The organism is Streptomyces sp. NPDC059455, assembly GCF_042750115.1.
GTDB lineage: Bacteria > Actinomycetota > Actinomycetes > Streptomycetales > Streptomycetaceae > Streptomyces > Streptomyces endocoffeicus.
This window is the reverse complement of sequence record NZ_JBHYVB010000018.1, coordinates 1-48,595: the sequence shown is the minus strand read 5'-3', so window position 1 is coordinate 48,595 and position 48,595 is coordinate 1. Positions and strand designations below refer to the sequence as shown.

General features: G+C 72.3%; 39 protein-coding genes. 23 read left to right on the top strand and 16 right to left on the bottom strand.

Annotated features, from left to right (window positions below):
• Window positions 1-82 precede the first annotated feature (82 nt).
• From ACFXB5_RS09085 to ACFXB5_RS09075, 3 genes are all read right to left on the bottom strand, one after another.
• Window positions 83-1,819: a transporter gene (locus tag ACFXB5_RS09085; RefSeq protein WP_385204351.1), complete on the bottom strand. Its 1,737-nt coding sequence runs from the start codon at window positions 1,817-1,819 to the stop codon at window positions 83-85.
• Window positions 1,816-2,631, bottom strand: a complete 816-nt coding sequence (locus tag ACFXB5_RS09080) for an ABC transporter ATP-binding protein (RefSeq protein ID WP_385204348.1) — start codon at window positions 2,629-2,631, stop codon at window positions 1,816-1,818. Before ACFXB5_RS09080 ends, ACFXB5_RS09085 begins: the two co-directional genes overlap by 4 nt.
• A 115-nt stretch (window positions 2,632-2,746) precedes the next feature.
• Window positions 2,747-3,412, bottom strand: coding sequence for a bifunctional DNA primase/polymerase (locus ACFXB5_RS09075; RefSeq protein ID WP_201852390.1), 666 nt, complete (start codon window positions 3,410-3,412; stop codon window positions 2,747-2,749).
• 385 nt (window positions 3,413-3,797) lie between these two features.
• Between ACFXB5_RS09075 and ACFXB5_RS09070 the strand changes: the two genes are divergently transcribed.
• Entirely contained in the window at window positions 3,798-5,195 is a 1,398-nt protein-coding gene (locus ACFXB5_RS09070) for a transcriptional regulator (RefSeq protein WP_385204346.1), read from the top strand.
• Between the two features lie 415 nt (window positions 5,196-5,610).
• Window positions 5,611-7,185: a hypothetical protein gene (locus ACFXB5_RS09065; protein WP_385204343.1), complete on the top strand. Its 1,575-nt coding sequence runs from the start codon at window positions 5,611-5,613 to the stop codon at window positions 7,183-7,185.
• A gap of 45 nt (window positions 7,186-7,230) precedes the next feature.
• Here the strand turns inward: ACFXB5_RS09065 and ACFXB5_RS09060 are convergent, their stop codons facing one another.
• Entirely contained in the window at window positions 7,231-8,541 is a 1,311-nt protein-coding gene (locus ACFXB5_RS09060) for an ABC transporter substrate-binding protein (protein ID WP_385204340.1), read from the bottom strand.
• A 171-nt stretch (window positions 8,542-8,712) separates the two neighbouring features.
• On the opposite strand from ACFXB5_RS09060, the gene ACFXB5_RS09055 reads away from it, so the two are divergent.
• Both ACFXB5_RS09055 and purU read left to right on the top strand, forming a co-directional pair.
• Window positions 8,713-9,159, top strand: a complete 447-nt coding sequence (locus ACFXB5_RS09055; RefSeq protein ID WP_230992193.1) for a hypothetical protein — start codon at window positions 8,713-8,715, stop codon at window positions 9,157-9,159.
• A gap of 50 nt (window positions 9,160-9,209) precedes the next feature.
• The gene (gene purU, locus ACFXB5_RS09050; RefSeq protein WP_385204337.1) at window positions 9,210-10,079 is read left to right on the top strand and encodes a formyltetrahydrofolate deformylase; all 870 of its coding nucleotides are present in this window, start codon (window positions 9,210-9,212) and stop codon (window positions 10,077-10,079) included.
• Window positions 10,080-10,129: 50 nt separating this feature from the next.
• Here purU and ACFXB5_RS09045 read toward each other — a convergent pair whose 3' ends face one another.
• Window positions 10,130-11,506 (bottom strand): zf-HC2 domain-containing protein, encoded by a 1,377-nt coding sequence (locus tag ACFXB5_RS09045; RefSeq protein ID WP_385204415.1) that lies wholly within the window; start codon window positions 11,504-11,506, stop codon window positions 10,130-10,132.
• A gap of 413 nt (window positions 11,507-11,919) precedes the next feature.
• A complete protein-coding gene (locus ACFXB5_RS09040) occupies window positions 11,920-12,498 on the bottom strand; it encodes a sigma-70 family RNA polymerase sigma factor (RefSeq protein WP_385204335.1) in 579 nt (192 codons plus the stop codon).
• Window positions 12,499-12,809: 311 nt separating this feature from the next.
• On the opposite strand from ACFXB5_RS09040, the gene ACFXB5_RS09035 reads away from it, so the two are divergent.
• Window positions 12,810-13,187, top strand: coding sequence for an STAS domain-containing protein (locus tag ACFXB5_RS09035; RefSeq protein WP_385204412.1), 378 nt, complete (start codon window positions 12,810-12,812; stop codon window positions 13,185-13,187).
• Window positions 13,188-13,261: 74 nt separating this feature from the next.
• Here the strand turns inward: ACFXB5_RS09035 and ACFXB5_RS09030 are convergent, their stop codons facing one another.
• The 3 genes from ACFXB5_RS09030 to ACFXB5_RS09020 all read right to left on the bottom strand — a co-directional run bounded on the left by ACFXB5_RS09030 (window position 13,262) and on the right by ACFXB5_RS09020 (window position 17,285).
• Window positions 13,262-14,689, bottom strand: coding sequence for a sensor histidine kinase (locus ACFXB5_RS09030; protein ID WP_385204332.1), 1,428 nt, complete (start codon window positions 14,687-14,689; stop codon window positions 13,262-13,264).
• Entirely contained in the window at window positions 14,686-15,354 is a 669-nt protein-coding gene (locus ACFXB5_RS09025; protein ID WP_385204329.1) for a response regulator, read from the bottom strand. The genes ACFXB5_RS09030 and ACFXB5_RS09025 overlap by 4 nt, the downstream gene beginning before the upstream one ends.
• 458 nt (window positions 15,355-15,812) lie before the next feature.
• On the bottom strand, window positions 15,813-17,285 hold the full coding sequence (locus ACFXB5_RS09020; RefSeq protein ID WP_385204326.1) for a helix-turn-helix domain-containing protein: 1,473 nt from the start codon (window positions 17,283-17,285) through the stop codon (window positions 15,813-15,815).
• A 67-nt stretch (window positions 17,286-17,352) separates the two neighbouring features.
• Here ACFXB5_RS09020 and ACFXB5_RS09015 point away from each other — a divergent pair, with 67 nt between their 5' ends.
• The 6 genes from ACFXB5_RS09015 (at window position 17,353) to ACFXB5_RS08990 (ending at window position 27,826) form a co-directional block, all read left to right on the top strand.
• Entirely contained in the window at window positions 17,353-18,711 is a 1,359-nt protein-coding gene (locus ACFXB5_RS09015) for an alpha/beta fold hydrolase (protein ID WP_385204324.1), read from the top strand.
• Window positions 18,712-18,932: 221 nt separating this feature from the next.
• Window positions 18,933-20,312 carry a M64 family metallopeptidase gene (locus ACFXB5_RS09010; protein ID WP_385204321.1) on the top strand — a complete coding sequence of 460 codons (1,380 nt, stop codon included), beginning with the start codon at window positions 18,933-18,935 and terminating at the stop codon, window positions 20,310-20,312.
• 254 nt (window positions 20,313-20,566) lie between these two features.
• The gene (locus ACFXB5_RS09005) at window positions 20,567-22,291 is read left to right on the top strand and encodes a serine/threonine-protein kinase (protein ID WP_385204319.1); all 1,725 of its coding nucleotides are present in this window, start codon (window positions 20,567-20,569) and stop codon (window positions 22,289-22,291) included.
• A 77-nt stretch (window positions 22,292-22,368) separates the two neighbouring features.
• Window positions 22,369-24,204, top strand: a complete 1,836-nt coding sequence (locus tag ACFXB5_RS09000) for a serine/threonine-protein kinase (RefSeq protein ID WP_385204316.1) — start codon at window positions 22,369-22,371, stop codon at window positions 24,202-24,204.
• A gap of 111 nt (window positions 24,205-24,315) precedes the next feature.
• Complete coding sequence (locus ACFXB5_RS08995; RefSeq protein WP_385204314.1) at window positions 24,316-25,926, top strand: succinic semialdehyde dehydrogenase; 1,611 nt, start codon at window positions 24,316-24,318, stop codon at window positions 25,924-25,926.
• 145 nt (window positions 25,927-26,071) lie between these two features.
• Window positions 26,072-27,826, top strand: coding sequence for a GMC oxidoreductase (locus tag ACFXB5_RS08990; protein WP_385204409.1), 1,755 nt, complete (start codon window positions 26,072-26,074; stop codon window positions 27,824-27,826).
• Between the two features lie 136 nt (window positions 27,827-27,962).
• Here ACFXB5_RS08990 and ACFXB5_RS08985 read toward each other — a convergent pair whose 3' ends face one another.
• Window positions 27,963-28,985: an LAETG motif-containing sortase-dependent surface protein gene (locus ACFXB5_RS08985; protein WP_385204311.1), complete on the bottom strand. Its 1,023-nt coding sequence runs from the start codon at window positions 28,983-28,985 to the stop codon at window positions 27,963-27,965.
• Between the two features lie 769 nt (window positions 28,986-29,754).
• Window positions 29,755-30,024: a chorismate mutase gene (locus tag ACFXB5_RS08980; RefSeq protein WP_044573787.1), complete on the bottom strand. Its 270-nt coding sequence runs from the start codon at window positions 30,022-30,024 to the stop codon at window positions 29,755-29,757.
• Window positions 30,025-30,330: 306 nt separating this feature from the next.
• Between ACFXB5_RS08980 and guaA the strand changes: the two genes are divergently transcribed.
• From guaA to ACFXB5_RS08955, 5 genes are all read left to right on the top strand, one after another.
• On the top strand, window positions 30,331-31,917 hold the full coding sequence (gene guaA / locus ACFXB5_RS08975; protein ID WP_385204308.1) for a glutamine-hydrolyzing GMP synthase: 1,587 nt from the start codon (window positions 30,331-30,333) through the stop codon (window positions 31,915-31,917).
• A gap of 139 nt (window positions 31,918-32,056) precedes the next feature.
• A complete protein-coding gene (locus tag ACFXB5_RS08970; protein ID WP_385204305.1) occupies window positions 32,057-32,644 on the top strand; it encodes a Uma2 family endonuclease in 588 nt (195 codons plus the stop codon).
• A gap of 75 nt (window positions 32,645-32,719) precedes the next feature.
• Window positions 32,720-33,517: a class II aldolase/adducin family protein gene (locus tag ACFXB5_RS08965; protein ID WP_385204302.1), complete on the top strand. Its 798-nt coding sequence runs from the start codon at window positions 32,720-32,722 to the stop codon at window positions 33,515-33,517.
• A 105-nt stretch (window positions 33,518-33,622) separates the two neighbouring features.
• Window positions 33,623-34,918, top strand: coding sequence for a hypothetical protein (locus ACFXB5_RS08960; protein WP_385204299.1), 1,296 nt, complete (start codon window positions 33,623-33,625; stop codon window positions 34,916-34,918).
• Window positions 34,919-35,076: 158 nt separating this feature from the next.
• Complete coding sequence (locus ACFXB5_RS08955; RefSeq protein ID WP_385204296.1) at window positions 35,077-35,589, top strand: DoxX family protein; 513 nt, start codon at window positions 35,077-35,079, stop codon at window positions 35,587-35,589.
• A gap of 113 nt (window positions 35,590-35,702) precedes the next feature.
• Here ACFXB5_RS08955 and ACFXB5_RS08950 read toward each other — a convergent pair whose 3' ends face one another.
• Complete coding sequence (locus ACFXB5_RS08950; protein ID WP_385204294.1) at window positions 35,703-37,592, bottom strand: protein kinase; 1,890 nt, start codon at window positions 37,590-37,592, stop codon at window positions 35,703-35,705.
• A gap of 125 nt (window positions 37,593-37,717) precedes the next feature.
• Here ACFXB5_RS08950 and ACFXB5_RS08945 point away from each other — a divergent pair, with 125 nt between their 5' ends.
• The 4 genes from ACFXB5_RS08945 (at window position 37,718) to ACFXB5_RS08930 (ending at window position 41,665) form a co-directional block, all read left to right on the top strand.
• The gene (locus ACFXB5_RS08945; protein WP_385204291.1) at window positions 37,718-39,028 is read left to right on the top strand and encodes a PspC domain-containing protein; all 1,311 of its coding nucleotides are present in this window, start codon (window positions 37,718-37,720) and stop codon (window positions 39,026-39,028) included.
• On the top strand, window positions 39,025-39,456 hold the full coding sequence (locus ACFXB5_RS08940) for a hypothetical protein (RefSeq protein ID WP_385204289.1): 432 nt from the start codon (window positions 39,025-39,027) through the stop codon (window positions 39,454-39,456). The genes ACFXB5_RS08945 and ACFXB5_RS08940 overlap by 4 nt, the downstream gene beginning before the upstream one ends.
• A gap of 155 nt (window positions 39,457-39,611) precedes the next feature.
• A complete protein-coding gene (locus ACFXB5_RS08935; RefSeq protein ID WP_385204286.1) occupies window positions 39,612-40,889 on the top strand; it encodes a PspC domain-containing protein in 1,278 nt (425 codons plus the stop codon).
• Complete coding sequence (locus ACFXB5_RS08930; protein ID WP_385204283.1) at window positions 40,886-41,665, top strand: LuxR C-terminal-related transcriptional regulator; 780 nt, start codon at window positions 40,886-40,888, stop codon at window positions 41,663-41,665. Before ACFXB5_RS08935 ends, ACFXB5_RS08930 begins: the two co-directional genes overlap by 4 nt.
• Before the next feature lie 99 nt (window positions 41,666-41,764).
• On the opposite strand, the gene ACFXB5_RS08925 is transcribed toward ACFXB5_RS08930, so the two are convergent.
• Entirely contained in the window at window positions 41,765-42,616 is an 852-nt protein-coding gene (locus ACFXB5_RS08925; protein ID WP_385204281.1) for a helix-turn-helix transcriptional regulator, read from the bottom strand.
• Window positions 42,617-42,703: 87 nt separating this feature from the next.
• Here ACFXB5_RS08925 and ACFXB5_RS08920 point away from each other — a divergent pair, with 87 nt between their 5' ends.
• Window positions 42,704-43,513, top strand: coding sequence for an SDR family NAD(P)-dependent oxidoreductase (locus ACFXB5_RS08920; RefSeq protein WP_385204278.1), 810 nt, complete (start codon window positions 42,704-42,706; stop codon window positions 43,511-43,513).
• 59 nt (window positions 43,514-43,572) lie between these two features.
• On the opposite strand, the gene ACFXB5_RS08915 is transcribed toward ACFXB5_RS08920, so the two are convergent.
• The 3 genes from ACFXB5_RS08915 to ACFXB5_RS08905 form a co-directional block, all read right to left on the bottom strand.
• Window positions 43,573-44,541, bottom strand: coding sequence for an SDR family NAD(P)-dependent oxidoreductase (locus ACFXB5_RS08915; RefSeq protein WP_385204275.1), 969 nt, complete (start codon window positions 44,539-44,541; stop codon window positions 43,573-43,575).
• 264 nt (window positions 44,542-44,805) lie between these two features.
• Complete coding sequence (locus ACFXB5_RS08910; RefSeq protein WP_385204272.1) at window positions 44,806-45,792, bottom strand: homoserine dehydrogenase; 987 nt, start codon at window positions 45,790-45,792, stop codon at window positions 44,806-44,808.
• A gap of 57 nt (window positions 45,793-45,849) precedes the next feature.
• Window positions 45,850-46,872 carry an NlpC/P60 family protein gene (locus ACFXB5_RS08905; protein ID WP_385204269.1) on the bottom strand — a complete coding sequence of 341 codons (1,023 nt, stop codon included), beginning with the start codon at window positions 46,870-46,872 and terminating at the stop codon, window positions 45,850-45,852.
• 347 nt (window positions 46,873-47,219) lie between these two features.
• Between ACFXB5_RS08905 and ACFXB5_RS08900 the strand changes: the two genes are divergently transcribed.
• Together ACFXB5_RS08900 and ACFXB5_RS08895 are read left to right on the top strand one after the other, a co-directional pair.
• Window positions 47,220-47,573 (top strand): hypothetical protein, encoded by a 354-nt coding sequence (locus ACFXB5_RS08900; RefSeq protein ID WP_182467469.1) that lies wholly within the window; start codon window positions 47,220-47,222, stop codon window positions 47,571-47,573.
• Window positions 47,574-47,685: 112 nt separating this feature from the next.
• Window positions 47,686-48,453, top strand: coding sequence for a L,D-transpeptidase (locus ACFXB5_RS08895; RefSeq protein ID WP_385204266.1), 768 nt, complete (start codon window positions 47,686-47,688; stop codon window positions 48,451-48,453).
• Window positions 48,454-48,595: the final 142 nt, after the last annotated feature.

Below are 48,595 nucleotides of genomic sequence, written 5' to 3'. Positions count from 1 at the left end.
GGGTTCGCCCCCGGCCCCGCCGCCAGTGCCCGCCGCCAGTGCCCGCCGCCAGTGCCCGCCGCCAGTGCCCGTGCCCGCGTCGTCACCCCTTGCTGACCGCCGCCAGGATCTCCGGCAGCCGTGCCGCGACCCGCGGCGCCGCCACCCGCAGGCCGGTCTCCGCGATCGCCGCGCCGTACACCGCGCCCAGCGGGAACACCACCCACAGCAAGCCGTGTGTCCCGGAGACATGCAGCCAGATCGTCAGGCCCAGCACCGGCGCGCACAGCACGGAACCCAGGATCATCCCGCCGAGGATGCTGATCCAGGCGATCCCCGCCTGCGCCGGGACGACGTTCTTGTAGCCGCTGTCCTGCGGTATGGAGTACGGGGCCAGCACCGAGGTCAGGGCGCCGGTCGCCAGCATCGAGCCGAGCAGGGCCAGGGCGATCCCGAGCGCCTCGGGGGCGGCCGACCAGTTCTTGAGGAAGGCGGCGCAGCCGAGCACCGCCACCGCCACGTAGGGCACCGCGACCAGGAGCAGCGCCAGCGCACGGCCCCGCAGCTCCAGATAGGCGTCGCGGGGCGAGGAGATCGTCTGCGCGACCATCCAGAAGGCGGAGGTGTCCTGGCCGAACTGGTTGTACATCAGCATGCCGAGCATCCCCGACGCCCAGCAGGCCCAGTAGATCGAGCCGTTGCCCTGGGCCGCGGTGATGAAGGGCAGCAGCAGGCCGACGCCCAGCGAGGTGACCCATGCCGACTTGGTCTTCGGGTCCCGTACGGCATAGCGCAGCGTGCGCAGCAGCACCGTGCCGGTGCGGCCGGAGGGCAGCAGCCGGGCGAACGGGCCCGAGGCGTCCGGGGTGTCGGCCGCGCGGGAGGGCAGCAGCCGGGCGAACGGGCCCGAGGCGTCCGGGGTGTCGGCCGCGGAGGACCGCCGCTCGCGCGGTGCCGCCGCCTGGATCGTGGACGAGTCCGGCGTGGTCATCAGATGGGTGAGGGTGCCGAGCCACCACCACATCAGCAGCGCCAACGCCGCGACGGTGAGGGCGAACTGGGCCGCGGCGACCCCGTAGGCGCCGTCGCTCACGCCCTGGACGGCGTCCACCGCCGCCGCGGGCGGCACCCAGCGCAGCACCGCGGACGCCGGTTCCAGCACGGACAGGCCGTTCTTACCGCCGAGCTGCTGGGCCCCTAGGTTCACGAACTGCGCGCCGATCGCCACGAACAGACCGCTGAGCACCGCCATATCGCGGCCCTTACGGCTGGTGAGGAGGCGGGTGTTGGCCGTGGCGACGGCGCGGGCCAACGCCACGCACACCAGTACCGTCAGCACCACGGCCAGGACCCCCGCCGCCGCGGCGGCCGCCCCGTGGGCGACGGCGATCGCCGAACCGGCCACCAGGGTCAGGGTGAACAGCGGGCCGATGCCGATCAGCGAGGACACCAGCAGGGCGGTGATCAGCGAACGCGGTCGCAGCGGCAGCATCACCAGCCGGGTCGGGTCGAGGGTCTCGTCGCCGCCGGGGAAGAACAGCGGCATCACCGCCCAGCCGAGGGCGAGCACCGCCGTCAACAGCGTGACCAGCGCGTCGACGTGGTTCGTACCGCGCAGCAGCACCAGGCCGAGCAACTGCAACACGGCGAACAGCATGGCCATCACCAGCGAGGTGATGTACGCGGCCCGTCGGCCGCTGGACTGGCGCAGCCCGTTGCGCAGCAGCGCCAGCTTCAGCGAGACGAAGACGGGGGTGGGGGAGCCGGTGGGGACCGCGGGCGGTGCGGGAGCCGCGGTGCCGAGCGGGCCCCTGGCGTCGAGCGGGTCGGTGAGCGTCATCGGGCGCCGCCGCCCAGCCAGTCGAGGCTCTGGCCCGCCTGGCGCCGGTTGGCGCCGACCAGTTCCAGGAAGGCGTCCTGCAGGGACGGCGCGTCGCCCCGCACCTCGGCCAGCGGACCATGGGCCCGGATCCGTCCGCTCGCGATCACCGCGACCCAGTCGCACAGCGACTCCACCAGCTCCATGACATGGCTGGAGAAGACGACGGTCGCGCCGGAGCCGGTGTAGCGCTCCAGGACGCCGCGGATGGTCTGGGCGGAGACCGGGTCGACGCCCTCGAAGGGCTCGTCGAGGAAGAGGATTTCGGGGTTGTGGAGCAGCGCGGCGGCCAGTCCGATCTTCTTCCGCATGCCGGTGGAGTAGTCGATGACCAGCTTGCTCTGGGAGCCCGCGAGATCGAGGACGTCCAGCAGCTGGGTGGCGCGCCGGTCGACCTCCGCGCCGGGCAGCCCGCGCAGCCGCCCGGTGTAGGTGAGCAGCTCCCGGCCGGAGAGCCGCTCGAACATCCGCAGCCCCTCGGGCAGTACCCCGATCCGGGCCTTGACCTCGACCGGGTCCCGCCAGACGTCATGACCGCCGATCTCCACGGTCCCCTTGTCGGGGCGCAGCAGGCCGGTGATCATCGAAAGCGTGGTGGTCTTACCGGCGCCGTTGGGTCCGACGAGTCCGATGAACTGCCCGGCGGGCAGCTCGAGATCGATCCCGGCGACCGCGACCTGCTCCCCGTAGCGCTTCCACAGGCCGCTCACCCGCACGGCGGCGGCCCGGGACGACTGTGGCTGTGTGCTGTCTGCTGCTTGCTCCTGCGGCACCGGCTTACCCCGTTTTCCTGTGGCACGTGTCCCACTGACGTATCACGCGGGGGCCGGTCGCGACGCCCCGCCGTCGCTCCACGATAGGGGCCGTCCCGGGGAGCCCTCCGGAGCGTCAGCGGCGCTCGCGGCCGCAGGCGTAGGCGAGGGCGCTCACCAGCTCTTCCGCGTCGGGCAGCCAGCGGTTGGCGGCGGTGGGCCGCCGGGCCCACTGGATCGGGCCGCGCACGCCCACCCGGGTCGGCGGCGCGACCACATAGTCGCCCTCGCCGCGGGCGGTCAGGTCGATCGAGTTCGGCGGCCAGCCCAGATTCCGCACCAGGTCGGGGACCTTGGCGGCGGCGCCGGGGAGGACGAAGAAGAGCATCCGGCGCCCGGGGGTGCAGGTGACCGGGCCCAGCTCGACCTGGCGGCGCTCCATGCGGGCGAGCGCCAGACAGCCCGCGGACTCCGGGACGTCGAGCGCGTCGAAGGTGCGGCCGGTGGGCAGCAGGATGGCGGCGCGCGGCGTCCTGGCCCACATGCGGCGGATCACGACCGCGCTGCCGGTGGCCTGGTTCACCCAGTCCCGGCCGGTCGGATGGGCGCCGGGGGCCGGGCAGTCGGCGGTTCCGCAGGAGCAGCGCTCCACGCCGTCCACGGCCTCGAGCCAGGCGCCGGAGAGCACGTCCCAATGCCGCTCCTCGGCGTATCGCACCGCCGTGTCGCGCAGCCGCTCCCCGCGCTGCTGAGGGATCTGCGAGGTTCCCGCGGGAAACCGCGTTGGTCCTGTCACGTCCATGGTCTCTTCCACGCACAGGACAACTTCCGCCGTCAACGAGGGTTACGGCCGGGCCCCCGCACGGGCGGTGCTGCCGGGGGTCCGGGGTGCGCGGTGACGGCATGGCGGGGCGCATGGGTGCACGGGCGGGGGCGCGTATGGGGTTGCGCCTGCGTGAGCGGGTAGCCACCATGCGTGACGGGCGTGCGAGTGTCCGGCGGCCATGCCGCAGCGCCAGGGGGAGGGCGGTCCCGGACTCGGATCGGCGCCGTACGCGAACGATGCGGTCTATGCGGTCAATACGGGCAAGTTCCGCATTCGCCGTATACCTGCGATATCTGCGGGGCATCACTCAGCAACAGGGACGGATACGCCGAGAACGCAAGCAGTCACTGGGGGTAATGCCATGGCCGCTAGGCCGCTTGTGGCGCGGCAGCCGAACGAACGGCTGCAGGCGCTCATCCAGGAAGCCGGCTGCTCCAACGCCGGATTGGCGCGCAGGGTCAATATGTGCGGCGCCGAGCACGGTCTCGATCTGCGGTACGACAAGACGTCGGTGGCCCGTTGGCTGCGTGGCCAGCAGCCACGGGGCCGGGCGCCGGGCATCATCGCCGAGGCGCTCGGCCGCAAACTGGGCCGTACGGTCACGATCGACGAGATCGGCATGGCCAACGGCAAGAACCTCGCCTCCGGGGTCGGTCTGCAGTTCTCGCCCACCGTCCTCGGCGCGATAGAGCAGGTCTGCGAGTTGTGGCGCAGCGATGTGGGGCGCCGTGACTTCCTCAGCGGCTCGACCGTCGCCGCCTCCGCGCTGGTCGAGCCCAGCCGCGACTGGCTGATCACCGGTGCGGACGCCCAGGTGGCGCGCACCGCGGGCGCCCGGGTGGGGCGGTCCGACGTCGCGGCGGTGCGGGCCACGACGGACGCGCTCGTCGACCTGGACCACCGCTACGGCAGCGGCCATGTGCGCCCCGTCGTCGTCCACTATCTGAACAGCGTGGTCTCCGGGCTGCTGGCCGGCTCGTACACCGAGGCGGTCGGCCGCGAACTGTTCGCGGCCGTCGCGCGGTTGACGGAGCTGGCCGGCTATATGGCGGTCGACACCGGTCAGTCCGGTCTCGCCCAGCGGTACTACATCCAGGCGCTGCGGCTCGCCCAGGCCGCCGGGGACCGGGGCTACGGCGGCTATGTGCTCGCCGCCAGCATGAGCCATCTCGCCGCCCAGCTGGGCAATCCCCGGGAGATCGCCCAACTGGCGAAGGCCGCGCAGGAGGGCGCGCGGGGCCAGGTGCCGCCGCGTGCCGAATCGATGTTCCTGGCGGCCGAGGCGCGCGGCCACGCCCTGATGGGGGACGCGCGGGCCTGTCAGTCCTCGGCCGGGCGGGCGCTGGACGCCATGGAGCGGGCGGTGGGCAGCGGTTCGGGCTCCGTCACGGGCGACGAACCCAACTGGATCCGCCACTTCGACCATGCCTATCTCGCCGATGAGCTGGCCCACTGCCACCGCGACCTGGGCCAGGCCGAGCAGGCCAGGCGGCGCGCCGAGGAGGCCCTGGAGGGGCTTCCGGAGGGGCGGGTGCGGCGGCGGGCGATCGGGCTGCTGCTGCTGGCCACCGCGCATGTGCAGCAGCGCGAGGTGGAGCAGGCGTGCCATGTGGGTACCCAGGCGGTGGATCTGCTGGGCACGCTGCGATCCAACCGGGGCGCGGAGTATCTGGACGACTTCCAGCAGCGGTTGGAGCCGTACCGGGACGAGCCGGTGGTGCGGGAGTTCGGGGCGCGGCTCCAGGTGCAGGTGGCCTGAGACCTGTCCTGAGACCCCGGCCTGGGATCCGGCCCGAGATTCGACGCGAGGTCCGGCCTGGGATTCGGCCTGAGATTCGACGCGAGGTCCGGCCTGGGATTCGGCCTGGGATTCGGCCTGGGACGTCCGCCGGGTGCGGGGGGCGTTGTGGGGCGTTGAGCGGTGTGGGTGTTACGAGTGCGTTGTGTTGTGGTGGCTGATGCGCGTGTGGTGAGGCATGGGTGTTGTGGAGTGTGTTGCGTTGTGTTTACCGCGGGTACGGATGGGGTTCATATCGCCCCCGATCGTGGTGATGTGCCCCATGTCGCGGTGACCAGTCTCTCTCCGTCCCGATGGGCTCATCGGCACCGCGCCCTCTGGGGAACCGGTAGCGTGACCCGACGATTCCGTCGTTCCGTATAACCAAGGAGTCCCGGTGACGCAGAGCGGTCAGGGGAATGAACCGCGGCTTCCCGCGATCCCGCCCGCGCAGCCTGTGCGCGAGGGGGTTGTGCTGCCTGCCCAGGGGGACTACAGGCCCTCGGACGCCCAACAGGGGGCCCCGGCCGGGGGACAGGCGTGGGGGCAGCCTTGGGGGCCGCAGAGCGCTCCGGAACCGCCGCAGCAGGGCGATCTGCCGCCGCCGGGTGAGTTCGGCGCGCCGCCGCCGCAGGGGGAGCTGCCCCCGCCGGCCGGGTTCGGCGCCCCGCCGCCCGAGGTGCAGCCGTACGGGCAGCAGCAGGGCTGGACGGCTCCGGAGAGACCGGCCCAGCCGCCGCACAACGCCCAGCCGCCGCACAACGCCCGGCCGCCGCACAACGTCCCGTCGCCGTACCAGCCCCAGCAGCTGCCGTACCAGGCCGCCGACGAGACCCAGGTGATGCCGCCGCAGCCCGCGGGGGACGCGGACGCGACCCAGGTCATACCCCCGGTCCCGGGTGAGGCCCCGCCGCCCCTGGACACCCCCACCACCACGCTCGCTCCGGTCAAGAGCGCGCCGCTGCCGCCCGAGAACCGGCCCGAGTCACCGGCCGAGTCCACCACCCAGCTGCGCGCCGTCCGCCCCGGCCGCCGGGGCGCCCACCGCCAGCAGCCACCCGCGGCCCCGGCCGCGGAGGAGACCGCGGTGCTCCCGCCCACGCCCGCCGCGCCCGCCCCGATTCCGGAGCGGCCCGGCAGCGCCCCGTACGCGATCCGTCCCGGCCTCCCCGGGGACCGGCCGCCGCCCTCGGAGTTCGACGGTCTGTTCCGCGACTCCGGCGGTGCCGGTGGCGGGGGCGCCGATGAGACGCAGCAGCTTCCGCAGTTCGGCCCGGACGTTCCGCAACCGCCGTACGGCGGCCGTGGTGACGGCGGTCATGGCGGTCACGGCGGCGGTGGGCGGCGCCGGATGTCGCGGGGCATGATCATCGGCGTCGTGGTGGTGGCGAGCTGCGCCGTCGCCGGACTCGCCGCGGGAGCCGTGCTCAGTATGGGCGGCGACGACGACGGTAAGGACAACTCGACGCTGAGCAGCTCCTCGCCGAGCGCCGCGGAGTCGTCCAAGGCCGCCGACCCCGTCGAGACGCAGGCGAAGGCGCTGGACGCGCTGCTCGCCGACAGCAACAACAGCCGGTCGTCGGTGATCAAGGCCGTGGACAACATCAAGTCCTGCAAGGACCTGACCACCGCGGCATCGGATCTGCGGACCGCCGCGGGCCAGCGCAATGACCTGGTGACCCGGCTGGGCAAGCTGTCGGTGGACAAGCTGCCCGATCACGCGCGGCTGACCGCGTCGCTCACCAGGGCGTGGAAGTCCTCGGCCAGGGCCGACAACGAGTACGCCGCCTGGGCCGACCAGGTCGGCGGCAAGAAGGGCTGCCCCAAGGGCAAGGCCCGCCATTCGCCCCGGGTCGGGGCGGCCGAGCGGGCGAGCGGCGAGGCGACCCAGGCCAAGAAGACGGCCTCGGGGCTGTGGAACCCGATCGCCTCCCAGTACGGCCTCACCTCGCACCAGGCCACCGACCTGTGACCGGGCGGCCGGGGGCGCTGCCGCCGTCCCCGGCCGACCCGTGGCTCAGTCCGCCGGGTGGTAGCGCTCCAGGATCTTGGACACGTTGACGAAGCCCTTGCGCACCGCCACCAGCCGGCCGTCGCGCACCATCTGGTAGGTGACGTCCGCGTTGACGATCCGCGAGTAGTTGGGCACGTGCAGCGTGTCGTCGTAACCCCAGCGCAGCGTCGGCGTCAGCCCGCCGGTGTTGACCGCGTGGCCGTTGTCCAGCGCGTTGCGCACGGTGCGGGCGCTGATGTCGTCGGCGTGCAGGGACATCAGCACCGAGCGCAGCACCGTGTAGCCGATCCAGGTGGTCTGCGTACCGGGGTCGTCCGGGTCGATGCGGTTGTCGTCGAAGGCGTATTTGTTGATGATCTTCTTCATGGAGTTCCAGCGCGGATCGTCCCCGGCCGGGTACCAGCCGGTCGCGTAGGTGCCCTCCAGGGGGCTGGAGGTGCCGCCGGTGGAGTCGATCAGGGACTGCCGGACGCCGCCGAGGATGGAGGCTATCCGCACCTTCGGATGGTTCTCCTGGACCCGGCGGAAGGAGTCGAAGAAGGTGCCGGTGCGGTTGCCGAGCGCCGCGGTGACGCAGGAGTTCTCCAGGGTCGCGCCCTGGTCGGCGCCGCCGAGGGAGCTGTCGGCGCCGACGCCCTCCAGGGCCGTGGTGGCCTGCCTGCTGTAGTCGCCCGCGCCCTGGGGGGCGCGGACGTCGCGGGCGTCGGCGCGATTGCCCGCCCTGAGGCCGGTGTTGAGGAGCTGGGGGAGCTCGTCGCCCGCGATGGTGTCGGGGCGTACGAGCGCGGTGCGCTCGCAGCGGGAGGCCAGCTGGCGGCCGTTGCCCACCAGCAGGGCGGCCTGGCCGCCGTTGACCGGATAGGAGTACGGGCTGTCGAACTCCTCCTGCGTCAGCCCGTAGCCGCCTATGTAGGGGATGCCGGCGACCTCCAGCGGGGAGATGAAGGACCGGCCGTACTGGCTGTACGAGCCGACGACCGCGACGGCCTTGTCCTCCTTGGCCTGCTGGGCGCAGCCGGCGGCCTGGACGGCGTCGTTGCGCTCGTTGCAGGTGATGACATCGAGCTTGCGGCCGTGGATGCCGCCGGAGTCGTTGACCCAGCGGGCAAATGCCTTCGCCATGGCGGGCATTCCCGGCATATTGGTCGCTTTGGTGCCCTCGGGGGCCCAGGTCATGACGGTGATGGGGTCGCTGTCGCTCTTGTTCGACAGTACCGCGCCGCAGCCGGACAGCAGCGACGCGCCGACCGCCGTACACAGTGCCGCGACGGCGGCTCGGAAGGGGCGGGAGGAGGGGCGTCGCCGTCCGGTCATGGCAAGCGAGCTTGGTGCTTCGCGAGGAACGCAGCCGCTATGACAAGACAAGGGATGGTGACGTAGAGGTGAACAGCGGGGGCGGATCCGTCTCTATGTGTGAAGAACGTACGATCAGTGACTGTGCAAGGTTCGGAGAAGTCTTCCCGTCGCGCCCGTCGCTCGACCACCATGGGGGGCATGCCTGTCAACGACATGCCCTGGTGGCGCTGGCGCACCAATGTGCGCTCGGCGCTGCATATGCTTTCGGATCCCGTCTTCCAGCAGGAGTGCTGGCTGGGCGGCCAGCCTGGGTACGGGGATGTGACGGACGCCGTCTACCGGCTGGTCGAGGACACCTGGCTGGACAACTGGTCCGCCGAGAAGTACGTCGGCACGATCTTCCGTGACTCGCAGGAGGCGGCGCTGGTCGATGTCGCCGTGCTGCGGGTGCTGAGGATCATGCACCAGGCGGGCGCGGACGCCCCCGTCTCGGCGTACCTCGAGCACCATGCCTGGCCGGAGGCCGTACGGGCGGCCCGCGAGGCCCATGTGCGGCTGGCCACCAACGACGGCGAGGATCCGGACATCCCACCGCGCACCCTCGAAGTACTGGCGATCATGACGCAGGCGGTCTGAACGACGCCGCGGTGTGGGGCGCCGTCCCGGGTGTGGGACGCTATGGAGTCATGAGCGAGTCGCATCCCGTCCCCGACCAGTACATCCTGACGCTGTCCTGCCCGGACAAGCCGGGCATCGTGCACGCCGTGTCGAGCTATCTCTTCATGACCGGCTGCAACATCGAGGACAGCCAGCAGTTCGGGGACCGGGACACCGGGCTCTTCTTCATGCGGGTGGCCTTCCGCGCCGTCTCGCCGGTGAAGGTGAAGGATCTGCGGGCGAGCTTCACGGCGGTCGGCGAGTCCTTCCAGATGGACTGGGAGATCCATCGTGCCGACGAGAAGATGCGCATCCTGCTCATGGTCAGCAAGTTCGGGCACTGCCTGAACGACCTTCTCTTCCGGTCGCGGATCGGCGCGCTGCCGGTCGAGATCGCCGCGGTGGTCTCCAACCACACGGACTTCCAGGAGCTGGTCGGCACCTACGGGATTCCGTTCCACCACATCCCCGTGACGAAGGACACCAAGCGGGAGGCCGAGGCCCGGCTGCTGGACCTGGTGCGCACGGAGCATGTCGAACTGGTGGTGCTGGCCCGCTATATGCAGGTGCTCTCCGACGACCTGTGCAAGGAGCTGTCGGGCCGGATCATCAACATCCACCACAGCTTCCTGCCGAGCTTCAAGGGCGCCAAGCCCTACCACCAGGCGCATGCGCGCGGGGTCAAGCTGATCGGGGCCACCGCCCACTATGTGACCGCCGATCTGGACGAGGGCCCGATCATCGAGCAGGAGGTCGAGCGCGTCGGCCATGGGCTCACCCCGGACCAGCTGGTGGCGGTCGGCCGCGATGTGGAGTGCCAGGCGCTGGCCCGCGCGGTGAAGTGGCACAGCGAGCGCCGGGTGCTGCTCAACGGGCACCGTACGGTCGTCTTCGACTGACTCGGGGGACTCGGGGGACTCGACTGACTCGGGGGGCTCGGGGGACTCGCTCAGAGGCGGGACAGGGACGCTGTGGCGAAGAGCACGTCCCGGATCGCCTCGGTGTCCCCGGACAGGCCCGCCGCCGCCTCCTGCGGCGGCACATGCCCGGACGCCAGCAGATAGAACGCCTCCTGGTCCAGCGCGATCGTCGCCACCGCCTCCTCGGGCGCGGCCATCGCGGCCGGGGAGTCCAACGGGATGTACCAGTCGCCGCCGCCCGTGCCCTCCACCTGGAGATGGAGCGTACGGCCCGGGGTGCCCGCCTCGACCAGCCGGCGGGGCGGGGACGCGAGCCCGGCCCGGCGCCGCTCGGCCAGCGTCCCCGGAAGCAGCCGGGCACACAGGTCGATCATGGCCTTGAGATGGGCGGAGGCCGGTGGTTCATAGGGGTAGTCGATGGCCTCGGCGATGTCCCCGGCGTGCACCCAGCACTCCAGGGCGCGGTCGAGGAACGCGTCGCGGATCGGCAGCGCGAAGTCCCCGTACGCCACATCGAGCTCCGCGACCCCGCGCCCGGCGAAGGACACCGTACGGACCAGGGCATGACCCTGCTCGCGCCACAACTCCCGTACCGCCCCGGGCGGACCGGCCCCGTACGCGGCGCCGGGCTCGTGGTGCCAGTACGCCTCCGTACGGGCCAGGGGCGAGCCGGGGGCGCCGACGCCCATCGGGTCGGGGAGGCCGAGGGAGGCGGCGACGATGCCGTCCACGACCATCAGATGGCCGATCACCCCGGCGACGGTGGTGTCCCGGCCGGTGAGCCGCCGCCCGTCGAACCACTTGAGCCGCACCGGCGCACGCCACTCGGCCTCGCCCATGTCGCGCAGCAGCGCGTCCAGCCGGGCGGCCTCGGCGTCATAGGCGCCGGCCCAGCCGGGCATGGGTATCCGGGCCGGGCGGCGGCCCAGACAGCCCGCGAGCACCCGGGAGCGCAGCATCGGGTCGAGGTCCAGGCTGTGCTCGGTGTGCAGCAGCCCGACGGCGTCACGCAGCCGCAGGGCCTCCTCGGCGCAGGAGGGGCAGTGGTTGAGATGCGCCTCGACGGCGGAGGTCTCCTCCTGTGAGCACGCGGTCAGCGCCCAGGCGCCGAGCAGCGAGCGGAGCAGATCGTGCGAGAGCGGATGGGCCGCGGAGGGCGTGGGCGCCGCCAGGGGCAGGGCCGGTGGAGCGGGCGCGGTCGGTGGGGTGGGCGCGACCGCGGGCGCGGGCAGCGCCGCGGAGGCGGGCGGTTCCGGGGCCTGACGCGGCTCCGGGCGCGGCTCCGGTTCTGGCTCCGTACGCGGCTCCGGTTCTGGTTCCGGTTCTGGTTCCGGGCGCCGATCCGCTTCCGGTTCCGGATTCGCTTCCGGGCCGAGGCCCGGGGTCGATTCCGGTTCGGGGCCCAGGGTTGGTTCCGTCTCATGGCCTGGGCGCGGATCCGGTGTCGGTGTCGCTTCCGGTTCGGAGCCCGCGGCGGGTTCCGGGGCGGGCGCCGTATCGGGCTCCGAGTCGGGTGCCGTATCTGGCTCCGGTCCGGGCTCCGGTGTCCGTTCCGCCGGTGCCTCGTCCGCCCGTGTCTCGTCCGCCCATGCCTCGTCCGCCGTGGGTGGGCGTGGGGCGGGGATGCCGCCGTCCAGGGCGCCCGGCCAGTGGCCGCTGTCCTCGGCGGCCGACCGCGGCGGCGGTATGCGTGGTGGCCCGGCGGGGTGGGACGGCAGATCCGCGTCGCTGCCCCGTCCGGGCCCGTCTCTTCCGTCGCCGGAGCCGCCGGAGTTCCCGCCGTAGGCGTCGTCGTACGGGTCCGGCCCGCCGCGCCCGGTCACAGCGCCCGCCCGTAGCCGGGAGGCGAGACCGCGCGGGGCGGCTGGACATGGGCCGTGGACAGCAGTTGGAGGCCCAGCCGGAGGCGGCGCCTGGCCTCGTCCTCGGTCACCCCGAGGGCGGCCGCGGCCTGGCGGTAGTCGCGGCGGTCGAAGTAGGCGAGTTCCAGGGCGGCGCGCAGCGGGGCGGGCATCGAGGTGACGATGTAGTCGGCGCGGGCGGCCACGGACGCCTCGCGGATCCGCTCCTCGAGGGCCTCGCTCGTGAGAGTGTCCTCGCGGGCCGAGGCGGTCTGCGACACGCGTAGCCGGTGCACCGCCTGGCGCTGGGTGAGCATGGCGATCCAGGCGCGCAGCGAGCCCTGTTGGGGGTCGTACGCGTCCGGGTTCTCCCAGACGTAGCCGAAGACTTCCCGGGTGACGCGGTCGGCACCGGTGTCGTCCTCGAGGACCCGATACGCCAAAGTGTGAACAAGCGAGGCAAATCGGTCATAGAGCTCGGCAAGTGCGGCCGCTTCGCCGCGTGCCAGGCGCTGTTGCATCCTGCGATCCCAGCGGGGCGGTGCGTCATTCGCCATGCGGCCCCCAATCCCGAGTTGTCCGGCCGACCCTCCAGGCACTATGCCCACGTTCATATCGAATGTAATGCCGGTGGCTCTCACAACACGCGTCCATCAGGCAAAGTGCGTGAGAACGAGGCTGCGCATGGTATGGGGACGGTCGCTTTGCGCAGGATCGGGGAGACGAAACGCTTCGGCGCGGCATAGGGTCGTTCCTCAAGGCGTATGCCTGGGGGAGTTTCATGCGCCGACGGGCGGGCAGCCGCCCGGGAACAGCAAATTCCGGTTAGCGGCGAGCGAAGGGCTTCGGGCGCGTGACGTTGAAGGTGATGGAGGACCGGCGGGGGGAGTGGGTCGTTCTCCAGGTCTCGGGAGAGATGGACCTGGTGACCTCGCCCGCAGTCCGGCAACACGTCCACGACGCGGTCGCCGAGGGCCGCCATTGGCTGGTTCTGGACCTCTCGGAGGTCCGGTTCTGCGACTCCAGCGGGGTCGGCGTACTGATCGCGGCGCGTCGGCTGATGCGGTCGTGCTCGGGTCGGCTGCGGCTGCTCCTGCCACCGCAGGACGCCGCGCACGGTTCGCATGTGCACCGGGTGCTGGCGGCCCTGGGGGTGCGTCGGCTGTTCGACGTCTACCCCGACCTGGGGGCGGCCACGGAGCTGGACGAGGACGACGAGGACGCGGTCGACCCCCTGTCGGCCTAGGGCGCCCAGAGCCGTCCATCCGCCCAAGGGCGCCCGTACGGCTACGGGTGCGCCCAGGGCGGTACGCGGCCCGCTCATGCCGGACCCGTGATACGCGGGGTCTTGGGGAAGTCGGCCCGTACGACGAAGCCGCCCTCCTCCGTGGGCCCGGCCTCCAGCGTGCCGCCCAGCAGCTGTGCGCGCTCCCGCAGTCCGACCAGACCGTGACCGCCGCCCGGCAGTCCCGGGGCCACGGCGGAGGCGTCGGGCGGGCCGTTGTGCACCTCGACCCGCAGGCCCCGCGTCTCCTCCGCCGCTTGAGCCGTCCGGGGCGCCGTCCGGGGGGCGGTCCCGGGGGCCCTCCCGGGCGCCGCTTCCTGAGCCGTTTTCCGAACCGCCTCGCGATCCCCTCCCGCCCCGTCCGCCGCCTCCGGCCCCTCCGGCTGCGCGTCGTTGACCCGTACGGTCACCCGCGCCCCCGGCGCATGCTTGCGGACGTTGGTGAGCGCCTCCTGGACGATGCGGAAGGCGGCCCGTTCCACCGCTTCCGAGTGGCCCGGCCGCTGGGTCGCGCTGTCCGTCTCGAAGCTGACGTCCAGTGCGCTGAGTTCGATCAGCCGGGGCAGATCGGCCAGCCGGGGCTGCGGGGTCAGCTCCTCGTGGTCGCCGCCCGCCGCGCGCAGGATGCCGACCATATGGCGGAGTTCGTCCAGGGTCCGCACGGACAGCTCGCGGATGGTCCGCGCGCCCTCCCGCGCCTTCGCGTCCTCCGCGCTGATCTGCACCGCACCGGCCTGGAGGCTGATGAGGCTGACCTGATGGGCGACCACGTCGTGCATCTCGCGGGCGAGCCGGGCGCGTTCGGTGGACAGCACCTGCTCGGCGATCAGCTCGTCGGCGCGGCGGCGGCTGCGGGTCAGGTCCTCGATCCGGGCGGCGAGTTCCCCGCGCGTGCGCACCAGGAGGCCCAGTGCGATGGGTCCCACCGAGGTCACACACGCGTCGATCAGGGTGAGGGTGTTCTCCCGGTAGGCGGTCGGCTCGAAGTCGGAGACCGGCCAGGGGATGAAGTGCGCGGCGGCCAGCAGCAGTGCGGAGATGCCCAGCAGCCGCCGGTCGGGGCGGAGCCGGGCCACCGTGTAGAGGGCGATCATCGGCGCGAACCAGACGTAGCCGATGAGGATTCCCGGCAGCGTGACCAGGAAGACCAGCGCGGGCAGTTTCCGGCGCACCAGCAGCGCGGCCGCCGCCACCAGCGAGACGTTGAGCTCCAGGCCGAAGGTGACCCCGTTGACGAGCAGCGCGTCGGCGATCGCGAGGAGGACGGGGACGATCAGCGAGCCCCAGCGCATGACCCACTGCGGCGGCCGCCGCCGGGGGGCCGCGGCGGGCGGCGGCGAGGAGGGGCAGGAGGGAGAGGAAGCGGGCGCGGGCGACGCGGCCGGGGGCGCGCCGGGCGTACCGGGCGGGCCCGGCGTGCCGGGGGACGAACTCCGGGGCGGGGGCAGCGGGGAGACGGTCATCGGGGGCCACCTATCGGCGGACGGCTGGTGACGAGCCCGGCGCGGTCGGCGACGATCGCCGCCTGGACGCGGTTGAGCCCGCCCAACTTGCCGAGCACCGCCCGTACATGGTCCTTGACGGTGCTGGGCGCCAGCCCCATCCGCTCGGCGATCTGCGGATTGGCGAGACCCTCGCCCAGCCGCGTCAGCACTTCGCGCTCGCGCGGGGTGAGCGCCTCGACGGCCTCGGCCGCCGTCGCCTCCGCCTCGGCGGCGAGATAGCCGCCGATCACGGCGCGGGTGACGGCCGGGTCGAGGACGCTGCCGCCCTCGGCGAGCGTGCGCACGGCCCGTACGAGCTGCTCCGGATCGGTGTCCTTGAGGAGGAAGCCCGCGGCCCCGGCGCGCAGCGCGGCCGCCAGATACTCCTGGACGTCGAAGGTCGTCAGCATCGCCACGGCGGGGGAGGCGGGCGCGGCCCGCAACTGTCTGAGGACGCTGAGCCCGTCGGCGTCCGGCATCCGGATGTCGAGCAGCACCACATCGGCCTTGCTGCTCAGCACCGTGTCCACCGCGAGGGCCCCGGAACATTCGGCGACCACCTCGATGTCCGGGGCGGTGCCCAGAATCAGTCGCAGACCGGATCGTACGAGCGCCTCGTCGTCCACTACAGCCACACGGATCACCGGCCGCTCCCTCGCCTCAGCTGTCATGCCCATTGTCCGGACAGCCTGCCTCATCGGAGAGCGAATATGGAGTGGTTGGCTCCGTCAGTGGGCGGGAACACCCCCGCCGGTCGGAGGGGGTGACGGCAGACCAACGGTGGATTTCCCCGGCGGCTCCCAGCAGGCAGAGTGGATGTCAAGCCGCATCACCCCGTGGGGTCGTCCCGAACCCCAGCCCCGTGACCGCGCCGGAGTGCCTCCCGATGCGCGATCGGCGGACACGGCAGCGGGGCGTTGCCGCGGTCAGGCCGCCGCGACCCCCACACGCGGCGGCCTGTTCATCTCTCCGACCGCCTGCCGTGCGGTGCGCCCCGACCAGGCGCTCGGCCCGGCGACCCAGGCGCCGGCCGGCCCCCGAGAAGCTACGGGGAGGGGCCGGGCGGGCGGTCGGTGGGGGCGGGGAGGGGCCGATGGACGCCTCACATGGGGGGCTCGGCGGGTGCCGGGCCCAGGGTGGTGGTGCCGGGCGCGGCGCGGTGGCCGAGCCCAGTGCGGTAGGCGTCCATCGCGGCCTCCTGGCGGCCCTCCCGGCGCAGCAGATCGCCCAGCAGCCGGCAGAGGTCGGCCAGGTCCCCGGCGGCGCCGGTGCGTTCGAGCAGGGACAGCGCCGCGCAGTAGTGCTCCTCCGCGGCCTCGGCGTCGCCGCGTTCGTCCGCGATCAGGCCCAGCAGCCGGTGGGCGCCGCCCGCGTGGACCGCGCCGCGGTCGGCGGTCAGCCCGGCTTCGCCCGGCCCGGCCTCGCCCGACGCCGCGTCCGGCTCTCCGGCGGTGTCCGCGGCCCCCGCGGCGGGGGAACTCGCCAGCAGCGGCAGCAACAGGGCCTCCGCCTCCGCCGTACGGCCGCGACGGCGCAGCACATCCGCCAGCTCGACCTCGACCTGTCCGGTGAACAGCGCGGCCCGTTTGGAGGCCAGCATGTCGCGGGCGGTGCGCAGTTCGCGCTCGGCGCGCTCCAGATTGCCGTCCTGGGCGTGCACATAGCCGCGCATCCAGTGGCAGTGCGCCAGGTCGGTGTGGATGCGCAGCTGCTCGTACAGCTCCTGCGCCTTGGCCAGGGAGGCGTCGGCCTCGGCCGTCCGCCCCTCGGCGATCAGGGTGCGGGCCACTCCGCGGTGCATCCGGGCGATGAGCCCCGGGTCGTCCACGCTCGGCGCCAGCGCGAGCGCCAACTCGGCGGCGCGTACGGCACGGGCGTGCGCCCCCATGTCCATATAGGGCGCGATGGCCGCCGTATAGAGCAGCAGCAGCGCGTACGGGTCGTGCAGCCCCGAGGCGTTGAGCTCGTCGATGGAGCTCTCCAGCAGATAGCAGGAGTAGCGCAGTTCGCCCGCGAGGAGATGGGCCACGGCCCGGCCGCGGATCGCCGGGATCCGGCGGGGCAGCGGTTCCCCGGCGAGCAGCCGCTCCACGGCCTCGAAGTGGTCCCGGGCGACGGTGAGGTCACCGGTCTCCAGCGCGCAGTCGCCGAGCCCCAGCAGGGCCGCCGAGCGCTCCTCGGCGAACCCGAGCCGCTCCGCCTCGTCGCGCACCTCCGTGAAGAGCACGGCGGCGTCCTCGGCGGCGCCGGTCGCCAGCGCCCGCCGGGCGTCGGTGACGGCGGCCCGCAGCCGGGTGGCGTCGCGGGGTGAGCGGCCGGTGGTCAGTTCCTCGTAGCTGACGCCGAGCCGGTCCGCGAGATGGCGCAGCGCGGCCTCGGAGGGCCGCACCTTCCCGGCCTCGAGGGTGGAGACATAGGCGGCGGTGTACGCGGGCTCGGCCAACTGCCGCTGGGTGAAGCCGCGTTCGGTACGCAGTCTGAGCACCCGGCGCCCTATCGCGGCGGTCGACTCCGCCCCGGCCGCCCCCGTCACCGTTCCCGCCGTCCGCCCGTCACCGGCGCTTCTGTCGGCCACCGTGCCCTCTTCTCCCCGGCGGTAAGTTAATCGCCGGGCTAAGTTCATTTAACGTGAGGATTGAAGGATGCAGCAGGCAAGCACAGCGGTACCGGCCGGGCCGGGCGCCGTGACGACCGTCCGCCAGCCGGAACTGCTCCTCGCCGACTATCACTTCGACGTACCGCTCGACCATAAGGCTCCCGAGGGCGAGCTGATCCGGCTTTACGCACGAGAGGTCGTCGCCGCGGGCAAATCCGCCGCCGAGCGCGAGCGGCTCCCCTGGCTGCTCTACCTCCAGGGCGGGCCCGGCTGTGGCGCGGACCGCCCCGTGGGCCGCTCCGGCTGGCTGGACCGCGCGCTGGACGAATACCGCGTGCTCCTGCTCGACCAGCGCGGCACCGGCCGCTCCACCCCGGCCAACCGCCAGACCCTGCCGCTGCGCGGCGGACCCGGGGAACAGGCCGCGTACCTCTCCCACTTCCGCGCCGACGCGATCGTCCGCGACTGCGAGCTGATCCGGCACCGGCTGATGGGGGACCGCCCGTGGACCGTGCTCGGCCAGAGCTTCGGCGGCTTCTGTGCGGTGACCTACCTGTCCCACGCGCCCGAGGGGCTGGACGCGGTACTGCTGGCCGGCGGACTGCCCGCGATCGACCCCGGCACCGACGTGGACGCCGTCTACCGGACCGCCTATCCGCGGATGGAGCGCAAGACCCTCGCCCACTACGCCCGCTATCCGCGGGACGCGGACGCCGTCCGGGCCCTGGTGCGGCATCTGACCGACCACGAGGAGGTCCTGACGGACGGGACCCGGCTCACCGTCCCCGCCCTCCAGCAGCTCGGCTTCCTGCTCGGTGCCGGTGACGGCTCGCACCGGCTGCACTACCTCCTGGAGGACGCGTTCGTGCCCACCGCCGACGGGCCGCGGCTGAGCGACGCCTTCCGCGAGCAGACGGCGGCCGTCCTCTCGCGCGCCGCCACCCCGCTCTACAGCCTCCTGCTGGAGTCGAGCTACGCCCAGGACGGCCGGGCCACCGACTGGGCCGCGGAGCGGGTCCGCGCCGAATTCCCCGCGTTCGACGCGGGTAAGGCGGTCGCGGAGGACCGTCCTGCGCTCCTTACGGGCGAGACGGTGCACCCCTGGATGCTCGACACCCACGCGGCGCTGCGCCCGCTCGCCCGCACCGCCGAACTGCTCGCCGCGCGCACCGGCTGGGGCCCGCTGTACGACACCGAGCGGCTGGCCCGTAACACCGTGCCGGTGGCCGCCGTGATCTACCACGACGACCTGTACGTGGACACGGAGCACTCCCTGGCCACCGCGCGGGCGATCCGGGGCCTGCGCACCTGGGTGACGGACGAGTTCGAGCACGACGGGATCCGGGCCGGGGGCCGCCGGGTGCTGGACCTGCTGCTGCGGCTGGCGCGTGACGGGAGGGGATGAGCGGGGAGGGGCGCGCGGGAGGGGCTGAGCGGCAGGTCGGGAGGGGCTGAGCGGGAGGAGGGGAGGGGGGTGAGCGAGGAGCCCGCCGCATGGTTGTGCGGTGCCCGATTTCCTAGCCACTTCCCTAATTCCCATTGCCCCCGACACCCGGACCCCTTAGGTTGAGCGGCGAATTAATCCTGCTTAACTGGCCGCTTATCGCGAGGACTTCGGGAGTCACCGTGCGCAGACGCATACGGAGCCGCATACGCAGCCGCATCCCCCTGCGCACCGCGGCCGTCGCCGGAGGCATCGCCCTGGCGGCGGCCGCGGCCATGACCGCACCGGCCACGGCGTCGCCGGGAGCGTCCGGCTCGGCCGCCGCCGCTGATGCCGCGTCTGACGCCGCCTCGTCCCGGCGCGCCTTGGACGTGGAGTACTTCACCGGCCCTGGCGGCCACCCCCGCCACACCGAGGTTCCGGCCTCCACTCCCGAACGGCTGACCCGCGCCGCCCGCTCCCTGTCCGCCAAGGAGGCCGCCGCCGACGGCCAGGTCGGCTCGGTCGTCGACAACGGCACCACGGCCGACAAGCTGGACGTCGTCTTCATCGGCGACGGCTACACCTCGGGCCAGCAGGAGGACTTCCACGCCGACGCGCGCTCCAAGTGGGAGCAGATGTCCGCCGTGCAGCCCTACGCCTCGTACAAGGACCTCTTCAACGTCTGGACCGTGGACGCCGTCTCCAACCAGTCCGGTGTTTCCGGCGACCCGTCCAAGGACGTCGTCAAGGACACCGCCCTCGGCTCGTACTTCTGGTGCGACGACATCGAGCGGCTGCTGTGCGTCGACACCGCCAAGGTCGAGTCGTACGCGGCCAAGGCGCCGCAGGCCGATCTGGTGGTCGTGCTGTCCAACTCCACCAAGTACGGCGGTGCGGGCTACACCCTCACCTCACAGGTCGGCCATGACGGCATCGCCACCGCCGCCTCCGACCACCCCGACTCCGACCAGATCGCGGTCCACGAGACCGGTCACTCGCTCGGCAAGCTGGCCGACGAGTACTTCTACCCGGAGTACGGCACCTACACGGGCGCCGAGCCCGGCGAGTCCAACGCCACCAAGCTGAGCGCGGCGCAGCTGACCGCCCAGCAGAAGAAGTGGTACCGCTGGATCGGCCAGACCTCGCCCGACGGCGGCACGGTCGGCGCCTACGAGGGCGGCCGCTACTACCCCAAGGGCATCAACCGCCCCACCGACAACTCGATCATGCGCACCCTGGGACGGGAGTACAGCCTCCCCGGCCGCGAGGCGATGATCGCGGGCTTCTACAGTCACGCCACCGCGCTCAGCAGCCGTACGGCCACCGCCACGGCCGTCAAGCGGTCGGCGGGCATCGAGGTGGACGTGCCCAAGGGCGCGTCGCTGAAGTGGTACGTGGACGGGGCGGAAGTCACCGCCGCGAACGGTAAGACGAGCGTCACCCCGGCGGGGCTGGGCGTCCCGAGCGACGGTGCGAGCCATAAGGTCACCGCGAAGGCGACGGATGGCACGAGCGCGGTGAAGGACCCGGCCCTGCGCAAGCTGCTGAGCGACTCCCGGACGTGGAAGGTCACCAACTGACCTTCCCGTTCCCCCTGACTGGCCGCCCCGTGGACCCCCGCTGCGGGGCGGCCCACCCTCTTTTTTTTGAGGCTCGGTTCGCCACCTCAGGGGCCGGAAGCGCGAAGGTGCCCGATAAGGGGCGGCCGCGGTCCGCCCCTTTAACATCGGCGGGTCCCAGGCTTCCGTATGGCGCGCCCGGGCTCAATCGCCCGTGAGGGCGGGTCGGTGGTCCGGTGTTCGAGGGCCTCGGCGGGGTGAGGCAAGATGAGCCCATGGGTACCGGGGGAGAAGGCCGCCTGATCGCCAACCGCTACCGGTTGGCCACACGGCTCGGACGCGGCGGAATGGGCACGGTCTGGCGGGCCGTCGACGAGTTGCTGGTCCGCGATGTCGCGGTCAAGGAACTCCACGTGGACGAGGGGCTCACGGCCTTCGACTCGCAGTTGCGCGGTGAGCGCACCCTGCGCGAGGCCCGGACCGTCGCACAGATCAAGCATCCGAACGTGATCGTCCTCCACGATGTGATCGAGGAGGACGACTGCGCCTGGATCGTCATGGAGCTGGTCGACGGGTTCTCGCTCGCGGACCGGCTGGGCGCGGACGGCCCCGTCGGGGCGCGTGAGGCGGGGCGGATCGCGGTCGCGCTGCTGGGCGCCTTGCGCGCCGCGCACGCACGCGGCGTGCTGCACCGGGACATCAAGCCGGCGAATGTGCTGGTGGAGTCGGGCACCGGCCGGGTCGTGCTGACGGACTTCGGGATCGCGCAGGTCACCGGGTCCACCACGATCACCGAGACGGGCTCGTTCGTGGGCTCGCCCGAATACACCGCGCCGGAGCGGATGTCGGGGCGGCGCACCGGGCCGGAGTCGGACCTGTGGTCGCTCGGGGTGCTGCTCTGCACGCTGGTGGGCGGTGAATCCCCGTTCCACCGCGAGTCGCTGGCCGGGGTGTTGCACGCCGTCGTCTTCGACCAGATCCCCATGCCGGAGGCGGCAGGGCCCCTGACGCCGGTCATCGAGGGGCTGTTGCGGCGGGCTCCGGAGGAGCGGCTGAGCGCCGACGAGGTCGAGCGGATGCTGCTGATGGCCCAGGAGGTGGGCGACACTCCGGAGATCCCGTTGGAGTACACCCCGACCCAGCCCAGCGTGCCGTTCGGGCCGGACGGCCGCGGTTCGTCGGCGTCCGTACGTGTGCCGCCCCCGGTGTCTCCGGTGTCCTCGCCCGCGCCGTTCCCCGCTTCCGGGCCCCCGGCCGCCTTCGCCCCCGTGGCCGCTCCGGCAGCCCCCGCCGCCCGGTCCCTTTCCGGTCGTGGCGGGCGCCGCCGTGTCGTCCTTATGGCCGCCGCCGCGGTGGTCGCGCTCGCCGGCGTGGCCGCGGGTGTCGTGGCGCTGCGGGACAACGGGGGCGGTGACGGCGACGCGGCGTTGGGCGGGGGTACGAGCCAGAGCGCCGACAAGGGGAGTTCGCGGAGCCCGAGCGCCCCCGCGAAGGCGCCGCAGCGGCCCGTGAAGGACACCGAGCCCACGGCGAGCCCGTCGGACCGGATCCCCGAGGGCTATGAGCTGATCAAGGACCCGGTCGGCTTCTCGCTCGCCGTGCCCGAGGGGTTCGCCCGCGAGTACAAGCCGCCCCGGGTCTACTACAACTCGCCAGGTATGGAGTTCCGGATCGGGATCCACGTCCAGGAGCAGAGCCCCGAGGGCCCGCTCGGGCTCAGCCGTAAGGCGGACGCCAAGGGCACGCAGGACTATCCGGGCTACCGCAGCGGCCAGGTCATCGAGACCGAGCACAACGGCCGCCCCGCCGCCCTGTGGGCGTTCATCTGGAACGGCTCGGCTGACGACGGCGGCTCACGGCAGACATACGACCTGAGCTGGAACGAAAACGGCAAAATGTACGACCTGTGGCTATCCGCCCCCGTGGGCGAGAAATCCCTGGGCAAGCGGCATTTCGACACCGCCGCCGCCACGTTCACGCGCCCCGGCGCGGAGAACTGAGCGACGTCGCAACGGCTTTGTCACGAGCGCCCACGGCGTCTCCACAGCGGTGCCGCCGACTGGGTAATGATGGGCGCATGACGAACGACGGGGGACGGGTGAACGAGCCCACCAGCTACAGCCTGCGGCCACCGCACGCTCCGGCCGCCCCGGTGCCGGCGCCGCAGCCGCCACCCGAGGCGCCCGAGGTGCGTGAGGCACGTGAGGCGCCCCAGGGGTCCCAGGCACCCCAGGGCTCCCAGGGGGCCCAGCAGCCGGGCCAGGAGGCCGGGGCGGCGGGGCCGTCGCGGGGCGCGTACGAGCCGACGCAGTTCGCCGATCCGCGCGGCGGCGCCCAGCCGCCCGCCGGACAGCGGCCCGGCGAAGGGGCGTCAGCCGAAGCCCGGCCCGCCGCGCCGGACCCGAGCAGCGGGCGGCTCATCGGCGGCCGCTATCAGCTCGTCTCCCGCCTCGGCCACGGCGGTATGGGCACCGTCTGGCGGGCGCACGACCAGATCGTGGACCGCGATGTCGCGGTCAAGGAGCCGCGCGTCCCCGACCATCTCCCCGAGCGCGACCGGCAGACCGTCTATCAGCGGATGGAGCGCGAGGCGCGCGCCGCGGCGCGGATCGACCACCCTGCCGTCGTCACCGTCCACGACGTGGTGGTCGAGAACGGCCGCCCCTGGATCGTGATGGAGTTGGTGCGCGGCCAGTCGCTGGGCGACCGGCTGACGGAGGGCACGCTGGATCCGCGCGAGGCGGCCCGGATCGGGCTCGCCGTGCTCGGCGCGCTGGCGGCGGCCCATGAGGCGGGCGTGCTGCACCGCGATGTGAAGCCGGACAATGTGCTGCTCGGCCGGAGCGACCGGGTGGTGCTCACCGACTTCGGCATCGCGCAGATCGAGGGCGAGCAGCGGCTCACCGAGACGGGTGGTTTCGTCGGCTCGCCCGAGTTCATCGCACCCGAGCGGGTGCTGGGCCAGCGGCCGGGGCCGGAGTCCGACCTGTGGTCGCTCGGCGTCGTGCTGTACGCGGCCGTCGAGGGCATGTCGCCGTTTCGCCGCTCCCACGCCCCCGCGACCCTCCAGGCCGTGCTCGGCTCCGAACCGCAGGTCCCCGCGCGGGCCACCGGCCCGCTCGCCACGCTGATCATGCAACTGCTGCGCAAGGACCCGGCGATGCGCCCGGCGGCGCCCGAGGTGCGGCAGGCCCTGGAGGCGGCGGCGCGGGAGCCGCAGTCGGTGCCCACCATGCTCGCCACGGCCGGATACCCGTCGGGCGGCGGGCAGTCCACGGGCAGCCGCTTCGTGCCGCCGATCCTGCACAAGAACCGTAAGGCGCAACTCGGGCTGGGCGGTCTGGTGCTGGTGGTGGCGGCCGCCCTGGTGCTCACGATCATGAAGCCGTTCTCCAGTGAGGGGCTGCCACCGGGCTGGACGGTCCGGGAGGAGCGCGATGTCGTGGGCGCGTCCGTGGCCGTGCCGGGCGAGTACCGGCGGGTCCAGGACGACAGCGACTCGGACAACCCGGTGGTCACGTACTACGACCCCAGCGGTGTCTTCAGCGTCTCCCTGCGGCGGTCCACCCCCGACGGCGAGAACGACCCCGCGGACCTCGACGCGGCGGCGGACCAGATCGTGGCCTTCTACAAGGACGGCGGCGGGGCGACGGTCGAGGAGGCCAGGAGCGAGAAGGCCGGGTCGAAGCAGCAGGGGAAGGAGGCGCGGGACGTCACCACCTCCTATCTGCCGTACGGCACCAGCAGCAACAAGAACCCCATCCGGTATGTGAAGCGCGATCACCTCTACGTCAACAAGGCCAAGGTCGCCTGGGATCTGACGGTCTCCATGCCCGCCAACGGCGACGCCCAGAGGGACGGCGAGGAGCTCTACGAGCGGATCGTGCGGAATCTGAAGATCGACAAGCTCTGAGGGAGTATCGACAAGCTCTGAGGGAGTTGGGCGGGTCCCGCCCGGGGCCACGGGGCGAAAGTTGTTACCGCCGGGTACCCAAAGCCGCCGGGCGGGCCTACTCTCGCCCCCATGACGGACTCGCACATCACGCAGGTCGGCACCGGCAACCCGGTCGCCCCCGAAGGCACCCGCACCGCCGCCGACGTCGTCACTCCCGAGCTGATCACCCGGCTCACCCGGGGCGTCGGCGGCAGCGGCACCACCGTCAGCCACACCCCGTTCACCGGGGAAGTCCTCGCCGCCGCCCTGCCCGAGTCCACCCCCGAGGACGTCGCCACCGCCTTCGAGAACGCCCGCGCCGCCCAGCGGGCCTGGGCCGCGACACCCGTCCGCCGGCGCGCCGCCGTCCTCCTCCGCTTCCACGATCTGCTGCTGCGCCGCCAGCCGGAGATCCTGGACCTGATCCAGCTGGAGACCGGCAAGACCCGGCTGCACGCCCAGGAGGAGGTCCAGGGCGTCGCCATCGTGGCCCGCCATTACGGCCGTAAGGCGCCCGCGTATCTGCGCCCCAAGGGGCATCTGGGCGCGGTGCCCACCCTCACCAAGGTCACCGAACTGCGCCAGCCGCGCGGGGTCGTGGGCCTCATAGCACCCTGGAACTACCCCCTCCAGCTCTCCGTGGGCGATGCGATCCCCGCCTTCGTGGCGGGCAACGCCGTGGTGATGAAGCCCGACACCGAGACCGCGCTGTCCGCCCTGTGGGCGCGCGAACTCATGGTGGAGGCCGGACTTCCGGCCGGGGTGTGGCAGGTCGTGATCGGGGACGGCCCGGTGGTCGGCCCGGCCGTGGTCGAGCGCGCCGACTACGTCGCGTTCACCGGCTCCACCCGCACCGGCCGCGAGGTGGCCCAGGCCGCCGCCGCCCGCCTGGTGGGCTGCTCCCTCGAACTCGGCGGTAAGAACGCCATGTTGGTGCTGCGCGACGCCGACCTCGCCCGCGCGGTCGACGGCGCGGTGCGCGGCAGCTTCGCCTCCGCCGGGCAGCTGTGCATCTCCATGGAGCGGCTGTACGTCCACGAGTCGATCGCGGACGATTTCCTGGAGCGCTTCGCGGCCCGTACGAAGGCCATGCGGCTCGGCACCGCCCTGGCGTACGGGGCGGAGATGGGCTCGCTCGTCTCGGAGCGGCAGCTGGAGACCGTCACCCGCCATGTGGACGAGGCCGTCTCCAAGGGCGCCACGGTGCTCGCCGGCGGCCGCGCCCGCCCCGACATCGGCCCGTACTTCTACGAGCCGACGATCCTGGACGGCGTGGAGTCCCCGATGGCCGTCTGCACCGAGGAGACCTTCGGCCCGGTCGTCTCCGTCTACCGCTTCCGCGACGAGGACGAGGCCATCGAGCGCGCCAACGCGACGTCCTACGGTCTGAACGCCAGCGTCTGGACCAAGGACGCCCGGCGCGGCCGCGCGATCGCCACCCGGCTGCGCGCGGGCACGGTCAACCTCAACGAGAGTTACGCCGCCGCCTTCGGCAGCGTCGCGTCGCCCATGGGCGGCATGGGCGACTCCGGACTCGGCCGCCGCCATGGCTCCGAGGGCATCCTCAGGTTCACCGAACCGCAGACGGTCGCCCAGCAGCGGCTGATGCCGCTCGGCCCGGCCTTCGGGATGACGGACGAGAAATACGCGGACTTCATGACCCGCAGCCTGCGCGCGCTCAAGGCACTGCGCCTGCGCTGATCAGCACATTTCAATGGAGGTACCAGTGTCAGGGGAGAAGTCTGCCCAAAAGCGGGGGCGAGAGCCCGGCCACGACGAGGACTTCGCCGACGATCTCAACGCCCATGCCGACACCCACGCCGACGACGGTGACTTCGACTACGACGTGATCGTGATCGGTTCGGGATTCGGCGGATCGGTATCGGCCCTGCGTCTGACCGAGAAGGGCTATCGGGTCGGCGTCCTCGAGGCCGGCCGCCGGTTCACCCCCGAAACCCTGCCCAAGAGCTCCTGGGACCTCCGCAACTACCTCTGGGCCCCGGCCCTCGGCTGCTTCGGCATCCAGCGCATCCATGTCCTGGGCAAGGTCATGGTGCTGGCGGGCGCCGGGGTCGGGGGCGGTTCGCTCAACTACGCCAACACCCTCTACGTACCGCCCGAGCCGTTCTTCCGGGACCGCCAGTGGGGGCACATCACCGACTGGCAGGAGGAGCTGAGCCCGTACTACGACCAGGCGCGGCGGATGCTCGGGGCGCGCCTCAACCACACCCTCACCCCGTCCGATGTCCACCTCAAGGCGGCCGCCGAGAAGATGGGCGTGGGCGACACCTTCCATATGGCGCCCGTGGGAGTCTTCTTCGGGGACGGTCACGACGCCGACGGCACGACGAAGGCCGCGCCGGGCGGGCCCGTTCCCGATCCTTACTTCGGCGGCGCGGGCCCGTCCCGTAAGGCGTGCACGGAGTGCGGTGAGTGCATGACCGGCTGCCGCCACGGCGCCAAGAACACCCTCAACGAGAACTATCTCCACCTCGCCGAGCGGGCTGGAGCCGTGGTCCACCCGATGACGACCGTCGTCGCCCTGTGCGACGACCCGCACGGCGGCTATACGGTCACCACCGTCCCGACCGACAACCGCCGTAAGGGCAAGCCGAAGGCGCTGCGCTCCCGGTACGTCGTCCTCGCCGCCGGTACGTACGGCACCCAGACGCTGCTGCACACGATGCGGGACAAGGGGCTGCTGCCGCGCGTCTCGGAGCGGCTCGGCATCCTCACCCGCACCAACTCCGAGGCCCTGGTGGGCGCGCAGACCACCGACCGCCGCTACCGCCGCGCGCGGGGCGGGGAGGGGCGGGCGGACTTCACCCGGGGTGTCGCGATCACCTCGTCCATCCACCCGGACGAGAACACCCATATCGAGCCCGTCCGCTACGGCAAGGGCTCCAACGCGATGGGGATGCTCTCCATCCTGCAGATCCCGCACGGCGGGCGTGTTCCGCGCTGGCTGCGCTTCCTGGGCGCCAACCTCCGGCATCCCACCCTGGCCGTGCGCTCGCTGTCCAACCGCCGCTGGTCGGAGCGGACCATCATCGGCCTGGTCATGCAGACGCACGACAACTCGCTCACCACCTACCGCAAGCCGAAGGGGCCGGGTAAGGGGCTGCTCACCGCCCGCCAGGGCCACGGCGAGCCCAACCCCGACCACATCCCCGAAGGCGCCGAGGCGGCCCGCCACATCGCCGACTCGATCAACGGCTTCGCGGGCAGCAACGTCGGCGAGCTCATGGGCACCCCGCTGACCGCCCACTTCCTCGGCGGCTGCCCGATCGGGGCGTCCCCGGAGGAGGGCGTCATCGACCCGTACCACCGGCTCTACGGCCATCCGGGCATCCATGTGGTCGACGGCGCCGCCGTCTCGGCCAACCTGGGCGTCAACCCGTCCCTGACCATCACGGCCCAGGCCGAGCGGGCGATGTCCCTGTGGCCCAACAAGGGCGAGTCCGACCCGCGCCCGGCCCCGGAGGCGCCGTACGAGCGCCTGCGGCCCGTCCCGCCGCGCGGCCCCGCCGTACCGGCGGACGCCTTCGGGGCGTTGCGGCTCCCGCTGCTGCCGGTGCCGAAGGTCCCGCCGCGCGCCTGAGCGCCGGGGCGCCGTACGGGCCTCCGCCGCGCGCCTGAGGGCCGGGCAGCTTGAGCGCCGGGCAGCTGAGCGCGGTGGCGCCGTACGGGCCGGAGACCAGCCCGTACGGCGCCCCTCAGAACCTTCGCGAGGACCGTCAGACCGTGGCGCGACGGCGACGGACCACGAAGACCGCGCCTCCGCCCGCGGCCATCGCCACACCACCGATCACGGCGATCATCGGCAGCGCGGAGGAGGAACCCGTTTCGGCCAGGCTGCCCTTCGGGCTGATCTCCGTGTCGCCCTCCGGCTTGTGCGGCAGCGGCTTCTTGCCACCCTGCGGCTTCGGGTCGGCCGGGGGCACATGGCCCGGCTTCGAACCCGCCTTCAGCACGTCGAACTCGTAGTACTCACCGGTCGAGTAGACGCAGTTGCCCTCGTCGTCCGCGTACACGCCGACGCTGATGGCGTAGCCGAAGCCCTCGGGCGCGCTCTTGGCGACGCTCAGCCGGAGGTCGACCGTAAGGGTCTCGTGGGGGCGCACATCGGTGTAGCCGATGTAGCCGGAGCCCGGGTCGTTCTCGTCGGTGGAGATGGCCTTCCAGGCGCCGGACTCGGGGTCCTTGTACTGCAGCGTCAGGTACTTGCCCGTCCCGTCCGGGGCGGACTCGTGCACCGTGCCCGCGAAGACCCCGAAGTCGACCCGCTGGTAGCTGCGGTCCGACTCGTTCTTCACCTGGAACGTGAAGCCGTGGAAGCCGCTGCCCGCCACGACCTTCGACGGCAGGCCGACCAGGGTCGTGCTGAGCTCCGGGTCCTCGTTGTAGTCCCCGTCGTCCGCGCACTCGCCGTCGCCCGGCTCCTCGGTCGACGTCGGGGTCGGGGTCGGGGTGGCGGTCTCGGTCGGGGTGCCCGAGGGAGTGCCGGGGGTGCCGCCGGGGGTCGGAGCCTGGGTGGCGCTCGTGGACGGCGCCGGGGTGGTCGGCGTGGGTTCCTTGGTCGGAGCGGTCTCCGTCGGCGACGGAGACGGGTCCTCCGGAGACGGCGTCACGGTCTCGGTGGCGGACGGCGACGGGCTCTCGCTCGGCGTCTCCGCGAAGGCAGCGGGGGCCGCGAGAAGCGCGGCGGGGGCTATGGCGGCCGTCGCTGCGGCGGCCGCCAGGGCGCGGCGAAGCTTCATGAAGACCTCTCTGGGTCCGTACGTATCCCCTGGGGGCGATACGCGTGTGGAAGGCCGTCGCGGTGGGGCGCGGGATGGCCGTGCGTTTGCACGTACATGACCAGGCGAATGGCTGAAAGGTTGCCTTCACAGTTGCTCACAGAATGGTCACAGAATCCGCGACGGCCGCCCTGCCTCGCATGTCATCACCCGTACGGCGCGTGACCGGCCCGCGCGCGGGCTCGTTGTGCCCGATGCCGCGCCAGCCAGGAGCGGCCCGGAAAAATCCACGCGTGGCTCAGATCCGCCGCAGCGATGAGACGCGGCCCCTGTGGTGATTCAGGCGGCCCGTCGTGGGACCTCGCTTCGGCGAGGTGACCGGTCGGCAGGGGACAGCAGCCCGGTCACCACCTAAGGACGGTCGGCCCTGGGGACGCCTGGGGCCGACCGTATCCGGTCGAAACGGTTGCGCCCGGCGCTCCGCATCCACCACGATGCTGAGAGGGACAACGCCCCCGGTCACACCCCGACATTGGTCCGACCACGCGGGCGTACGCCGTTCAGACACCCCTGACATACGGGCCCCATAAGCCAGCGGCGCAACCCCCCGGCGCCGCCTCTCAGCACCGGCGCTGCCCTGACGCCGGTGCTGACCGCCTAGGGCCCCGGGGGCGCCCGCCCCGTTCGGGCGCTCCCGGGGCCCTTCGCCTCTCTGCGGCCGCTGTCCGAGTCCGCTGTCCGTTCCGCTATCCGTGTCCGCTGCCCGTGGCCGTGAGGGCGGGCGGAGGGATCAGACCCGGCCCCGGCACAGCTCCAGCAGCGTCATGGCGAGCGTCGTACCGGGCTTGCCCAGCCGCTGCCGGTAGCGGTCGAGGATCTCCATCTCGCGGGAGAGGTGCACCCGCCGCCCGCCCGCCGCGATCCGTGCCTCCTGGACGGTGGCCGAGACGGCCATCCGCTCCCGGACGAGATCGAGGATCTGCCCGTCGAGGGCGTCGATCCGCTCCCGCGCGGTGCCGATCACATTGGCGGCCTCTGTGGCCGAAACGCTGCTGCTCATGTCCGTGTCTCCTGGTCCGTGTCGCGGAGCCCTGGAGTCCGGCCAAGACCCGGAGATCAAGACAGAGCGCCCCGGGCCTTTGCCGGCCCGGGGCGCCTGGGAAGTCGCTGTCAGTGTTTACGCAGCACGACCATGGCAGCCGGACGGGCCGGTGCCATAGGTAAAGACGAAGGTCATGCGCGTGGACATGGCGTCGATTATGGGCCCGTTAGAATCGAAAGTCCAAACCTGCGGTCCCGCCCCGAAGCCGTGGCCCCGCCGCAGTCATGTTCCACCGCACGCCACCACCGCCGGAAGGCCGCCGAAGTGCCATCAGCGTCCCCTGCTGCCGCCCCCGACACCGTCCTGGTTGTCGACTTCGGCGCGCAGTACGCCCAGCTCATCGCCCGCAGGGTCCGTGAGGCCCGGGTCTACAGCGAGATCGTTCCGTCCACCATGCCGGTGGCCCAGATGCTCGCCAAGAACCCCAAGGCGATCATCCTCTCCGGCGGCCCCTCGTCGGTCTACGCCGAGGGCGCGCCCACGCTCGACCGCGCGCTCTTCGAAGCGGGCGTCCCGGTCTTCGGCATGTGCTACGGCTTCCAGCTGATGGCCAAGGCGCTCGGCGGCACCGTGGACAACACCGGGGCGCGGGAGTACGGCCGTACGGCGCTCACCGTCACCAAGCAGGGCTCGACGCTCTTCGCGGGCACCCCCGAGGAGCAGCAGGTGTGGATGTCGCACGGCGACGCCTGCTCCGAGGCCCCCGAGGGCTTCACCGTCACCGCGTCCACCGATGTGGTGCCGGTCGCGGCCTTCGAATGCGATGAGCGCAGGCTGTACGGCGTGCAGCACCACCCCGAGGTGATGCACTCCACCCACGGCCAGCAGGTGCTGGAGCACTTCCTCTACCGGGGCGCCGGCCTGGAGCCCACCTGGACCACCACCAATGTGGTCGAGGAGTCCGTGGCCGCGATCCGGGAGCAGGTCGGCACCAAGCGCGCGATCTGCGGGCTGTCCGGAGGTGTGGACTCCGCCGTGGCCGCCGCCCTCGTCCAGAAGGCCATCGGCGACCAGCTGACCTGCGTCTACGTGGACCACGGCCTGATGCGCAAGGGCGAGTCCGAGCAGGTCGAGAAGGACTTCGTGGCGGCCACCGGTGTGCAGCTGAAGGTCGTCGAGGCCGAGGAGCGCTTCCTTACCGCGCTCGCCGGGGTCTCCGACCCCGAGGAGAAGCGGAAGATCATCGGCCGGGAGTTCATCCGGGTCTTCGAGCAGGCGCAGGCCGAGCTGGTGGCCGAGGCGGGCGCGGCCGGTGAGGACGTGGAGTTCCTGGTCCAGGGCACCCTCTACCCCGACGTCGTGGAGTCCGGCGGCGGCACCGGCACCGCCAACATCAAGTCCCACCACAATGTGGGCGGGCTGCCCGACGACATCGAGTTCCAGCTGGTCGAGCCGTTGCGTCGGCTGTTCAAGGACGAGGTGCGGATGGTCGGCCAGGAGCTCGGCCTGCCGGACGAGATCGTCCACCGCCAGCCCTTCCCGGGCCCCGGCCTGGGCATCCGCATCGTCGGCGAGGTCACCAAGGAGCGCCTGGACCTGCTGCGCGAGGCCGACGCCATCGCCCGCGAGGAGCTGACCGCCGCCGGTCTGGACCGCGACATCTGGCAGTGCCCGGTGGTCCTGCTCGCCGACGTCCGCTCGGTCGGCGTCCAGGGCGACGGCCGCACCTACGGCCACCCGATCGTGCTGCGCCCGGTCTCCTCGGAGGACGCGATGACGGCGGACTGGTCGCGGCTGCCGTACGACGTGCTGTCGCGGATCTCGACCCGCATCACCAACGAGGTGGACCAGGTGAACCGGGTGGTGCTGGACATCACCAGCAAGCCGCCCGGCACCATCGAGTGGGAGTGACCGCCGCGCTCCCTCCGGGTCGGATGGTCATCTGATCGTCAAACGCCTACGCCGTCGCTCATTCGTTTGGGTGGCGGCGTCGGCGTTTGCGCTCGGTAGGCTGGCTCCACGGCCAAGAATCCCGTCCATGGGAGGAACCATGACCGCTGAGCCGCTGCACACCACTTCGTGGCCGGTGCCGCCGCTGGATGGCTACACCGTGGACGACTTGTTCCGTCTGCCTGATCTCCCGCCGCATACCGAGCTGATCGACGGAAGTCTGGTTTTCGTGAGTCCGCAGCGGAGTTTTCATGCTCTGGTGATTGAAGTGCTGCTGTTCGGCTTGCGAGTGACGGTGCCCGGCGACCGGCGGGTCCGGCGGGAGATGAATGTCGTCATCGACGATCGCCAGGCACCGGAGCCCGATCTCTTTGTGATCCGGGCCGAGGCCGCGATCAGTGGTGAGGAGTCGCGTTACGACGCGAAGGACGTCGAGCTCGTGGTGGAGGTCGTCTCCCCTGAGTCGGCGGTGCGGGACCGCAAGCGAAAGCCACAGCTGTACGCCGAGGCGGGTATCCGGCACTTCTGGCGGGTGGAGAGCGGTGAGGACGGCCGGCCGGTCGTTCATGTCTTCGAGCTGGACGAGACCACCAACGCCTACGGACTCACGGGCATTCACCACGACCACCTCAAGCTCTCCATCCCCTTCACCATCGACATCGACCTCACCGAGATCGACCATCTGTAGCGGGCCCTGACTCTGGCCTCCTGCGATACCCAGAGGTAGCTTCCGCCTCAGCACACCAGAGGAGCGGAGCTGCCGATGACGAACCAGCCGCAGACCCCCACCCCGATACCGGCCGATCAGCTGCGGTTCACCATGCCCCCGCAACACACCTCGCCCCATGACGAGCGCCGCTACCGCAAGGAGCGGCTGGCCGCGGCGCTGCGCCTGTTCGGGCGGTTCGGGTACGAGGAGGGGGTCGCGGGCCACATCACCGTGCGGGACCCGGAGTTCACCGACTGCTACTGGGTGAATCCGTTCGGCATGCCCTTCGGCCACATCACCGTGAGCGATCTGCTCCTCGTCAATCAGGCGGGCCAGGTGGTCGAGGGACGCGCCCACGTCAACCAGGCGGCCTTTGTCGTTCACTCTTCCGTGCATCAGGCGCGGCCGGACGTCGTGGCCGTCGCGCACAGCCGCTCGGTGCACGGCCGCACGCTGGCCGTGCTCGGCGAGCCGCTGGAGCCGATCACCCAGGAGGTCTGCGCGTTCTTCGAGGACCACGCGGTCTACGGGGGTACCGCGGGGGTCGTCGTGGACGAGGACGAGGGGCGCGCGATCGCCGCCGCGCTCGGCGGCCACAAGGCCCTCATCCTGCGCAATCGCGGTCTGCTGACGGTCGGGGACTCGGTCGACGCGGCCGCGTGGTGGTTCATTACGATGGAGCGCGCCGCCCAGGTGCAGCTGGCCGCGAAGGCGTCTGGCAGGCCGGTGCCCATCGACTACGCCGACGCGATGCGGACGCGTGAGCAGCTGGGAAACGATCTTGTGGCGTGGATCAACTATCAACCTCTGTATCTGCAGATCACCCGGGATGAGCCGGACCTGCTGAGCTGACACCCTCCGCGGTGCGGCACAATCCCCTCTCAACACATGACAGTTGGGCGGTGCCGCGCGAACCCGCGGTCCCGTACGGAACGAGCGAACGACGGAGCGACCCGCGTGGCGGTGGAGCAGGCGGAGAACGCCACGACGGCAGAACGACAGCACCCTCATGGGCACCCGCACGGCCACAAGGGCTGTGAATGCCCTCAGGGGGCCCGGGAGGGCCACCGGAGGGCCGTGGCCACGTTCGTGGCCCTACGGGAGCGTTTCGCGGCCGGAGAGGGCCTTCCCAAGGCTCTCGCCCATTCGGCCGGGGCGTCCCGGCAGTGGGTCTCGGACGAGCTGGCCCACGCGGCGCGCTCGGTGGCCGACAGCGGCCGCGCCGAGACCTCGGCCTGGCGCCACCGGGTGTGGCTGCGCACGGTGTGCGTGGTGTGGGGCGCGGCCGGGGCGCTGCTGATCGGCCAGTTGGCCACGGCGATCGGCGCGGGCTGGTCGGTCGCGCGGACGGCCGGGCTCTCCGCCGCCGTGATCACCGCCGCGCTGCTGACCCTCACCGCCCGGCTGCACCGCGCGGACGGCGGCCCGCTCGCCCCGCTCGTCGGCGAGGACAACCGCCTCTCCACCTCCCGTACCGTCGCCGCCGCCTGGCTGCTGATCGCGGTCTTCGCGGTGCTGGTACTCGGCGTCGAGCTGGCCGTGGACCCCGGCGACCGGCAGCGGCTGACCGACGGGCTCGCCCTCGGCCACACCGCCGGGCTCCTTATGGTCGCCGCGCTGACGTGCGCGGCCGCGGTGCTGGCACGGCTCGTCGTGGCGGCCCGGGTGCGGGCGCAGCGGCTCCAGAAGGTGCGGGCCGCGCGCCCGCGCGCCGCCGATCTGCTGACCGACGACGCGGGCCGCGGCAGCTTCGCCGATGTGCAGTACATCGTCGTCCACACCGTGGCCCTCGTCTTCACGGCCGTCCGCCTCGCCCGCGAGCCGTGGCGGCTGCCCGATGTGCCGTGGGGTCTGGCGCTGCTGGCGGCCGTGTCGGTGGTGATGTACCTGACCGGGAAGTACGCGGAGGGCGGCCGCCCGACCGTGCTGTCCGTCGTACGGGCCCTCCCCGAGGAGGGCGCCATCGACCGGGACGCCCCGATCCGCACCGGCGACGACATCGAGATCCGCGGCAGCGGCTTCGTCCCGCCGGGCGCCCAGGACCCGGACCGGCTGGCCAAGCTGGTCGTCCGCATCGGCGCGGTGCACGTCCATGTCCCGCTGGTCCCGGTGGCCGGGGGTTTCAGCAGCCCCACGGACACCGCGCTCACCGTGCCGGTCCCGGTGGACGTGGAGCCGGGCCGGGTGGATGTGCAGGTCGTGACGGCCTCGGGGGCGGAGACCAACCGCTATCCCATCGATGTTATGGACTGAGTCGTTCCGGCCGGCCGCTCCGTATGGTTTCGTCGAACACGCAACTAAACGGCGGCGTGACGGGAGAGGCGGGCGGCATGAGACACGCGGATCGTATGGCCGGTTCGGGCACGGCGGGCAGTGGCGGGAGCGTGCATGGTATGGGCGGGATGGGCGGAATGAGTGGCATAGGCGGGCAGCAGCAGCCCGTGGGGATCAGGGCCACCGCCGGCCGTTACGCCCTGCTGCCGCTGCGGATCTTCCTCGGCGTCACCTTCGTCTACGCCGGAATCGACAAGCTCACCGACTCGGCTTTCCTGTCCGACTCGGGCACGGGCTCGATCGGCGAGCTGATGCGCCAGGTGCGGGACAGCTCGGCCGTGCCGTGGCTGGTCGACCAGGCCCTCAAGGACCCCACCGCCTTCGGCTACGCGATGGCCTACGGCGAACTGGCCGTCGGCCTCGGCATCCTGGTGGGCCTCCTCTCCCGCCTGGCCGCCTTCGGCGGCGCGCTGATCTCGCTGAGCCTGTGGCTCACCGTCAGCTGGCAGTCGGACCCGTACTACTACGGCAACGACCTGGCCTATCTGATGGCGTGGCTGCCGCTGGTGCTGGCCGGGGCGCCGTATCTCTCCCTGGACGTCGTCATCTCCCGGCGCCGGCGCCGACAGGGCTCGCAGCTCTTCACATAGCTCGCCGCTTCTCACGGGAGGCGCGTCTCTTCGCGGGACGGGGGCGCGTCTCCGTCTCTTCGCGGGGCGCGCCTCTTCGAACAGGCCGTGGCCCCGGACCGGACCCGGTCCCGTCAGCTGATGATGCGGAAGCCGTCCCGTACCTCGTCGAAGATCGGCCGGTAGGTGCTCCAGTCCGCGTCCGGGGCGCTCAGGTAGATCGCGTACTCCTTGTCGCCCTCATTGCCGAAGCCGAGGTCGATCGCGCGGAACATCCGGACCTCGCCGCGAAACTTGAACTCCCAGATCGCGGCGGGCATGCCCTGGTACTTCGTCTCCTGCAGCCGCAACCGCTCGTAGATCGGGTATTCCTTCTTGTCCTTGAACGCGACCTCGAGGTCCTCGAAGTGCTGGACCTGGTTGCCGGAGGCGAAGTCCAGGACGTTGATCCTGAAGCCGGCCAGCCCGTTGGGGTCGAGGTAGCGGACCTCCTGGGTGCGGTCGACCGTGTTGCCGTCGGGGTCGCTCTGCTCCTGGCGGGTCCAGCCGTCGGGGATGGGGAGGGAGAAGCCGAACTTCTTCTCGGTGACGATGTGGTAGCCGGACGGCGGGTTGTACGGCTTGGCCGGGGAGGCCGACGGGTTGCCCGTGGCGGAGGACCCTCCGCCCTTCCCCCCGCCGCTGTCGTGGTCGAGGCCGTACAGATAGATGCCGCCCGCCACCGCCACGACCGCCAGGGACGTCGCCGCGGCGGCCCACACCGCCTTACGGCTCTTGCGCGCCGGAGCGGGGGCGGGCGGGGGCACCGGCGTCTGGGTGGTCATGGACGGCGTGGTCATGGACGGCGTCGACGCGGTGAACGGCGTGGCCGTGGGCGGGGTGTGCTGCGAGCCGGGCGTGTTCCCGGTGCCCGGGGCGTACGAGGGAATCCGTGGGTCCGACGCGTGCGGTGTGCTCGGAGTGTGCGAGGTGTTCGGCGGGTTGTGCGGAGCGCTCGTCGCGCTGTGCGGAGTGCTCGGTGTGTGGGTCGTGTGTTGATACGGGTTCGATGCCGTGGGCGCGTGTGGCGCGGCGTGCCCGTCCGTGCCCGCGGTCCGGTCCGTGCCCGTGCCCGCGTCCCGCCGCGTCGACAGGTTCATGGTCGCGTCGAGCGGTGGATTCTTGGTGGTCGTATCGAGCGGCGGGGTCTGCAGCGAGGACGTCTCGGGCTCCGAGGCCGGGAGCCGTAGCGCCCGTTCGGTCTCCTCGGCCGAGGGCCGCAGCTCCGGCTCCTTGGCCAGCAGGCTCTCGACCAACGGGGTCAGCGCGCCGGCCCGTTTGGGCGGGTCCAGCGGATCGACGGCGATCGCGTAACCCGTCTCGATCGCCGTGGCCTTGCGGAACGGCGGCCGCCCCTCGACCGCCTGATAGAGCGTCGCCCCCAGCGCCCAGAGGTCCGACGCGGGGCCGGGCTTGCGGCCCCTGACCCGCTCGGGCGCGATGTAGTCGATGGAGCCGACGACCTCGCCGGTCTTCGTCAGCGTCGAGGTGCCGGTGGCCATGGCGATGCCGAAGTCCGTGAGCACGACCCGGCCTTCGGGGCCGAGCAGCACATTGCCGGGCTTGACGTCCCGGTGCAGCACCCCGGCCGCGTGCGCGGCGCGCAGCGCTGCGATCATGCCGCGGCCGATGCGGGCGGCCTCGTCGGGCGAGACGCGTCCCCCGTCCTTCAGCAGGTCGGCGAGGGTCGTGGAGGGCACGTACTCCATGACGATGCACGGCAGTCCGTGGTGGTCCACCACGTCATGGACCACGACCACGTTGGGGTGGGTGATACGGGCCGCGCTGCGCGCCTCGCGGCGGGTGCGTTCGTGCAGGGTCGTCAGCTCGTCCTCGGCGAGGTGCGGAGAGACATAGAGCTGCTTGACCGCGACCTGGCGGCCCAGGAGTTCGTCCTCCGCGCGCCACACCGTGCCCATGCCACCACGGCCGATCTTCTCGACCAGGCGGTAACGTCCGGCTATCAGGTGGCCTACGTCCGACACCGCTTTCCCCTCCCCGCACACGTTCGATGCGACACGATAGCCGCCGTAACCCCCGGGGAGATCTCAGGGAAGACCTAGGGGCGTGCCGGATGTCGCGAGTGCGGCCCTGTTGTCACCATGGACGCATGACCGAAGCACCCACCGTGGCGGACGAGGCCGAGGCCGCGTCCGGTTCCCGCCTGTCACAGACGCCTCTGCGGCGCAGTCGTGACCATAAGGTGATCTCGGGGGTCTGCGGAGGGCTCGGCCGCTACTGCGATCTGGACCCGGTGATCTTCCGGGTGGTGCTGTCGGTGCTGTCCGTCGCGGGCGGTCTCGGTCTGATCGTGTACGGGTTCTGCTGGCTGCTGATCCCGTTCCACGGCGAGGACGAGAACGAGGGGCGCAGACTGCTCTCGGGCCGGGTCGAGGGCCCTGGGCTGACAGCGGTGCTGGTGGCGCTGGTGGGCTGTGGACTCTTCCTGTCGATGGTCAACAACGGCGGCGTCATGTACTTCTCGTTCATGCTCGCTCTCGCGGCGGCCGGTGCGGGCTATTGGTCGTACCACCGGCGGCAGGCGGAGAGCGTGGGCGCGGTGGACGCGGCCACGGCCCAGGCCGTCGCCGACGCGCCGCCCGAGACCAAGGCGCCGCCCACACGCGGCGGCCCCGGCCCCTCCTGGTGGCGCGACCCGATCGTCAAGGACGGTACGACCGGGCCGCTCGGCACCGGGGCCGGGTCGCGGACCGGCTATCTGTGGGGTCCTGACGACGGCCCGTACGACAAGCGGGAGGCGAAGGCGGAGCGGGCCCGCCGGGTGCCGGACCGGGCCTCCATCGGCGGCTGGGCCTTCCTGGTGGCGGTCGCCGCCGCCGTGGTGGGGGCGCGGGCCGGGTGGTCCTCGCAGCCGCTGGGCACCAGCCTCGAGATCGGGTTCGCCTGCGCGCTGGGCGTCTTCGGGCTCGCCCTCGTCATCAGCTCCCGCTGGGGGCGGGCCGGCGGCGGCACGGTGTTCCTCGCGCTGCTGACGAGCGCGCTGCTGGCGGGCGCGGCCGCCCTCCCCGATGCCGTCACCCCCGACTGGGCCCGCCGCACCTGGGCCCCGACCTCCGTGGCGTCGCTGCGCGACGGCTATGAGCTGGGCGGCGGCGTCGCCGAGTTGAAGCTGGACCGGCTGCCCCTGGAAGCGGACAGCTCCATATCCAGCCGGGTGGAGATGGGCGCGGGCAAGCTGGCCGTGACGGTCCCGCGCGACGCCCGGGTGAGGCTGGACATCGAGGTCGGGATCGGCGACATCTGGCTGCCGGGCGAGAAGCGGGACAAGCACAACGTCGACATCGGCCCGGGCCGGGAGCGCAGGCTCACCCTGGAACCGGGGGGCGGTGGCAAGGCCGAGGGCACGGTGTCGCTGAAGCTGGAGATGGGGCTGGGTGCGGTGGAGGTGAAGCGCTCATGAGGCGCCGCTCGTTCGGTCATCGGTTCGGGCATGGGGTCGGTCATCGGTTCGGTCACCGGTTCGGCCATGGCGACCATGGGTCCGACCCCGACTATGGCGACCATGGGGTCGGGCATCGGGCCGGTCATCGGTTCGGCGATCGGTTCGGTGATCGGTTCGGGCATCGGGCCGGCCACTGGCGCGGTCACTCGCTGGGGCACGCGGCCCCCGACCGGTCCCGCCATCCGTTCGAGCCGGGCAAGCTGGTGGCCGGGCTGGTGATCCTGGGCCTGGCCGCCGCGTACGGGATGGACGCGGCCGGGAAGTGGGACGTCCGCCCGGAGATCGCCCTCCCGGCCCTCCTGTGCGGCCTCTGCGTCGCGGCCCTGACCTCGGCCCTCACGTACGCGTTCCGCCGCCGGTCGAGCAGGGCGACGCCGGACGACTGACGGCGGCCCCAGGCCCCGGGGTGCGGCGGCCCCCGCGCCCCGGCTCCCGGGCCTCCGGACCCGGCTCCCGGGCCCCCAGGCCCCGGCCCCAGGTCGGGGAACGATCAGGGGCGACCCTGATGCCCGTTGTCGGCCGGGCGTGTGACGATCGAGCCATGACCGCCGCAGTGCCCCCCACGGCTCCCGAGCCACCTCCGCGCAAGCTCTACCGCAGTGCCGAAGGCCGTCTCCTCGGCGGTGTGGCGCGCGGGCTCGCGGGCCATCTCGGGCTGCCGGTCGCCTGGGTGCGGATCGTCTTCATCGCGCTGTTCATGGCGGAGGGGTTCGGCGCGCTCGTCTACGCGCTCTTCTGGTTCATCGTCCCGCTCGGCGTCGGCGGCGTGGAGACGACCACCACCCGCCCGCTCACCACCGTGGGCCCCGACGGCCGCCGCCGGATCCTGGCCCGCAGGCCGGAGCGCGGCCAGATCATCGCGCTCGTCGCCCTCGTCGTCGGCATGGGGATCTTCGTCCAGGGCTTCCAGCTCGGCCGCGCCAACACCTACATCTGGCCGCTCCTCCTCATCGGCGCGGGAGTCGCCCTCTTCTGGCGCCAGGCGGACAACGCCCGCCGCGCCCAGTGGGTCGAGCTCAGCCGCAGCAAGCGGGTCCTGCCGCTGGCCCGTGGCGCCGCGGGGGTGGTGCTGGTGGCCGCCGGGGTGTCCGGGATCGTGGTCCTCCAGGGTTCGGCCAAGCATCTGGGGGCCGTGCTGCAGGCGGCCCTGGCGGTCCTTGTCGGCATCGCGCTGCTGGTGGGCCCGTATGTGGTGCGGATGACGCAGGACCTCTCCGAGGAACGGCTGATGCGCATCCGCGCGCAGGAGCGGGCGGAGGTGGCGGCCCACGTCCATGACTCCGTGCTGCACACCCTGACCCTGATCCAGCGCAACGCGGAGGACCCCCGCGAGGTGGCCCGGCTCGCCCGCGCCCAGGAGCGGGAACTGCGCGCGTGGCTCTACCGGCCGGAGGGCACGGGCAAGGACGAGGCCGAGGAGCCGGACACCCTGGCGGAGGCGGTGAAGAAGACGGCGGCGGAGGTCGAGGACCACCACGGCGTCCCGATCGAGGTGGTGGTGGTCGGCGACTGCCCCCTGGACGAGAAACTGGGCGCACAGATACAGGCGGCGCGCGAGGCGATGGTCAACGCGGCCAAGTACGGTGGCGACGGCGGGGCCGTCCAGGTCTTCGCCGAGGTCGAGGGGGCCACGGTGTTCATCTCCGTGCGCGACCGCGGCCCCGGCTTCGACGTGGACGCGGTGCCGGAGGACCGGATGGGCGTACGTGAGTCGATCATCGGCCGGATGCAGCGGAACGGCGGCACGGCGCGGCTGAGATCCGCGCCGGACGGGGGCACGGAAGTGGAGCTGGAGATGGAGAGGGCGGCGACGACATGACCGACGCGACGGGCGGTACGAACGCGACGAGCGGCCCCGGGGCACAGAGTGCGCCGGGCGCCGTGCCCGGTCCGGCGGGGGCCGGGGGCGCCGGAGCCGACGACGCGGCCGCGGCGCGGCGGGTACGCGTGGTGCTCGTGGACGACCACCGCATGTTCCGCACCGGGGTGCAGGCCGAGATCGGGGAGACGGCCCGGACCGGTGTCGAGGTGGTCGGCGAGGCGGCCGACGTCGACCAGGCCGTGACCGTGATCACCGCGACCCGCCCCGAGGTCGTGCTGCTCGACGTGCACCTCCCGGGCGGGGGCGGCGTCGAGGTGCTGCGCCGCAGCGCCTCGCTGATGGCCGACCAGGACCGCCCGGTGCGCTTTCTCGCGCTGTCCGTCTCGGACGCCGCCGAGGACGTCATAGGCGTCATCCGCGGCGGCGCCCGTGGCTATGTGACCAAGACCATCACCGGTACCGACCTCGTGGACGCGATCTTCCGGGTCTCCGAGGGCGACGCGGTCTTCTCCCCGCGCCTGGCCGGTTTCGTCCTCGACGCCTTCGCCTCCACCGACGCCCCGCCCGTGGACGAGGACCTGGACCGGCTCACCCAGCGCGAGCGCGAGGTGCTGCGCCTGATCGCGCGCGGTTACGCCTACAAGGAGATCGCCAAGCAGCTGTTCATCTCGGTGAAGACGGTCGAGAGCCATGTCTCGGCGGTGCTCCGCAAGCTCCAGCTCTCCAACCGCCATGAGCTGACCCGCTGGGCGACGGCCCGCCGCCTGGTCTGAGCCTCAGCCCTGAATAGGTCCGAGCCTGAGCCCCGAAGGGAACGACAGCGGAGAACGGAGATACGGAGAACGGAGAACGGAGAACGAACGGCCGGCGGCTCAGCCCGGCACCCCCATCCGCTGCGTGCCGACGACCGACAGCAGCCGCAGCGCCTCCTCGGCCGGTGAGCCGGGGTCGGCGGTGTAGATGATCACCCGCTGGTCCCGGTCGGCGATGTCCAGCACATCGCAATTGACGGTGATGGGCCCGACGAGCGGATGGTGCAGCGTCTTGCACAGGGTGGGCTCGGCGGACACATCGTGGGAGTCCCACAGCCGGGCGAACTCCTCGCTGCCCGAGCGCAGCTCGGCCACCAGCTCGGTCACCTCGGGATCGTCGGGGTAGCGGGCGGCCGCGGCGCGCAGCCCCTGCGCCGAGGTCTGGGCGAACTCGTCCACGTCCGACACCCCGTACAGCCGCCGCACGTCCCGGTGCGGCCCGAGGAAGGCGCGGCGGACGAAGTTGCGGTCGCGGCGCGAGAGGGCGGAGAAGTCCTCCATGAGGGCCGCGGCCAGATCGTTCCAGGCGATCACCTCGTACGTCGCGGAGAGCACGATCGCCGCCGCGTTCGGCAGCCGCCGCAGCAGGTTCGCGATGCTCGGCCGCACCTCGCGGGAGGGCCCGGCCGGCGGGCCCGGAGGGGCGCCCGCGAGATGGTGCAGATGATGGCGCTCGATGTCGCCCAGCCGCAGGGCGCGGGCCAGCCCGGTCAGCACCTCGCGGGACGGGCGCGGGGCACGGGCCTGCTCCAGCCGCGTGTAGTACTCGGTCGAGATGAACGCCAGCTGCGCCACCTCCTCGCGCCGCAGCCCCGGCGTGCGGCGCCGCGTCCCGGCGGGCAGCCCCACATCGGCGGGCGTGATCCGCTCACGTCGGCTGCGCAGGAAGGCCGCCAGCTCTCGTCTGTCCACGCCTTCAGTGTGCGCGGACGGCCGGGGGCTCAGCCAGGTACCACCGGTGCCTGGTTGGGCCCCGGCGCTCACAGCAGCCTCGGAACCATGAACCACACACCGAACACCACCCTCGAAGCCTCGCCCCGCACCCCGGCCGCCGGACTCCTGGCCGGCAAGGTCGCCTTCATCACCGGCGCCGGGCGCGGCATCGGCGCCGCCGCGGCCCGCCTCTTCGCCCGGGAGGGCGCCCGGGTGCTGCTGGCGGCCCGTACGGAGGCCCAGCTCAAGACGGTCACCGAGGAGATCCGGGCGGCCGGCGGCACCGCGGATCACGTGGTGTGCGACCTGGCCGACGCGACGAGCGTCCGCGCCGCCGTCGACCGGGCCGTGGAGCTGTACGGCAGGCTCGACGTGGCCTTCAACAACGGCGCGACGATCCAGCAGCCGGGCCCGATGGACCAGCTGCCGCAGGCCGACTTCGACCACGTCTACGCCGTCAACCTCCGGGGCCCCTGGCTGGCCATGAACGCCGAGGTCGCCGCCATCCGCGCCACCGCCGGAACCGGCGCCATCGTCAACAACTCCAGCGTCGGCAGCCTCATGGGCAACCCCGAACTCCCCGCCTACGGCGCCATGAAGCGCGCGGTCAACAGCCTCACCGAGTCCGCCGCCGTCACGTACGGCCCGGAGGGCATCCGCGTCAACGCCATCGCACCCGGCGCCACCCTCACCGAGATGATCCGCGCATGGGAGGAGGAATCCCCCGGCATCGTCGACCGCATCACCGCCCACGCCCCACTCCGCCGCGCCGCCGCCCCCGACGAGATCGCCGAGGCCGCGGCCTGGCTCCTCAGCGACCGCGCCTCCTATGTGACGGGTGTGGTCCTCCGGGTGGACGGCGGCAGCCAGACCTGAGACCGCGGGTCGCGGACGACCCGCTTCAGCGAACACCCCCCCGATCTGCTCGCCCAGCCTCACGCCGGGCCGAACTCCGGCTCGAGCCCCGTCAGGTCGCGGCTTGCCGACCACAGGTGGACCGCGACTTCCGCGTCCGCCAGGTGACCTCGGACGGGGCGGCGGCGGGGGGTGCCGCGGAGGGCGAAGTGGCGGGGGGCCCATAGTTCGCCGCCGGTGATGGACGGGTCGAGGACCGCTCGTACGGCGGGCCAGGCGGCCGCGTCCTTGCCCTGGACGAGGATTCCGGCGGGCAGCCCCCGCAGCCGTTCGCCGGGCGTGCGGACGTGCAGGGGCGGGCGGGACGGGGTGAGGGAGTCGAGCGCGCCGCCGGGGTGGGTGACCACGCTCCGCACCGTGCTGCCGACCGCCCTCAGCCGTCGGTCGAGTTCGAAACCGAAGAGCATCTGGGCCAGTTTCGAGCGCCCATAGGTGCGCTCGGGCTCGTATTCGCGGGTGCTCTCGAGGTCGTCCAGGTCCAGCCGTTCGGATGTGGCCGCGAAGCTGCCCGTGGTGATGACGCGGCCCTCGGGGGCGGCCGCGAGCAGCGGTGCCAGCCAGTGGGTCAGCGCGAAGTGCCCGAGGTGGTTGATGCCGAACATCGCCTCATGGCCGTCCCCGGTCTCGAGGCGTGGCGGCTGGTCGAACTTCACCCCGGCGTTGTGGACGACCGCGTCCAGACGGTCCAGCCCCAGCGCTTCCGCGGAGGCTTCGAGCGAGGAGAGATCGGCGAGGTCCAGCCGGATATGGCGCACCCGGGCGTCGGGGACCCGGGAGCGGATCGAGGCCACGGCGGCGTCCGCCCTGCCCGGGTCGCGGCTGCCGAGGACGACGGTGGCTCCCGTACCGGCGAGCTGTTCGGCGACGAAGTACCCGATCCCCGCATTGCCTCCGGTCACCAGAAAGGTCTTTCCGTCGGCCCGTGGAAGGCTGTGGACGTCCCACCGCTCGGTCGAGGTCGAGGATTGGGTGGGGGCTGCGGAAGGCATGCGGTGGCTCCTTGCGTTCGTGAGGTCGGGGCGGGGCCCCATGGGGCTCACGCTGAACGCGTATCAGCCTTACGGTCGCCGCCGACGCCCCACCGACAGAGCGCCGTCACCTCCCGCGCTCCGCCGACAGAGCGCCGTCACCTCTCGCGCTCCGCCGACAGAGCGCCGTCACCTCTCGCGCTCCGCCGACAGAGCGCCGTCACCTCTCGCGCTCCGCCGACAGAGCGCCGTCACCTCCCGGCACCCCCGCCGACAGATCGCCGCTCAGGCGAACCCGTGACCCACCGGCCCCGCCGCATCCAGCGTGTCCTTGACCATGGCGAGCGCCGCGCCCAGGGGGCTGGAGCGGCCGCCGCTCACCGTGATGTCGCCCGCGTCGGGGCAGCCGTAGACGGCGGCCTTCTCGGGGCCCCTGAGGGCGTACAGGGGGTCGCCCGGTTCCGTCTCCTCCAACGCGACGCGGACGACGAGCGGTTCATCGGCGGTCGCGGTCGCGACCGACCGCAGACGGCGGTCCCGCGCGGCGGCCGTACGGGCCGCCTCCGCCGTCCCGGCGTCGATCCCCGGGCCCGCCTCCGTCCTTACGGCCGTCGCGTCCCACCCCCACAGCAGCGCCGCCAACAGCCGCACCTTCACGGCCGCGTCGGCGCCGGAGAGGTCGGCCGTCGGGTCGGCCTCGGCGATACCGCGCCGCTGGGCCTCCGCGACCGCGTCGGGCAGCGCGTCGCCGTCCGCGAGCCGGTCCAGGACGAAGGTGGCGGTGCCGTTGGGGCAGGCGCGCAGCGTACGGCAGCCGAGGCCGCGTACGCCGATCCGCGCGAGGTCGGCGGTGGGGAGGGCGGCTCCGGTGGCGCCCGAGATCCGGATGCGGCTGCCGCCCTCAGCCGCCGCCCGGCACAGCTCGCCCCAATGGCTCAGCAGATGGCTCTTGGTGGCGGTCACCACATGGACCCCTCGCCGCAGGGCCGACAGCGCGTCCGTAGCGGCCTGTTCGCGCACCGCCGGGGACGAGGGCACGGCCTGGGCCAGCACCGCCGCCCCCGTGCGCTCAAGGGTCTCGGCGAGCGGCGGCAGCGGGCCCCAGCCGGGGCGTGGCTCCGACGGCAGCCCCTCGGCCGCGCTGGTGCGCACGGCGGCGAGCCGCAGCGGCAGCGCGCCGCCGATCAGCCGCTCGGCGTAGGCCCGACCCACCGGGCCGTACCCCGACAGCACGACGGAGGGTTGGGCGCGGACGTCAGCGTCGTGTGGCATGCGGCCAGTCTGCCCCGTGTCACCAGGTCGAGGTCACCAGGTCGGGACCGGGGGCCGCTACGCCGGGCGGGCCGCCCCCGCGAAGGGCATGTCCGCCACGGAGGCCAACCGGACCGGGGCCCCGGGGTGCGGCGCGTGGATCATGCGGCCGTCGCCGATGTAGAGGCCGACATGGCTGATGCCGGAGTAGAAGAAGACCAGGTCGCCGGGGGCCAGTTGGTCACGGGTGACGCGCTGTCCGGCGTTGATCTGGGTGTAGGTGGTGCGGGGCAGGGCGACCCCGGCGGCGCGCCAGGCGGCCTGGGTGAGCCCCGAGCAGTCATAGCCGTGGGGGCCGGTGGCGCCCCACACGTACGGCTTGCCGAGGGCCGCGTACGCGAAGGAGACGGCGCGGGCGGCGCGGCCCGCGGCGGGGGTGGGGAAGCCGGCGGCCTTGTCGCCGTCCCGCGCCGCGAGCAGGCGCTGTCGCTGCTCGAGGGTCAGCCGGTCGAGGAGGCGATCGGCGGCGGCGAGCTTCTCCTGGACGGTCCGCTTGTGGTGTGCGGCGGCCGTCTGGGAGGTGCGCAGAGCGGCGAGGCGGTCGGCCGCCTCGCCGCGGACCTGGCGTAATTTCCGCTCCTGACGGCCGATCGTGGCGATCAGGGCGGCCTGGCGGCTCCCCGCGCGCTCGGCGAGCGAGGCGCGCTGCAGGTACTCGTCGGGGGAGGAGGACAGGGCGAGCTGGAGGGCCGGGGCGATCGTCCCCGAGCGGTACTGGGCGGTGGCGAAGGCCCCGAGGGCGTTGCGCGCGGTGTTGAGCCGGGTGGTGCGGCGGGCGGCCTGGTCGCGCAGCGCCTCCAGCGTCCGGCGGGCCTTGTCGGCCTTCTCCCTCGCGCCGTTGTACTGCTCGGTGGCCTCCTCGGCCTCCCGCTGGTACTCGTCGACCTTCGCCTTCACCTGAGCGGGGGTGAGGCGGTTCTCGGCGTGCCCGGTGCCGTTGAGGAGGGTGGCGGACGCGGCGCCGGTGAGGGCGAGGAGCGCTGCCGCGCGGGCGGTGCCGCTGGTGAGCGAGCGCTGCTTGGGCTTCCTGTGCGACGCCACTGCGGCGGTTCACCTGGTCTTTCTTGGGCAAGCCAGTTTGGGCGATCCAGGACATTCCGCAGATCCTGGACCCTTGTGGGGAGCGGACGGGTAGGTGGCAGTCCGCCATGAGGCGGGGACCCTCGGTTGACGGGAAGCGGACTGCCACCTGGAGGAGGAAGCTAGGCCGGAAAGTGGGGGTCGTGCGGGGGATTGAACGGGAGTGCACGGATTTCGTCGGTCCCGTGACGGCTGCTGATCGCCCGGCGAGTGGGGTGGTCGGGAGTGTGGGCGGCCGTGATCGAAGCGGCGATAGGGCCCCACCCGAGTGCCGGGTGATGATATGAGCGCGGCTAGTCTCCGGAGCCATGGACGTACTCATTCACGTGTTCGTCGGCCTCCACATCGTCGGCATCGGCGCGCTGCTCGGCGGCTTCTTCTCGCAGCTCAAAGCCGCGCGGGCGGGCGAGGCCCGGATGATCCCGGCGATGCTGCACGGCGCGCTGACCATGCTGGTGACCGGTGTGGCGCTGGTCGGGCTCAATCAGGCGGACGACAACAGCGTCAATACCGTCAAAATCGGCGTAAAGCTGGCGCTATTGGTTGTGATCCTCGGCCTGGTCTATGTGAAGCGCGACGAGGAGAAGGTAGAGTCTGCCGCCTTCGGCGCGGTGGGTGCCTTGACAACGGCAAACATCTTCATCGCCGTGCTGTGGACCTGACGAACGAGTGTTCTGGGGCTAATCCCAAGGCAATTGCGACACGATCCAGAGGCAACCGTTTGCACTCGCGAGCTGTCTTAGTAAAGAGCGAGGCAGTCGAGAGGAGTGGCCAATGGGGGTAGTGAGGGCAGTCAGAAGGCATGGGCGGCGCGTGGGTGTCGCGCTGGGACTGGCGGGGATGGCGGTGCCACTCGCGGTGGCCGTCGCCGGTCCGGCGCAGGCTCAGGCACGGCCGCTGGGCCGGTCGGCCGGCACGGTGACACCGGTGAGCATGGCCGCGTCGTCGTGCACGACCACCGCGGGGCCGTACCAGGAGCAGGCCGAGCGGTTCCTGGGCCGTCCCGTGGACGGGTGGCAGTCGCGGGCGGACTGTCTCGCGATCCAGAAGTTCCAGATCGACCACGGCATCAGCCCGACGATCGGCTACGCGGGCCCGATCACCTCGGGCGTGATGAGCCTCATCAGCGCCCAGAAGGCCGCCGGGCGCAATCCGAACGCGGCGAGGAAGTGCCCCACCGACAAGGGCCGTATCGCCTGCGTGGACCTCACCCGCCAGCTGAGCTGGGTCCAGGACGGCTCCCGGCTGGTCTACGGACCGGTGCCGGTGCGGTCCGGGCGGGACGGCTTCGAGACCCGCACCGGGCTGAAGAGGGTCTACTGGCGGAACATCAACCACTGGTCGACGCTTTACAAGGTCGCCATGCCCTACAGCCAGTTCTTCGACGGCGGCCAGGCGTTTCACTCGATCGCCGGCAGCGTATGGTCCCCGCCCGGCTCCCATGGCTGCGTCAACATGCGTAAGGGCGACGCCAAGAAGTACTGGAGCCTGCTGAAGAACGGCGACGATGTGTACGTCTACGGGCGCAAGCCCGGCACCTGAGCCACTGAGGGCGCCGTTGAGCCACTGGCGGCGCCGCTGAGCCGATGACGATGCCCCCGGGGGCGGGGGGGGGGCCCGCGCGCGGCGCGCGGGGGGGGCGGGGCCCCGCCGGGGGCCCCCCCCCCCCCGCTAGGGGGACACC

Coding starts and splice junctions, on each gene's coding strand:
- ACFXB5_RS09085 (WP_385204351.1), bottom strand. CDS start 1,819: ATGACGCTCACCGACCCGCTCGACGCCAGGGGCCCGCTCGGCACCGCG.
- ACFXB5_RS09075 (WP_201852390.1), bottom strand. CDS start 3,412: ATGGACGTGACAGGACCAACGCGGTTTCCCGCGGGAACCTCGCAGATC.
- ACFXB5_RS09070 (WP_385204346.1), top strand. CDS start 3,798: ATGGCCGCTAGGCCGCTTGTGGCGCGGCAGCCGAACGAACGGCTGCAG.
- ACFXB5_RS09060 (WP_385204340.1), bottom strand. CDS start 8,541: ATGACCGGACGGCGACGCCCCTCCTCCCGCCCCTTCCGAGCCGCCGTC.
- ACFXB5_RS09055 (WP_230992193.1), top strand. CDS start 8,713: ATGGGGGGCATGCCTGTCAACGACATGCCCTGGTGGCGCTGGCGCACC.
- purU (WP_385204337.1), top strand. CDS start 9,210: ATGAGCGAGTCGCATCCCGTCCCCGACCAGTACATCCTGACGCTGTCC.
- ACFXB5_RS09040 (WP_385204335.1), bottom strand. CDS start 12,498: ATGGCGAATGACGCACCGCCCCGCTGGGATCGCAGGATGCAACAGCGC.
- ACFXB5_RS09035 (WP_385204412.1), top strand. CDS start 12,810: ATGGAGGACCGGCGGGGGGAGTGGGTCGTTCTCCAGGTCTCGGGAGAG.
- ACFXB5_RS09030 (WP_385204332.1), bottom strand. CDS start 14,689: ATGACCGTCTCCCCGCTGCCCCCGCCCCGGAGTTCGTCCCCCGGCACG.
- ACFXB5_RS09015 (WP_385204324.1), top strand. CDS start 17,353: ATGCAGCAGGCAAGCACAGCGGTACCGGCCGGGCCGGGCGCCGTGACG.
- ACFXB5_RS09005 (WP_385204319.1), top strand. CDS start 20,567: ATGGGTACCGGGGGAGAAGGCCGCCTGATCGCCAACCGCTACCGGTTG.
- ACFXB5_RS09000 (WP_385204316.1), top strand. CDS start 22,369: ATGACGAACGACGGGGGACGGGTGAACGAGCCCACCAGCTACAGCCTG.
- ACFXB5_RS08995 (WP_385204314.1), top strand. CDS start 24,316: ATGACGGACTCGCACATCACGCAGGTCGGCACCGGCAACCCGGTCGCC.
- ACFXB5_RS08985 (WP_385204311.1), bottom strand. CDS start 28,985: ATGAAGCTTCGCCGCGCCCTGGCGGCCGCCGCAGCGACGGCCGCCATA.
- ACFXB5_RS08980 (WP_044573787.1), bottom strand. CDS start 30,024: ATGAGCAGCAGCGTTTCGGCCACAGAGGCCGCCAATGTGATCGGCACC.
- ACFXB5_RS08970 (WP_385204305.1), top strand. CDS start 32,057: ATGACCGCTGAGCCGCTGCACACCACTTCGTGGCCGGTGCCGCCGCTG.
- ACFXB5_RS08965 (WP_385204302.1), top strand. CDS start 32,720: ATGACGAACCAGCCGCAGACCCCCACCCCGATACCGGCCGATCAGCTG.
- ACFXB5_RS08955 (WP_385204296.1), top strand. CDS start 35,077: ATGAGTGGCATAGGCGGGCAGCAGCAGCCCGTGGGGATCAGGGCCACC.
- ACFXB5_RS08945 (WP_385204291.1), top strand. CDS start 37,718: ATGACCGAAGCACCCACCGTGGCGGACGAGGCCGAGGCCGCGTCCGGT.
- ACFXB5_RS08940 (WP_385204289.1), top strand. CDS start 39,025: ATGAGGCGCCGCTCGTTCGGTCATCGGTTCGGGCATGGGGTCGGTCAT.
- ACFXB5_RS08935 (WP_385204286.1), top strand. CDS start 39,612: ATGACCGCCGCAGTGCCCCCCACGGCTCCCGAGCCACCTCCGCGCAAG.
- ACFXB5_RS08930 (WP_385204283.1), top strand. CDS start 40,886: ATGACCGACGCGACGGGCGGTACGAACGCGACGAGCGGCCCCGGGGCA.
- ACFXB5_RS08920 (WP_385204278.1), top strand. CDS start 42,704: ATGAACCACACACCGAACACCACCCTCGAAGCCTCGCCCCGCACCCCG.
- ACFXB5_RS08915 (WP_385204275.1), bottom strand. CDS start 44,541: ATGCCTTCCGCAGCCCCCACCCAATCCTCGACCTCGACCGAGCGGTGG.
- ACFXB5_RS08910 (WP_385204272.1), bottom strand. CDS start 45,792: ATGCCACACGACGCTGACGTCCGCGCCCAACCCTCCGTCGTGCTGTCG.
- ACFXB5_RS08900 (WP_182467469.1), top strand. CDS start 47,220: ATGGACGTACTCATTCACGTGTTCGTCGGCCTCCACATCGTCGGCATC.
- ACFXB5_RS08895 (WP_385204266.1), top strand. CDS start 47,686: ATGGGGGTAGTGAGGGCAGTCAGAAGGCATGGGCGGCGCGTGGGTGTC.